Raw genomic sequence first — 42,606 nt, forward strand, 5'->3', positions numbered from 1 at the left:
GGGTGAGAGAATCATTAAATAAATCTTGCAAAAACCGCCATATAAATAACATAACTGGTGTTAAATATTTTCCACGGTGCGCTGGCACTTGGTTCAGCATTTTTATGGTCTCTTGGTATTATAGAAGTTGTTGATGCATCTCTCTACAGATTGTTATTTTGGGGGTTTGGTCACCCTGCTCAGCAGATTAACCTAGCTGCTATGGTTTCCGTGTGGTATCTGCTCTCTTATTTCACCGTTGGTGGTGTCACTCCATCTGAGAAAGTAAGTAGAACAGCATTCTTACTTTACGTGCTTTTTATCAATGCTGGTTCAGCGCATCATTTACTTGTTGACCCAGGGTTTGGCGCCCCATGGAAAATATTTAACACCAGTTATGTTATTTATATGGCGGTTCTTGCAAGTTTGATTCATTGCTTCGCTATCCCTGCGAGTGCTGAAATTGGTCAAAGGAAAAGAGGATTTAATAAAGGTTTATTTACTTGGCTTATAAAAGCACCCTGGTCAAATCCAGCATTTTCTGCGTTTTTCATATCCCTTGTAATCTTTGGATTTATTGGCGGAGCAAGTGGTGTTATTATGGGAGTTGAACAAATAAACATGAAATTGCACAATACACTTGGTGTGCCAGGGCATTTTCATGGAACAGTTGCTGCTGGAACTTCACTAGCGTTTATGGGTCTTGCATATTATGTGGTTCCGTTAATTTTTAGAAGGGAATGGCTTTCAAAGTTTTGGGCAAGAATTCAACCATTTTTATTTGGTGGCGGATTGTTTCTTATGGCTGTTTCAATGAATACACTTGGTAGATTTGGGATCCCGAGAAGGGTATGGGAAACCTCTGCTTTGGTTGTTCCATACAAAGAATTGCTTCAAGCTACCCTTGGAATTGGCGCTGTGGTTGCCTTCTTGGGTGCGTTGGTGTTTATTCTTCATACAGTTTTAACAATTATTTTTGGTAGAAAAGTTGAGGGAAAACCAAAATTTCCTGAGGTTGTCCAAGTTAGCAATCCAGATGAAAAGACCTCGACCCCAGGAACAATTGTTCTGGCGATTATTTTCTTCTTATATCTTGCGATTATGTACATTATAAATTGGTACTGGTTATCAAGGGTATGGGAGGTAAGATAGCTGAAAAAAAGCTTGAGTTTATTTCTATAGTGGCGATAAACATTATGTGGTTGTTTTTGATAGCTGTGTGGTTTTTAAGTGGTTTTGAAAATGAAATTGGATCATTGATAAGAACTTATTGCTTTGGATATGGTGCTTATGGAAGCGATGTAATAATTTCAAAAACGATTTCTATGATTTTACCGCCAGCTGTTATAACAGCTATTCTGATTATTTTATTCTTTAAAAGTAAGTTTTTCCGAAGGGGGATTTTCGCCACCACAGTTTTTCTTGTCGTACTCTTAATACCAGTTTATATTATCAGAACGAATATGGTGGCAAGTCCTCCTCTTCCAGTTGATAAAGAAATTCCAACAGATATTAAATTTCTTGATATTGATGGGAACATTTTTAATTTCTCACAAGTGGGTGATGATGAATATATCTTAACTTTTTTCTATATAAGTTGCCACGGTTCCTGTCCGTTGATTATATATGAAGTTAAGCGCATAAGCTTGAAATCCAACATACCAATTGTTATGGTATCACTTAATCCTGCTGATGATGTTAAGAAATTAAGAGCCTTCTACTTTGAAAACGGATTTAAGAAAACCGTGAAAATTATAAGAGCTGAGCGTGAAGATCTCGTCAGATTTATAGAATCGTTAAACCTTAGTATTGGAATCCCTGAAAAGGTTTCAGAAAATCCGCAGATTATACACCCCGTTCTTTTTATAAGATGTAAAGGAAACAAAGTTTTAAGTGAAGTTTACGGTTTAGGTGTTCTTGAAAAATTTTAACAAGTATAACTAAGAAACGAACCCAGGTAAAATTGCAACTTATATCTTTGATGTTTTTTATTGCTCTTGAGCTGCTTGCTCTTTACGTATACATCACTTGAAAAACAAATCTTGGGAAAGAGCTTGATATAGCAGTCTCGCTTTAGAATAAAATTTCTCAATTAAGATTCGTTTCTAGATTCCAATGCGGTGAAGGAGGTTTACAACAAAAGAGAGTGAAGAGTGAGCAGGCTTTGATTAAGCAAATTGCAATTTTAAGTTTTATTTTTAAAATTTTTGTAAGTAAAAATATATCTATTCCCAAATTGGTTGGGCTTAAGCGAGAAATGAAGATAAATTTGAATAAAATTTTCAGATATTTAAGTATAAAAACTAAGCTCTTGATCGCATTTATTGGTCTCTCTGTTATACCGCTTTCCATTTTTGGAATTTATGGGGCATATTTGAACATAAAAAATCTTAATCAGATCATATTTGAAAACATAAGCCATGATGTTGAGCTTATTCAGAAAAACCTTGAAAACTTTATAAACGAGGTTAAAAAAGATATCTTTTTCCTTCGTTCTTCCCATGTTCTGAGAAGTTATTTATTAAAGCCTGATCCATGGTCGCAAGGCGAGCTTGCAAAGGAAATTTTATCCTTTGTTCAAATCAAAGGTATATATTACCAGATTAAAGTTCTTGATGCGAGTGGATCCGAGATTTTCAAAATTCTTAAAGTTAATGGGAATTATGTCTTTATCCGTGAAGATGAATTTGAAACCCAGGGTGGAACTTATTATAAACTTCTTATAGGTAATTTAAAGCCCGATCAAATATCCTTTGCTCCAGCTGAACTTTTATCGCCAGATGATGAAATAGTCCCAGTTATAACTTGTGCTGCCCCAATTTATATTGATGGTAAATTTGCAGCTATACTTGTTGCTGATGTTTTTGCGAGGGAAGTTTTCAAAGTTATTGAAGATAATCCACATCATTATGCGGGGAAGACGATAATTTTAAATGAGCAGGGGTATTATCTCTATCATTCGGAGAGGAAGAAAGAATGGAATCGTCTGCTTGCGACGAGGGAAGTAGATAATTTCCTGACAAATTACTCTGGTAAGGTTTATTCAGAGATTATTTTGGGTAGCAAAAAGTTATTGCATTACGGGGATCAAATAATTTACAGTGCACCTTTATTTTCAAAGTTAAGTCCCCTTTCAAATAGATATATCATTTTAAGAGTTGTTAAAAGGGACCTTGTCTTTAAACCCGTGTATAACTTTTCAATCTTTTTCGTTATAATTTTTATTTTCTTTCTTACCATATCTTCGATTCTTGCCATCATAGCGGCTGGACAAATCACAAAGCCAATAAATGAGCTTAAAAAAGGAGCTCAGATCGTTGCATCTGGGAATTATGATTTCAGATTGAAAATTGAAACAAACGATGAGTTGGAGGAACTCGCAAACGAGTTTAATACGATGGCACAGATGCTTTCTCAGCATGAAAAGGAGATAGAGATGCATAGAAATCATCTTGAGGAACTTGTTGCACAGCGGACGAAAGAACTAATTGAGGAAAAGCAAAAACTTCAAAGTATACTTGATAATGTTCCAAGCGCATTCCTTCTAATCGATGAAAGCCGCAAAATAGTTACTGCAAGTTCTGCTGTTAGATTTTTGATTAATCATATGAAACCTGAGGATGTTGTAGGAACATATTGTCGTGAAAGTTTTAAAAATTACGATTTCTGTGAGGGATGCGATTTTGAAAAAGTGTTAAAAACGGGAAGGTCATCTGTAAGATTAATCAAAGAGAAAGATAGATATTTTGAAATTTTCATGATCCCTGTTCAAAGGGAAAGTGGAGATACATTTGTGCTTGAAGTGATAACGGATGTGACTGAACGAAAGAAAGCGGAAGAAAATCTTATAAAATCTGAAAAACTTGCATTTGTATGGGAAATGGCTTCGGTGATAGCCCATGAGATAAGAAACTCAATCACCTCAATTAAGATGATACTTCAACTCTATCTTGAGTCTGAAACTTTAAGTAATGAAAGCAGGGAATCCTTCACAGTTGCAATGAGTTCAATTCTCAGGATGGAAAATATAGTGAATCAGCTTCTTCAGTTTTCCAAACCAACCCCACCAAGGTTTGAGCCCATAAATGTAAATAGCATTCTCGAGCTTGCAGTTGAATTTGTGAAAATTCAATTCAAAAAGAAGAATATAAAACTGGTTAAAAATTATGACAAAAATATTCCTCAAATATATGCCGATGCAAATTCCCTAAAGGAGGCATTTATTAACATTCTGATTAATGCATTTCAGGCGATTGATAAAGCGGGGGTTATAGAAATTCGAACTAAGAGAGAGGTTTTAAATGCGGATATGTTTGAGAAGATGAATTGGAAAGATTTTGAGCCTAAATTTGCCCTAGGGGAGGATGTCGTGCACATAATTATATCTGACACTGGGTGTGGAATACCACCTGAAGATATGGATAAGATCTTTGAGCCATTCTTTACAACAAAGGCAGAAGGTACTGGACTTGGTTTATCGATAGTCAAAAGGGTCGTGACAAATCATGGGGGAGTTATCGATGTTGAAAGTGAAGTTGGAAGTGGCACGAAATTTCATATTTATCTACCAGTTAATAACTTGATAACAAACTTGGATGAAAAAGATGCATGGGCAAGCTAAAGTAATGGTGATTGATGACGATGAAAATATACTTTTTGCTTTTAAAAAAGTCTTGGAAAAAGATGGTTTCACTCCGATATTCTCAACGAACGGATTTGAAGTAATGGAAAAAGTTCAAGCTGAAAAACCAGATGTAATTTTCCTTGACATAGCTATGCCAGGGTTGGATGGGCTTGAAATTCTTAAACAGCTTAAAGACAAAGGAATTGAAACTCCTGTGGTGATCATAACCGGCTATGGGACAATGCAGACAGCTGTGAAGGCAATTCAGCTTGGGGCGTTTGAATACCTTACAAAACCTCTTGATATAAACAGAATACGTCTTTTAATTCAGCGTGCGATTGAAACGAACCAGTTAAAAAATAAGGTGAGGGAATTTGAGATAAAACAAAGTGAGATTGATTATGAGGAAAAATATCAAATAATTGGAAATTCACCTAAAATACAAGAAATATTCAAACTTATAGGTGTTATCTCAATGACGCCAAATACCACACCTGTTTTAATAACTGGCGAGAGTGGGACTGGAAAGGAGCTTGTTGCAAGGGCTATACATAGAAGTGGGGCAAATGCTTCTGAACCATTTGTCGCTATAAATTGTCCAGCTGTTCCCGAAAATTTACTTGAAAGCGAATTTTTCGGTCACGAGAAGGGAGCTTTTACAGGGGCTGATAAAAGAAAGTATGGAAAATTTGAAATTGCAGGAAAAGGGACAATACTACTTGATGAGATAACAGGAATACCTTCAAATTTACAGCAAAAACTTTTAAGGGTTATTCAGGAAAGGGAATTTCAGCGAGTTGGCGGGAATGAAACTATAAAAGTTGAGGCAAGATTTATAGCGACCACGAATCTTAACATAATTGAAGAAGTTAAAAAAGGAAATTTCAGAGAGGACTTGTATTACCGACTTAGTGTCTTTGTTATAGAAGTTCCTCCACTCAGGGAAAGGCGGGAAGATATACCTCTTCTTGCTAATTACTTTTTGAAAAAATACAGCAGGGAAATGAAAAAAAATGTATCAGCCATATCAGATTCAGCCATGGAAATTCTTGTTAATTACGATTATCCAGGAAATGTAAGGGAGCTTCAAAATATAATAGAAAGGTGTGTCATACTTTCAAAAGGAGGAATTATAACACCTGATCTTTTACCTGAGAATTTAAAATCAGGGAAACGGGATATTGACGATTTTAATATACCAATAGTTAGTGAAAATCTTGCTGAAGCAAGAAGAAAAGTTATAGAAGCTTTTGAAAAGAAATTTTTAATTGAACTCTTAAAGAAAAATCGTGGTAATGTGTCCTTGAGTGCAAAGTCCGCTGGCGTCACTAGGCAGAATTTAACATACTTGCTCAAAAAATATAACATTGATCCGAAATCCTTCCGCTGATGATAAAATTCCCTCCCTTAGTGAATGTAAAATTTTATTTACCTGACTTAAAAGCGTAGTTTTACATCTCTGCACGAGATATGCTTAAATATAAAAATTTTGGATAAAAAATTTCTTGGCACAGGATTTGAATTTCTAACTTTTCTGAAAAATTTTTCTACGGCTGGAAAAACACAAATTTTTAAATTTAATGGTTGGTAGGAAAATAACACGCAGGGATTTTATCAAAACTGTTGGATTTTTCATCTCTTCCGCGATTATTGCAAGTGGGTGTCGGCGCATCCCAGTGCAAAAGATCGTACCTTATGTTGAGAAACCTAAAGAGATCACGCCAGGTGTTCCGCTTTGGTATGCTTCAACATTTTTTGATGGGCTTGAATATTGTAGTATCACTGTCAAGACGATCGAAGGGAGACCTATAAAAATTGAAGGGAATGAGCTTTCCACCGTAACTTTTGGTGGCACAAGCCCGAGGGTTCAAGCATCAATTCATGGACTTTATGATTCAGATAGAGCGAAGGAGCCAATGATTAGCAGAAAAAGGGTGGAATGGAAGGAAATAGATGCTGAAATAATTGAAGAACTTAAAAAGATCAAAGAAAACCGTGGGAAAATAAGAATTCTTTCTCAAACTATAATCAGCCCATCGACAAAGAAAATTCTATCAGATTTTGCAGATTATTACCCGAACACTGAACTTATAATTTACGATACATGCTCTGCTTCCGCCGTTCTTGAGGCAAACAAAAAATGTTTTGGGGTACAAGCAATTCCTGATTATATGTTTGACAAAGCAAACATTGTGGTAAGTTTTGGCGCTGATTTTCTTGGCACTTGGATTTCCCCAGTTGAATATGCATATAAATACTCTCTTGCGCGCAAGCCCGAGGAAAATTTGGCGAGAAATAAAATCTTAAAACATATCCAATTTGAGTCCCGACTTTCGCTTACGGGAAGTAATGCTGACATAAGGGTTCCAGTAAAACCATCAGATGAAGTAAAAATTATCTTGGGTTTGCTTAACAATCTTCTTAAGATTTCATCAAACAATGGGAAACTTGGGGATATTATAGGAGATAAGATGAGCTCGGAACACAATGAAGTTTTATCAAAAATTGCATTGGAGCTGTGGGCAAATAGGAGTAAATCCATTGTTATTTCAGATTCAAACGATATAAATGTTCAAATTTTAATAAATGCGATAAATTTGATACTTAACAACTATGGAAACACAATTGACCTTAATAACCCGTGCTATTTAAGGCAGGGGATTGATTCGGGAGTTTACAGATTGATTGAGGAGATGGAAAACGGCGAAGTAAGTGCGCTGATACTTTACCATGTAAATCCTGTTTATAGTTTTCCTGAGCCTGAAAGATTTGTTAACGCTTTGAGAAAGGTTCCTTTGACGATTTCAATTTCAAATTATTTTGATGAAACCGCAGAGCATGTTAAATATTTTTGTCCAGATCATCATTACCTTGAATCATGGAACGATGCGGAGCCAAAGAAGGGGCATTACAGTTTTTCACAACCTGTTATTGGCAATCTTTTCAACACAAGGCAAGGACAGGAAAGTTTTTTGCTCTGGATGAATAGGTCGGCAGATTACTTAACATATATGCAAGAGCATTGGCGTGAAGATATATTGAAGGTTAAAAATGAAGAAGATTTCAAAAGGATTTGGATTGAATGTCTTGAGAAGGGGGTATATGAGGTTAAAACTTCAAATAAAAGTGTGCGGAAATATAGACCAACTTATGAAATTATTGCTGATGCTGTAAACTCGCTTAAACCTAAATTGAAGAGCTTGGATGGAAAAATTGAACTTATTTTATATCAGGATATTTCTGTTTCGGATGGAAGATACGCAAATAATCCATGGCTTCAAGAGTTACCGGACCCAATTACAAAAGTTTGTTGGGATAATTATGTTAGTGTTTCCCCTGAATTTGCGCTTGAAAATAATTTGAAGCAGGGTGATGTCGTAAAATTATCTTACGGAAGATATGCGGTCGATTTACCTATTTTCATTCAACCGGGTCAAGCTTATGGAACATTTGCAGTTGCCCTTGGATATGGAAGATGGAGGGCTGGTAAAATAGGGAATGGTGTTGGTGTTAATGTTTTTCCGTTTATCATTTATGAGGATGGGACATTTAGATACTCTGCAACTGTTGGTAGGGACTTTGCTGATGGGGTGAGGTTTGAAAAAACGGTCAAAAGTTATAAGCTTGCTCAGACACAACTTCATTCCGAGCTTGAGGGGAGACCCATAATTAAAGAAATGACGCTTGAGGATTTAAAAAATGGCAAGCTTGCAAGGGATCATACAGGTGAAGGATTGTCATTCTATCCAGAGCACAAATATCCCATTCATCATTGGGGTATGGTTATCGATCTTAATGCATGTATTGGATGTGGGGCTTGTGTTATAGCGTGCCAGGTTGAGAATAATATCCCTGTTGTTGGGAGGGAGGAGGTTTTAAATGCAAGGGAGATGCACTGGATAAGAATTGATAGATATTATTTGGGTGATCCCAAAAATCCTAAAGTTGTTTTTCAACCGATGATGTGTCAACATTGTGACAATGCGCCGTGTGAAGCGGTATGCCCTGTTTCTGCAACTATGCACAGCAGCGAGGGCATCAGCCAACAAATTTATAACAGGTGTATTGGCGTTAGATTCTGTCTTAACAATTGTCCTTATAAAGTTCGCAGATTTAACTGGTATGATTACACTGGGGCTGATAGCTTTTCTGGAAATGAACATATAATTGCTATAATGGACGATGAAATTGAGAGGATGGTTTTAAACCCTGATGTAACTGTGAGGTCAAGGGGTGTTACAGAGAAATGCACATTTTGTATCCAGCGAATTCAGGCAGGGAAGTTAAAGGCGAAGATGGAAAACCGTAAACTTAAAGATGGGGAGATAAAAACAGCATGTCAGCAAGCATGTCCAACAAAGGCAATAGTTTTTGGAGATTTAAATGACCCTGAAAGTGAAGTCTCAAAAAAATTTAAAAGTCAAAGACTTTATTTTGTCCTTGAGGAATTAAACACAAAACCAGGCGTGGGTTACCTTGCAAAAGTAAAGAACAGTAAGACATGAAATTTGTATCACACTTGAGAGAGCCATTAATTCTCGGAGTGAAAAATTATAAGCAAGTAACGGATGATCTTTGTGTCAATGTTGAATCAAAACCTGGTAAATACTGGTATATTGCGATAGGGATATCATTATCAGCTTTTTTGATCGGGGTTATCTCAAGTTTTATCACTATTTATGAAGGGATCGGCACTTGGGGTTTGAATAAGACGGTGAATTGGGCAATGGATATAACAAATTTTGTTTGGTGGATAGGAATTGGTCACGCTGGGACTTTTATATCCGCAATACTGCTAATTCTCAAACAAAGGTGGAGAACAGCTGTAAGCAGGACTGCAGAAGCTATGACGATTTTTGCAGTTATGTGCGCTGGTTTCTTTCCACTTATACATATGGGGAGACCATGGCTGTTTTTCTATATAATTCCCTATCCTAACACCCGTGGTCCTTTGTGGGTGAACTTTAACTCCGCTCTCGTTTGGGACTTTTTTGCCATTTTCACTTATTTCACAGTGTCCCTTCTATTCTGGTACACAGGGCTTATACCAGACATCGCTACATTGAGGGACAGGACAAAATCAAGATTGAGAAGATTTGTTTATAATGTGCTTAGTTTTGGGTGGAGTGGCTCGTTAAAGCAGTGGCACAGACATGAAGTATTATCAACTATACTTGCAGGTCTTGCTACACCACTTGTTGTATCTGTTCATAGCATAGTCAGCTTGGACTTTGCAACTTCTGTGATTCCTGGCTGGCATTCAACCATATTTCCACCCTATTTTGTCATAGGGGCTATCTTCTCGGGATTTGCAATGGTTCAAACTCTTGTGATTGTTATGCGAAAAGTTTTTAAGCTCGAAAATTACATAACTTTGAAGCATATAGAGACAATGAATAAAATGCTTCTCTTGACAGGTTCACTTGTTGGTATAGCCTACTTCACAGAGATATTTATGGCCTGGTATTCAAATAATCCATATGAGTTTTCCGTGGTTCTTAACAGAATAAAAGGTCCATATAGATGGCTTTATTGGCTCATGCTTCTTTTCAATGCTGTCCTGCCTCAATTTTTCTGGTTGAAAAGGGTGAGGACAAGTATTTTGTCAACATTTATCATATCAATTCTTATAAATGTAGGGATGTGGCTTGAAAGATTTGTGATAATTGTAACTTCCCTTCATAGGGATTATCTCCCATCAAGCTGGACAATTTATATCCCAAGCGTAGTTGAAATTGGTTTATTCGTTGGGACGCTTGGATTTTTCTTTACAGCTTTTCTTATCTTTGCGAAGTTTTTCCCTGTTGTTTCAATTGCTGAGATTAAATCAATTTTTAAAGTTTCAAGTGAGGTGGTAAAAGGAGATGGGGAACTCGTTAAAGACAATAAGCCTGTTGAATTGCCGAGGTTTTCAAGTTTTCGGGGGCAGCAGTTTATGATTATTTATAACGACGAGAACAAGTTAATTGAAGGATTGAAAAAATTTGTAAGTTTGAACTTTAAAGTTGTTGATGTATTTACACCATTTCACATTCATGGAATTGATGAAATTTTAAATTTGAAAAAAACAAGGCTACCGAAGGTTGCTTTCTTTGCTGGTTCTATTGGTGCTGTTACAGGTTTTGTGTTTCAGTCATGGGTTCATGCTCTTGACTGGCCAATGAATTTTGGCGGTAAACCTTATTTCTCGTTCCTTTCTTTTATCCCAATTACATTTGAGTTAACGGTGTTATTCTCAGCCCTTGCCTCTGTTTTCTCATTTTTCTTCAGAAGTGAATTGTTTCCAGGAGCAAAAAGCCTTAATCCGATTATAGATGATACAGGCGATAAATTTGTTGTGTTGATTGATTTTGATGAATTCAGTTTGAGGAGGGAGATAATAGATAAATTATATGGAATTGCATTTGAAACTGGGGCAATTGAGATTAAAATCAAGCAAGAGAAATGACATGAAAGCAAAATTTAAAATAACTTTTCTAATTTTGGCTTTGTTCCTTATATCTTGCAAAGATTCCAAGAAACCAAATTTTGAATATGCCCCAGATATGGCACATTATTTACCTTATCCATCTTACTCTGAAAACCCAAAGCTTCCCTTGGGTAGATCAGCACTTACACCTGTGGAAGGAACTGTACCCCGTGGGCATAAGCCCTTTCCATATCCAAATGATATAGATGGTTTTGAAAGAGCCGGAAGAGAACTTAAAAATCCATTTGCTTCAACTCAAAGCGTTCTGGCTGAGGGGAAACGGCTATACGATATATACTGTAGTGTTTGTCATGGTGAAGCTGGCAGGGGAGATGGACCTGTCACAAAAAGTGAACAATTTCCAAAGTTAACTACCATGGATTTGGCATCTGAGGTGGTCAAAAATCTTTCTGAGGGTCAGATTTATTTTGTCATAACTCATGGTTTTGGTCTAATGAACTCGTATGGCGGTGTGCTAACCCCGGAAGAAAGATGGAAAATTGTATCCTATGTGCGTTATTTACAAAATCTTTCTGAAAGTCAACCTGTTCAAAGGGATACTTTATCAAAACCTAAAATTTCCGCTTCTTTGGATTTTTACCCGGGAGGTAAGGTGGGAAACAGAGATATGATAATAATAGCGATTGCATTTTTGCTGGTGACTGCGGTTATTACTTTGCTTAGAAAAAATTATTTAGCGCTGATTTTTTTAACTTTAATTCCTGTTGTTATCTATCTTGGCGTTCAATTTTTTAACTATTTCGCATCTTTTGGGAGGCAGGAAGGTTATCAACCGGAGCAGCCTATAATATTTTCGCACAAAGTTCACGCTGGTGAATATAAAATTAACTGCCTTTATTGTCATTTTGCAGCTGAAAAAGGTCCTGTCGCTGGGGTTCCATCTGTTGAAACATGTATGAATTGTCACAAATTTATAACGGAGGGAAAAAATACGGGAGAGGTGGAAATAAAAAAGATTTTTGAAGCGTTCTCAAATTCAGAACCAATAAGGTGGACAAAGGTTAACTTTCTCCCTGCGCACGTTCGCTTCAGTCACGCTCAGCATGTTAAAGTTGGAAAAATAGACTGCCAGAGATGTCATGGTCCTGTTGAGCAAATGGATGTTATGAAGCAGTTTTACTCACTTTCAATGGGGTGGTGTATAGATTGTCATAGGAAAGCTTCAATTGATTTGAGTAACAGATATTATGACATAAAAACTAACCAAAAGATCACTGTAGTTGATGTAAATAAACTTGATTGTCAAACATGTCATTACTAAACAAAAGTTTTGCATCGAACATGAATATAAATAACTACGCACCGTCTGAGAGATTTAATTTTACAAGAGGGCTTAGGATTTTCGTTTTTGTTTTAATTTTGATTGGGATTGTCTCATTATCATACGCTGTTTTAAATGGATATCCGTTAAAAAGGATACTTGTGGCGATTTTTGTTAACAATTTTTATTTCTTGAGTATTTCATTCGCTGGAACTTTCTTCATAGCAGTTCAATATCTAGCTGGCACAAGTTGGTATGTTTGTTTTAAGCGTGTTCCCGAAGCGATCTCTTCATATTTCCCCGTAGCTGGTTTAGTTATACTTGCGCTTTGCATTGATCCCGGCAGAATTTATCCGTGGGTTCATTCTGCTGAATTAAGTGTAAAGTTCCCGAATAAATTTTTATATCTTGAGCCAGGTTTCTTTACATTTCGTACAGTTATATATATTTTGCCTTGGGTTATCCTTTCGAGTTTAATAAAGAAAATTTCATTGAGACTTGATATAAGTGGAGATGTTAAGTTATTAAAACATGGAGTTCTTTACTCGTCGGCGTTTGTTGTCTTCTCTGCGATCACGACTTCAACATCAAGTTGGGATTGGCTTATGTCGATTGAACCGCACTGGTATAGTGCCCTCTTTGGGTGGTATAATTTTGCAGGGATGTTTTTAAGTGGCGTTGCCTCAATGACAATTCTTGTTTCGTTTTTAAAGGCACGTGGTTATTTGAGCCTTCTTAATGAAAATCATCTCAATGACCTTGGGAAATATGTTTTCAGCCTAAGCATCTTTTGGGCATATTTATGGTATTCACAATTTTTTATAATCTGGTATGGTAACATACCTGAAGAAGTATCTTACTTTTTTAAGAGGGCACATGACTACGAGGTTATCTTTTATGGAAACATCATAGCAAATTTTGGGATACCTTTCTTTTTGCTCTTAAGTAAAAAATCTCGTCAGAGAGTTATTTATCTTGTTGGGGCATCATTAGCCATTTTGGTGGGGCGTTGGTTTGATTTGTACTTGATGGTTGCCCCAGGAATTAGTGAAGCTAAATCAATCCCCGACATTTTTGAGATTGGGATGTTCGTTGGTTTTCTTGGGATATTTATGCTGGTTGTCTTCAGATTTTTGTCAAGCAATAATTTAATACCATCGGGTCATCCATATTTCAAAGAAAGTTTAAATCCCACTTAAACTTTCAATTTTAATCCTTGTGGGAATTTGGTTAAATTTAATAAAAAAGTTCAACTCCGAATGATCATCTTGTGGATTTTATTACTTCTATCTCTCTTTGTAAATCAAGGGTATGTTTACGCTGGTGATATAAAGGGAAAGGTTTTGATTCAAGGAGGGAAAGGGGTTAAAGATGCTGTTGTTTATATAGATGAGGTACCGGGGGGAAAATTTTCGCCGCCAGGCGAACCTGCTGTGATGGATCAGCGGAATTTAAAATTTATTCCCCATGTTTTACCAATTCTTGTTGGGACCACAGTTTATTTTTTAAATAATGACAATGTCTTGCACAATGTTTTTTTGCCCGATGTATGTCCTGGTGAGCTGGATTTGGGCACATGGTTTAAAGGTGATGTTAAAAAATATACATTTACAAAACCATGCATTGTGACAATACTTTGCAATGTTCATCCGGAGATGGAAGCTTATATAGTTGTTCTTAAAACGCCCTACTTTGCGGTCACCGATAGGGGAGGGAATTTTACTATAAAAGATATTCCACCCGGTGAGTATACATTAAAAGTTTGGCATGAAAAACTGAGGGGAAAAGATATAAAAGTTAAGGTTCCCGAAAAAGGCTCGGTTTATATTAATTTAATATTGAGCCGATAATTCAAGATGATTTCTTTCTTATGGAGTTTTTTCTGCGTTTCGTTGAATTAAGTTTTTAAGGATAAGAAGTGCTACCAATATTAATGTCCCAAATGGAAGAAGCAGTACAAGAATATATTTCCAGTTTATCTTTCCATTGAGGGGTTGCCGGCGCCCTTCTTCAACGATCTCATCAAGATATTCGGACAGATACTGAGGTCCTTTTGATTCCTTCATATCGTTTGTTAATCTATGATTTTTTTGTTATTTGGTTTTAATTTAGCAAAAATTTTGAGATTTTTGAAGTGATTCAGATCAAGATTTTGATTTTTGGGGGGTAATTTTTAAATTTTCAAAGCAAATTAACAACAAAAATAGGTGATAAATGGCGGTAAAAATTTCTCCCACCGAAGTTCACAGCACCTTATCAAAGCACATACTTGCTGATGGATTTGAAATGGTTCTTGACCTTAAGAGAAGCCAAGGCAGGCGTCTCGTTGATGCAAAAACGGGAAAAACATATTTAGATCTATTTTCATTTTTTGCTTCTTCAGCTCTTGGTATGAACCATCCGAAATTGCTTGAGAAAGATTTCCTTGAAAAATTAACGCTTGTTGCAATTAATAAGCCAACGCTTTCAGATATTTACCCAGCTGAATATGCGGAATTTGTTGAAACATTTTTTAGCCTTGCTGTGCCAAATTATTTTAAGTATGCATTTTTTATCGAGGGTGGAGCTCCTGCGGTTGAGAATGCATTAAAAGTCGCTTTTGACTGGAAGATGCAAAAAAATCTTGAGCGTGGATTTTACAAGTCGATTGAAGATGAATCAAAAATGGTTGTTATACATTTTCGTCAGGCATTTCACGGACGCCTTGGCTATACGCTTTCGCTTACCAATACAGACCCGATAAAACATAAATATTTCCCCAAGTTTAAGTGGCCCCGCATTCATAATCCTGCGATTAAATTCCCGCTTAATGAAGAAAATTTAAAAAAGGTTGAAGAAGAAGAACAACTTGCATTGAATCAGATAAAAGAGGCGATAAAAGAACATGGGCATAATATAGCTGCTTTAATAATTGAGCCAATTCAAGCAGAGGGCGGTGATAATCACTTCAGAAAAGAGTTTCTCGTCGCTCTGCGTGAGATCTGTGATGAGAATGAAATTATGTACATAATGGATGAAGTTCAAACTGGAGTTGGTTTGACGGGTAAGATGTGGGCACATGAACATTTTGTTAAGCCAGATATAATTGCCTTCGGGAAGAAAACACAGGTTTGTGGAATTCTTGTGAGTGAACGAGTTGACGAGGTGAAGGATAATGTTTTTTCATGTTTCGGGCAGGATAAATTCAACATTTGGGGGGAATTTAACGGATATGATAAGATTTGCAAGGGTACTTGAGGTCATCCATGAAGAGAATTTACTCGAAAACGCAAGAGTTGTTGGTGAACATCTTTTAAACAAACTGGTTGAGCTTCAGAGCGAATTTCCAGAAATTATTTCGAATGCTCGTGGGCGTGGATTGATGTGTGCATTTGATTTGCCTGATGCCGAATTTAGGAAAAAGTTTTTGAAAAAGGTTTATGAAAACGGCGCTGTGATGATAGGTTGCGGAGAAAGATCGATAAGATTTAGACCACCGTTGACAATTACAAAAGATGAGGTTGACGAGGGGATAGAGATAATAAGGAAATCGCTCCTTGAACTGAAAGATTAGTTCTTAACACAATTAAAGTTTGGATGCGCTTTAAAGCTTACCATAAGTCTTGAAATTCATATATATATGTTAAATTCACTCTGCCGACTTGACAATTAGAATTTTACTTCTTACATTATAGCAAAACCGCTAATTAATTTTAATGTTTTGTGAAAGCGGAGAACCCTGATGTATTTTTTTAAAACAATTTAAAAGGAGGTTTGTATGGAGAAGATTAAAAAGGAAGCGATGAGTGTCACAACTAAAGTTGACACTCACGAAGAGGAAACTTTATCCTTATATAAATCTTCAGGAAAAGGTTTAAAGTTTCATAGATTTTTTACGAAACCGGGCGTTCATCCATTTGATGAGATCCAGTGGGAAATAAGAGATGCGGTGATAACAAATGAAAGAGGTGAGGTTGTTTTTGAACAAAAAGGGGTTGAGGTGCCCGCTTTCTGGTCGATGCTTGCAACGAATATAGTTGTGTCAAAATATTTCCATGGTCAAGTTGGCACTCCTGAAAGAGAATACAGTGTTAAACAGTTGATAGAAAGAGTTGCGAGGACTATAACCAATTGGGGGATAAGGGATGGATATTTTGCAAGCGATGAGGACGCTGATATTTTTTATAATGAGCTTGCTTATTTGCTCGTGAATCAATATGCTTCTTTTAATTCACCTGTTTGGTTCAATGTTGGGATTGAGGAGAAACCGCAAGCTTCTGCTTGTTTTATAAATTCAGTTCAGGATACGATGGAGTCAATTCTTGAGCTTGTGAAAACCGAGGGAATGCTTTTTAAATATGGCTCCGGCACTGGGACGAACTTTTCAACACTTCGTTCATCAAAGGAAAAACTTTCCGGCGGAGGAATTGCAAGCGGTCCAGTTTCATTTATGCGTGGGTTTGATGCCTTCGCTGGTGTTATAAAAAGTGGTGGAAAGACCAGAAGAGCAGCAAAAATGGTTATACTTAATGTCGATCATCCTGATATTATTGATTTCATCAAGTCAAAAGCCGAGGAAGAAAAGAAGGCACATATTTTAATAAAAGCAGGTTATGATCCTGGGTTTAATGTGCCCGGCGGTGCTTACGACTCTGTTCAATTTCAAAATGCGAATCACTCTGTCAGGGTGACAGATGAATTTATGAAGGCAGTTCTTGAGGATAAAGAGTGGCATACAAGATATGTCACAACTGGTGAGATATGCGATACATATAGGGCAAGGGATATAATGCGTATGATAGCTGAAGCAGCGTGGCTTTGTGGAGATCCAGGAATGCAATTTGACACAACGATCAATAATTGGCATACATGTCCAAACACTGGTAGAATAAATGCAAGCAATCCATGTTCTGAGTTTATGTTTCTTGATGATACTGCTTGTAATCTTGCTTCTTTAAATTTGATGAAGTTTAGAAAGGAAGATGGAAGTTTTGATGTTGAGGCGTTTCGCCATGCAGTAGATGTTTTGATAACCGCTCAAGAAATAATAGTTGATAATGCAAGCTATCCAACGAAAGCAATTGAGAAAAATAGTTACGACTACAGGCCCCTTGGACTTGGGTATGCAAATCTTGGGGCTTTGCTGATGTCACTTGGGCTTCCATATGATAGTGAACCAGCACGAGCTTATGCAGCTGTGATAACTGCGATCATGACAGGTGAAGCATATAGGCAATCGGCTTTGATTGCAAAAGAAATGGGTCCTTTCAGAGGTTATGAACTTAACAGAGAGCCGATGCTTGGTGTGATAAGAAAACATATGTCATATGTGGATAAGATCGATAAAAGCTTAATTCCCGAGGAGTTATATGAATCCGCTAAAAAAATCTGGTCAGAGACTTATGAACTTGGGCAAAAGTATGGATATAGAAATTCGCAGGTGACAGTTATCGCACCAACGGGAACAATTGGATTTATGATGGATTGTGATACAACAGGAATTGAGCCGGATATTGCACTTGTTAAGTATAAGAAGCTTGTCGGTGGCGGGTTTTTGAAAATTGTAAATAACACTGTTCCACTTGCCCTGAAAAAGCTTGGTTATACGGACAAACAGATCGAGGAGATAGTTAATTATATTGATAAAAACGACACGATTGAGGGAGCTCCACATTTGAAGCCCGAGCATTTGCCAGTTTTTGATTGTGCGTTCAAACCAGCTAAGGGTAAGAGATTTATCCACTATATGGGTCATGTTAAGATGATGGCAGCTGTTCAACCATTTATATCTGGGGCTATTTCAAAAACAGTCAACATGCCGAACGATGTGACTGTTGATGATGTTATGCAGTTGTATATTGATGCGTGGAAGATGGGACTTAAAGCAATAGCAATTTACCGTGATGGTAGCAAAGGAACCCAACCACTCTCCACAAGCATCGATGATGAAAAGAAAACATCAGCTGGTGAAGAAAAGAAAGTTGAATTTAAACCGGTGCGCCGTCGCCTTCCGGATGAGAGAAATTCAATCACGCATAAATTCAGCGTCGCTGGTCATGAGGGCTATATAACTGTTGGAATGTATCCAGATGGAACACCTGGGGAAATTTTCATAACGATGAGTAAAGAAGGTTCAACTTTGAGTGGATTGATGGATGCCTTCGCAACAGCAATTTCACTTGCGCTTCAGTATGGAGTGCCTTTGAAAGTTCTCGTTGATAAATTTAGCCATATGAGGTTTGAACCAAGTGGTTTCACAAACAATCCCGAGATACCAATTGCGAAATCAATAATTGACTACATTTTCAGATGGCTTGGTAAAAAGTTTCTGAAGCCAGAGGAACAGCCGAGCAATGTTGATCACACAGATATTTTAAATGAGATTCATTTATCCCAAGAGAAGGTTGTTTTAAGAAGCGAAACGCTTGAGAAGTATGAAAAGCAAATTTTTGAAATTCAATCTGATGCTCCACCATGTCCAAGCTGTGGGGCTATAATGCAGAGGTCTGGTTCTTGTTATGTTTGCCCAAATTGCGGTTCAACTAGTGGCTGTTCGTAAATCAAATTGGGCATCCCCTTGTGGATGCCCTTTTTAATTTTTAAATAAAAAAGCACATAGAAAAATGCGAAAGATGATAATTGCTGGAAACTGGAAGATGAACAAAGATATCAAAGAAACCTTTGATTTTCTCCTTCCTCTGAAAAATAATTTAATTGGGCAAAACTTGAATGTCGAAGTTGTGGTATGCCCACCGTTTACATCTCTTTTTATTGCCTCGGATATTTTGAGAGAGACAAATATAAAAATTGGGGCACAAAACATGTTTTATGAAGTTGAGGGGGCATACACAGGGGAAATTTCACCGAAGATGTTAAAATCGGTAAGGTGTGAATATGTTATCCTCGGGCATTCAGAGCGTAGGAGATATTTTGGTGAGACAGATGAAATTGTAAATAAAAAGGTTAAAAAAGCAATTGAATTTGGCTTGAAACCAATAGTTTGCGTTGGCGAAACCCTTGAGGAGAGGGAAAATGGGGAAACATTTAAAGTTCTCGAAAAACAGATAAAGGGAGTTCTTGAAGGTTTAACTTACGAGCAAATGAGAAATGTTGTAATTGCATATGAACCAGTTTGGGCGATTGGAACTGGAAGAAATGCCACGCCAGACCAAGCGCAGGAAGCGCAAAGATTTATAAGGGAGCTCGTTGCTGGCTTGTTTAATGATGGTATAGCACAGAACTTAACAATTCAATATGGTGGTAGTGTCACACCTGAAAATGCTTATTCCCTTCTCTCCCAACCCGATGTCGATGGTGCGCTTGTTGGAGGTGCAAGCTTAAAAGTTGATGCGTTTTTGAAGATCATAAAAGCAGGTGAAACTGCATCTGTTGAGAAGAAGAATTGAATTTACTTTTGAGGTTGCGGTCTTACTATTAAAACTGGGCATGTGGATTTTCTTATCACCTTTTCCGCGGTGCTGCCGAATAATAGATGCTCAACCCCAGTATGTCCATGTGATCCAATCACAATAAGATCAACATTTTCACTTTTAGCAAATTCGATTATCTCAGTATAGGGTTTTCCAAGTTTCACAAGCCCGCGGACATTATATTTATCTTTTAAAGCATTTACGATTTCATTAACTTTATCTTCTGATTTTTGTATCAACTCACCCTCGATTGAGGGTATGTTAACTTGACCCATTGTTAAGTCGGCTACAAACATAATTGGTTCGACAACATTTAAAAGAATAAGTTCGGCGTTGAATTTTTCTGCAAAGAGTTTTGCATATTCGAGGGCAAAGAGCGAATGCTCTGAAAAATCAATGGGGATGAGAATTTTTTTGATTTCGTTCATTTTTATCCCTGGTTTGCTTTCAATTCTTCAATGTTTGATTTTAATGCTTCAATTTCTGCTTTTAGTTGGGTGACTTCCTGATTTGTCCTTCTCAGTCTTTCTGCGATTATTTCGGCGAGTTTAAGAACAATTTTAATTCCAAGGCGTGGATGTTTTTCAATTATTTCAAAAAGGTCGGGTCTAAAGAAGCCAATTATTTGACAATCCGTTCGACAAATCGCTGACGCAGATCGTGGAGATTCATCTATAAGTGCAATTTCACCGAAGAAATCACCATCTTTTAAAATTGCCAGTTCTTTTTTATTTCCATCTGGGTCTGTGTATTGAATCAACACTTCACCTTCTTGAATGATATACATACCAAGGCCTGGGTCTCCTTGATAGAATATATACTCTCCTGCTTTATATTCCCTCTTGTGAACGATCGATGCAAGCAGTGAAATTTCTTTGGGTTCAAGATGCGAGAAAGCAGGAACATCCTTCAATATAGCTTCAACGGTTTCATCTTTCTTTTTTCTGCCCCTGAATATATTTGCCCAAAAAATATCTCTTGGTATCATTTTTAAGATCACATTAACTTTTGTTTTAAATAAAATAAAAAACTAAGCTTAAAAAAACAACGGGTTCAGTCGTTTCTAAGATTTATGAAGAGTAGGTTATATTTTTTAATTGTTGGTGCAAGCAATGGGTAAATATGGGGAAAGTTAATAACTTTCTTAGCCAATTGCAATTGGTGGAATGAAAAGATATGCGGTTGATGAAACTCGTGGAAAGTTTACATTGAATGCTGGAGCCGGTTTAAATCTTGGCATCCCAGGCTCATCCATAAGATTAAAATTTGATTATTCCTATTCGGATCTTTACAGGCTAAAGCAAGCCCATAGAGTTTCCCTTGGCGTTGTTTTATAAACCAAAGATTCATTACCCCTATCCCCGGCTCAGCGATGAGCTGAAGCCGGGTTTTTTTATTTTTAAAACTTTCCTTTCCTTGTTTTCGTCATAAAAAATAAAAAATTTAACTTGCTATGAAAAAATCACTTGCTCTCATTTTTTTGACTTTTCTAGGTTTTTCGGTTTTAATCTGTGATGATTTCAAGTTTTGGAAAGGGGGAGTTTATAACCCGGCGATTCCAACCCCTAAGCAAATTCTTGGATATGAGATTGGAGACTTCATAACTGAACATTATGAAATGGAACGCTATATTGATGCACTTGCTAAGTCCTCCAACAGAATAAAAGTGATAAAATACGGTGAATCATATGAAAGAAGGGGAATGTATCTTTTGGTGATAAGTTCACCCGAAAATCTCTCTCGGCTTGATGAGATAAGGGGAAATATAAAAAAATTAACAGATCCAAGGATAACATCTGAAATAGAGGCTAAGAGGATAGCTGAATCTAATCCGATAATCGTTTGGTTGAATTATTCGGTTGATGGTGATGAAACATGTGCATTTGAAGCCGGAATTCAAGTTGCATATCAACTTTGTGCTGGTGAAGATGAAACGACTAAAAGAATTCTAAAAGATGCGGTCGTTATAATTAACCTTCCACATAATCCTGATAGCCATCAAAAAGCCGTCTCGTGGTTTAAAGCAACATTTGTTGGAAAATATGGAAATCCAGACCCATACGCTTCCGAACATCGCGGTGACTGGAGAATGAAAACAAATTATAATCACTACCTTATCGATTTAAATAGAGATGCGTTCGCATGTTCACAGATTGAAACACAAAAAGTCGTTGAGCAACTTCACTATTGGAATCCTCAAGTTTTTGCAGATCATCATGGCGAGACAAAGAATATGTTCTTTGTCCCCTATGCTCCTCCTGTAAATTTAAACATACCAGCGACAACTAAAAAATGGGCGCAAGTTATTGGTCTTAACATTGCTCGAGGATTTGACGACTATGGTTGGAGTTATTATACAGGTGAAGTTTTTGATTTACATTATCCTGGATATTGGGATTCATATCCAGCTTTAAATGGAGCAATTGGGATGACATTTGAAACTGATGCTGGAGGGAGAAAGGGTTTTCAATTTGAAAGGGAAGATGAAACTGTGATAACTTTTAAGGAGGGAATACATCACCATTTCATAGCATCGATGAAAACGCTTGAAGCAGCTGTGAATCATAGAAGTGAAATTCTTTTTGATTTCTACAAGTTTAGACAAACAGCGCTTGAAGAGGCAAAAAAAGAACAATATAAACAATTTGTCATCGTGCCTGACAAAGACAAAGAGAAAACCTCAAGATTTATTGAACTTTGCTTAAAGCATGGCATTGAAGTTTATGAAGCTAAGGAATCATTTACAAGTGCATCCGCTAGAAGTTATTTTGATAAGACAACAACTAAAAAAACATTTAAGAAGGGTGTTTTTATAATTCCGATGTATCAACCTCAAAAACGACTCTTGAAAACTCTATTTGAACCGGATCCTCAAATGGAAGAAGAGTTTTTAAAGGAAGCAAGGTTTGCCTACGAATACAATAAAAAACTTGGAAAAAATGTTCGTCGCCTTCCACTTGGGTTTTATGATGTCACCGCATGGAATTTGCCAATCGCATGGGGAATTGAGTATTATCTAACTGAGGACGAAGCGAAGGTTAAAGTTGAAAGAGTAAATCAAAAACCTGAATTTAACTTTTATATTCCAACTGATACGCCAAAATACGCCTATGTCTTTAAATATGATACAGATGCCTCGGCAAAAATGCTGGCTAAACTTTTGGCTTATGATTTTAAAGTTGGGGTTGCATCTAGATATTTTTACAGTGAAACTGGTGAATTCTTCCCGCGAGGGACGGTAATAGTTCGTGTTGAAAGAAACAGACATATTCAGGATTTCCATCAAAAGATAAAAACGTTTGCGAAGGAATTTGGTGTGGATCTTTACACAATAAATACTGCATACACAGAACGTGGAATTGATTTAGGTTCAAATTGGGTGGTGGAGTTGAAGAAACCTAAAATAGCTGTATTAACCGAGGAGCCAGTATCTCAAACATCTTATGGAGCGATATGGTATCTTTTTGAGAGAGTTTATGAATATAGCTTCACGCCGATACGATGGGATTATTTTTCAAGCGTTGATCTTTACCGCTACAATGTTTTGATAATTCCAGATGCAAATGCGAATCAATTGAAAAAATTGCTTGGAGACGATGGTGTTAAAAAGTTAAAAGAATGGATTTCAAATGGTGGTGTTTTAGTTACATTAAAAAATGCTTCAGTTTTTCCAACTTTGAAAGGGGTTGAATTTACAACATCAAAACTTCTCGGTGAAGGTTCCTCTGAGGATGATGAGTACGAGGAGAAAAAACCTGCGGAGGCAAAGGATACTGTCAAAGTAAAAGAGAAAAAGGTTGCTGAAAGAATTGAGTTTACACCTGGGGCAATTATGCGCGTTAAACTTGACACTTTACATTTTCTATCGTTCGGCTATGGCGACGAAATAGCTGTTCATATATATTCAAGTTTGATTTTTGAGAAATCGAAGGATGGTGCGAACCCTGGGGTTTTTGCAGATAAAGATGTTCGCATAAGTGGTTTCGTCTGGGAGGATATGGAGAAGAAATTTCCGGGAAAGGCATATTTAATTGAAGAACCGGTTGGGCGTGGGAAAGTTATAATGTTTGCTGACGATCCCAACTTTCGGCTTTATTGGCAAAGTTTGAATCGGTTGTTCTTGAACTCTGTTCTTCTTTCACCAAGTTTTTGAATTTTTAAGATCAGTTGTTTATATTTTTTAAAAAAGGCGGCGGATTTCCTCCGCCTTTTTAAGTTAAAAAACTTAAAAATAGAAAAATCATACCATACATGTCACATATCGGGGAAAATAGTGGGGCGGTGCGGAAAAATCCTGCAAACTTAAAGCGGGGGTATCTTTATGAGACTAAAAATTACTCTTTTCCCTCAAACTGTTCCTACTGTAATTCCAGTAAATTACAATCATCTTGTATATGCAGAGATAGGGGACAAGATAAAAAGACATAACGATGCATTTAAAGGCGACAGAAGATTAAAAAATCTTGGCATTTTTAAGGAAAGATTTAGGATTTATACATTTTCATTCCTTCGCTTTAAAAATTTTTTGATAGAAAATGATGAGGTGAAATTAACAAATCCTGAGGAATTTAATTTTTTCATCTCATCACCTTTTGGTTCATTTATCGAGGGATTAGCTCTTGCATTTTTAAGGGACGGGAATTTCAGAGTTGGGGATGCTAATTTTGTGGTTAAATCGGTTGCAAAAATTGAGCCACCAAAGTTTGCCGATGAAATGAAACTTCGGCTTCTATCCCCAATTGCTGTCGTCAAGAGCAAAGGTAAGAGGGAAATCTTTATGACTCCAGAGGAAACAGGCTATTTTGACAAAATAAAAGAAGATTTAATAAGGAAGTATAATTTTTTATACGCCGAAAAAATTAAATCAGTTGATTTTGAGATGCAATTTGATAAGGAATATATTGATTCAAGGGGCGGTAAATTTTCAAAGTTAATCAAATTTGGGAAGATGAATGTAAAGTGTTTTCTTGCCCCTTTTATAATAAAAACTGATCCAAAGCTAATTGAGGTGGGGTATGAGTGGGGATTCGGGCATAAGAACCATTTTGGCTTCGGGATGGCTGTGGTTTCAGAGCATGACATTAAAGAGCAATGATTAATTTGACTTTTAAAATAGAATGTATTATATTTACATCGTGGATATATGATGTCCAAATTAAAAATTTGAGGCTTTATGATAGTATCTAAGACACTTGATTATGCGGTTAGGACTTTGACATATCTTGGTAAGAGGCAGAGCGGTAAAACGGTTTTAATGAAGGAGATAGCGGAAAGCCAAAAGATACCATTGAGTTATTTAGCCAAGGTTATGCGACAGCTTGTGAAGGCTGGGATAGTTTTTTCCGAATATGGGCCAAATGGTGGATATTCTTTGAAAAAGACGCCTTCGGAGATAACTTTGAGACAGGTTTATGAAGCAGTTGAAGGGACATTGAAGATGGTTGAATGTTTTGATGTTTCTGGAATAAGTTGTGTTTTTACTTCTTGCTGTGGTCAAGCGGATGTATGGCAGGAAATAGAGAAAAAATTATTAGATATTCTTGGGAGTATAACAATTCAAGATATAATCGCGCGTGAGTGCGTGTATCCTGAAAAGCTTTTATTTACAAACAAATCGGAGAACAAACATGCCAACTCTTGAAGTTAGGGACTTATATGTGAGCGTTGATGGGAAGGAAATTTTGAAAGGTCTTAATTTCACTGTTAATAAAGGTGAAGTTCATGCTTTAATGGGTCCGAATGGTTCTGGAAAGAGCACGCTTGCTTATACAATAATGGGGCACCCAAAATATAAAGTTGAATCTGGAGATATTTTATTTGAGGGCAAAAGCATACTTGAAATGAAACCTGACGAGAGGGCGAAACTTGGATTATTTCTTGCATTTCAATATCCCGTTGAAGTTCCAGGGGTTACCCTTTTTAATTTTTTGTGGAAAGCGATACAATCAAATAATCTTGATTCTACATCGCCTCGCGTATCAAAATTGCCCAGATCAATAGTTGATTACAAGAAGGAATTGATAGACAGAATAAAGAACTTAAATATGAGTGAAATTTTTATCTATAGACCTATTGGAGTTGGGTTTTCGGGTGGTGAGAAGAAAAGAATGGAAATTTTGCAAATGGCGATGTTAAAGCCAACAATTGCTTTTCTTGATGAACCTGATTCGGGACTTGACATCGATTCTTTGAAAACTGTTGCTGATGTTGTGAATTCTATTCGCAGTCAAGATCTCGGTATGGTTGTAATTACTCACTATCAGAGAATTCTAAATTACATTAAGCCAGATTTTGTACATATAATGTTGGATGGTAAAATTGTTAAATCAGGTGGACCTGATATAGTTGAGAAGCTTGAGCAGGAAGGTTATGCTTGGATTAGAGAAATAGCGGCGGAATCTGCGGATTAAAAATAAAAAACAAAAAAAAGGAAAACATCATGCAAGCAACCAAGAGAAAAATAGATATAGATTACACAAAATATGATTTCAAAGATGAAGTGAAATATGTGTATCAATCAAAGCGTGGGCTGAGCAGGGAAGTTGTTGAGGAGATCTCGTATTGGAAAAATGAACCCGAGTGGATGAGACAGTTTAGATTACATTCGCTTGAGGTTTTTCTTAAAAAGCCGATGCCGACATGGGGTGCGGATTTATCCGAGATAAACTTTGATGAGTATATCTACTACATTAAGCCAACGGATAGGCAAGGTAAATCTTGGGATGAGGTTCCTGAAAAAATAAGACAGACATTTGAACGGCTTGGTATACCTGAAGCTGAGAGAAAATTTCTCGCTGGCGTTGGAGCTCAATATGAAAGTGAGGTTGTATATCATAGTTTAAGGGAAGATTTGATGAAGAAGGGAGTGATTTTTGTAGATATGGATACCGCTGTTAGAGAGTATCCCGATTTAGTGAAAAAATATTTTGGTACAGTTATCCCACCAGAAGATAATAAGTTTGCAGCTCTTAACAGTGCGGTTTGGAGCGGTGGCAGTTTTGTTTATGTTCCGAAGGGTGTTAAGGTTGATTTTCCGCTTCAGGCATATTTCAGGATAAACGCTGAAAGCGTTGGACAATTTGAAAGGACGCTCATAATAGCCGAGGAAGGTGCAAGTGTGCATTACATAGAGGGTTGCACTGCGCCTGTATATAGGGAAGATTCACTTCACAGTGCTGTCGTTGAGATCATTGCTCTTCCTGGTTCGCATGTTAGATATACAACTGTTCAAAACTGGTCAAAGAATGTTTATAATCTTGTCACTAAAAGAGCCGTCGCTTATGAGGACGCTTTCGTTGAGTGGGTTGATGGGAATTTAGGTAGTAAGGTGACTATGAAATATCCCGCTGTTTATCTTCTCGGCAAAGGGGCGAAGGCGGAGATTTTATCGATAGCTTATGCAGGTGCTGGTCAACATCAAGATACAGGCGCCAAAGTGATTCATGTAGCACCGTATACGACAAGTAATATCGTTTCGAAATCGATAAGCAAAGATGGTGGCAGAACAAGCTATAGAGGTCTTGTCAAGGTACAGAAGGGGGCAGTTGGAGTTAAATCAACGGTTAGATGTGATGCTTTAATGCTTGATGAATTTTCAAGGTCGGATACTTATCCGTATATGGAAATAGATGAGGAGCTTGTGAGCATTGGGCATGAGGCAACAGTTGGGAAGATAAGCGAAGATCAGCTTTTCTATCTCATGAGTAGAGGGCTAAGTGAGAGTGAGGCGTTGACATTAGTTGTTCTTGGTTTTATTGAACCCTTTGCGAAGGAGCTGCCACTTGATTATGCGATCGAACTTAACAAACTTATAAAGCTTGAGATGGAAGGTGCCATCGGCTAAACAAAAATTTTACGGAGGTGGAATCAAATGCCATTTTTTATAGTTCAACATAGACACGAGTCAAACAATTGCCCAGCAAAAAATCCTGAGCTTGGGCAGATGCTTTTAAAACATTTAGCCTCAGCAAAGGATTACAAAATTGAAATTAAATCCGAAGGCGTTGTGGATGGCTCCCATAGATTGTTTCTGTTCGTTGAATCAGAAAGCCGTGAAAATGTTGAAAACTTTATGAAGCCATTTTCACAGTTTGGCGAGGTAGAAATTTTATCTGCATCGCTTTGTGAATCCGTTGTTGAAAGAGGCGGTTGTTAATTTACTCAAAATTTTTTAACTTTAACACGAAAACTAATTCTTTGGAGATAGATTTATGTCCGAAATTGTGGTGCCGAATTGTTTGTCCCCAGAAACGATAGACAAGCTTTCATCTCAAAGGAAGGAACCTTTGTGGCTTTTAGAAAAGCGGAATCAAGCTCTTGAAATTTTTGATGATTTAAACCTTCCAGAATCAAAGTATACAAAGGTAAAGGGCTTTAAACCTGAAATTTTAAATCCATCTCTTCCTGGAAATCCCGATAAAGTTCTTTTTGATGTAGAGAAACTTAGCATTTTTATTGTTCAAGCAAATTCATCGTCAAGGTATAAGATTTCGCCAAAGTATCGGGATAAAATTATCTTGATGTCGCTTCAAGAAGCTCTTGCCAATGGTTATAGTGATTTGGTGAAGGAAAAGATTTTTACAAGGTTTAGATATGATCAGAATAAATTTACCGCCTTGCATCTTGCCCTGTTGAATTCTGGTGTTTTTATCTATGTTCGTGATAATGTTGAGATAGATGAACCAATTTACATTGTGAACGAAGTTCAATCTGAAAATGCTGGGATCTTCTCGCATAATTTGATAATCGTTGGAGAGAATTCACATGTGACCATTGTTGAAGAAAATCATTGTTGCCTTGGAGATGAATATGCAGTTGTGACCAATGTGAGTGAGATATTCGGGGGCGAGGGAAGCAATGTTAACTTTATTAGTATAAATAATCTTGGATATGGAATTTACAACTACATTGAGAGAATTTTCATCCCAGCGAAAGATGCGAAAATTAATTTCATTGGAAATTGGCTTGGTGGGAAATTGACAATTTCAAAACATTCAGCGTTCCTTGAAACTTCAGGTTCTGAGTTAAGAGATGTGCAGATCGCTTTTGCTAATGGCGTTCAGCATTTTGATTTGACAAGTTATGTTCAACATTTAAGTCCATACACGAAAAGCAATGTCGTGATGCGCGGTGTTGCAAAAGATAAAGCAAAGATGGTTTTTTATGGCCTCGTCGATATTGAAAAGAATGCTCATGATTCTGATTCTTTTCTGAGTGAACATGCGATGCTTTTAAATCCCGGTGCAAAGGCGAATGCGATTCCATCGCTTCAAATTAAAAATGCAAATGTCAAAGCTGGGCACGGTGCGACGGTTGGACAAATTGATGAGGAACAGATTTTTTATCTTATGACCCGAGGTTTGAGCGAAAGTGAGGCGAGAAAAACAATTGTTGAGGGATTTTTGCTACCAGCATTCGATGAGATAAGAATTGATTTTGTTCGTGAAAGGATTCAGGAAATGATCCATCAAAAATGGAACATGTAAAAATAAATTTCAAGGAATGAATGGACGAACTCCAATTGGAAATTTTGCTTGACCATTACAATAATCCAAGAAATTTTGGGCACCTTGAGAATCCCGACATAGTCTATGAAGATGGCAATCCGTCGTGCGGTGATCAAATTAGGATTGAAATTAAACTTGAGAACGACAGGATATCGGATATTAAATTCACAGGAAAAGGTTGCACGATAAGTCAAGCTTCGGCTTCGATTCTTACTGAGGTTGTGAAAGGAAAAACGCTTGAAGAAGTTAAAAACTTTGGAAAGGAAGATATGCTTAATGCCCTTGGTATACCGATCAGCCCAATAAGATTAAAGTGTGCGCTCCTTGCGTTGAAGGTTTTGAAAGCTGGAATCTATGGAATTAACACTTGGCCAGGGGAAGAGGATTAAAAACAAATTTTAATGTCGGCGATGGCAGAGGTTGGCGAATATGTAGAAATTGCAAATGTAAGTGATATTAGAGATGGTGAGCTTAAAGTTTTTGAGGTGAATGATGAATCAATAATTTTGATAAAGCTTGGTGGTGAATTTTTTGCTTATAAGAATCAATGTTCTCATATGGAGCTTGAACTAAATGACGCTGAAATTGAAGGAGAGACTTTAACCTGTCCATGGCACGGAGCTCAGTTTAACATAAGAACTGGTGATGTTGTCAGGCTTCCAGCTTCTGGACCCCTTGAGAAGTATGAGGTGAAAATACAAGATGGCAAGATTTTTGTAAAAATTTAGGAATAGAAAACTATGCAAGGGCAAAATCAAGAAATTTTAACAGGCAAAATTGATGTTGAAAAAATAAGAAATGACTTCCCAATTTTAAATCGCCTCGTCAACGGTTATCCGATTGCTTACTTTGATAATGCAGCAACTACGCAAAGGCCAAGGCAAGTAATCGATGCGGTTAAAAATTTTTACGAAAGCATGAACGCGAATATTCACAGGGCAGTTCATACTTTAAGTTATGAGGCGACACTTGCTTACGAAGAAGCACATAAGAAAGTCGCAAGGTTTATCAATGCGAATTCATGGCGTGAGATAATTTTTACAAGGAATGCAACTGAAGCTGTTAATTTAGTTGCTTATGCGTGGGGGTTAGCAAATTTAAGAGAAGGTGATGAGGTAATAGTTACGATTATGGAACACCATTCAAATATTGTTCCATGGCAGTGGCTCAGGAAATTCAAAGGCATAGTCTTAAAATTTGTTGATATTACGGATGATGGATATCTCAAAGTTGAGGAGTTTGAAAAATTGATAACTGAGAAAACGAAACTTGTAGGGGTTGTCCACGCTTCAAATGTTTTAGGAACTATCAACCCTGTTAAGGAAATAACTCAAATTGCGAAGTCTAGAGGGTGTTATGTTTTAATTGATGGGGCTCAGTCAACACCACATATTAAAATTGATGTGCAAGACATCGGGTGTGATTTCTTTGTTGCATCGGGGCACAAAATGCTTGGACCAACTGGGATAGGTTTTCTTTACGCTCGCCGTGAAATTCTCGAAAGTATGGAGCCATTTCTTTACGGTGGTGATATGATAAGCACGGTTACAACTGAAGGTGCAACATGGAATGAGTTGCCTTGGAAGTTTGAAGCTGGAACGCCAAATGTTGCTGGTGGCATTGGACTTGGTGCAGCGGTTGATTATTTGCAAAACATTGGGATGGATAAAGTTTTTGAACATGAGAAAGAGCTGCTAAATTATGCCTTTGAAAAAATGGCTGAGATTCCTGAGATTGAAATCTATGGACCGAGGGAAAATCGGCTTGGTGTTATCTCGTTTAACATTCGCGGGATTCATCCACACGATGTCGCTGGAGTTCTTGATCAGCATGGTATAGCTGTTCGTTCTGGAAATCATTGCACACAACCTTTGCTTACACGACTTGGGGTTGAAAATACTGTTAGGGCGAGTTTTTACATTTATAACACTTTTGATGAAATTGACAGATTTGTTGAAGCGCTGAAAAAAGTAATTAAAATTTTCAAAAGATAAAATTATGGCTTTACGCTTCCCAATATATCTTGATAATCACGCGACGACACCGCTTGATCCGAGGGTTCTTGAGGCGATGCTTCCTTATTTTACCGAGAAATTTGGTAATTCTGCAAGTCGTCAGCATCAATTTGGATGGGAAGCAGAGGCAGCTGTGGAACTTGCGCGAAAGCAAATAGCAAATCTTATCAACGCAAATCCAAAAGAAATTATCTTCACAAGCGGAGCAACTGAATCAATAAACTTGGCTTTGAAAGGAATTGCGTTTGCTTATTCTGAGAAAGGGAAGCATATAATTACCACTCAAATTGAGCATAAAGCTACGCTTGACACATGCAAACGACTTGAAAAATTTGGATTTAAGGTTGATTATGTTCCCGTTGATAAACATGGGCTTGTTGATCCAGACGAGATTAAGAAAAGGATTACATCTGAAACAATCCTTGTCAGTGTGATATTTGCAAACAATGAAATTGGGACGATCGAACCAATTGAGGAGATCGGAAGGATATGTTCGGAGTTCGGCGTTTTATTTCATGTTGATGCTGCGCAGGCGTTGGGCAAAATACCAATCGATGTTCAGAAATTGAATATCGACCTTATGTCGATGTCTGCGCACAAACTTTATGGTCCGAAGGGTGTTGGGGCTTTGTTCATAAAAAAGAAGACACCGAAAATTAAAATTATACCGATCATCGACGGAGGCGGTCATGAAGGTGGTTTAAGGTCTGGCACTTTGAATGTTCCTGGAATTGTGGGCTTTGGGAAAGCGTGCGAGATAGCGGGGCTTGAGATGAGTGAAGAATCAGAAAGAATTAAGAAACTTCGTGATAAGCTTCAAGATGGAATTATGAGTTCCCTTGAGGATGTTTATTTAAATGGTCATCCCACCTTGAGGTTGCCGAACAATTTAAATTTAAGTTTCGATGGCGTTGAAAGTGAGGCAATACTTATGGGGATGAAGGAAATAGCGGTATCGACAGGTTCTGCTTGTTCTTCTGCGTCGGTCGAGAAATCACATGTTTTAAAAGCGATTGGATTAAACGATGATCTCATTGCTGGAGCGATAAGATTTGGGCTTGGTAGATTTAACACGGAGGAGGAGATTGACTACACAATAAATCGGGTTGTTGAAGTCGTAGAACATTTGCGAAAAATTTCACCAAAATATAAATTAAAGAAGGAAATGTCAAAAACTTAAAACAAACCTTACGCTGACCATATGAAAGAGATGAAAGAACTTCAAATTCTCAAGGACAATTGGGAAGAATTTTTAAAGTTTATGAAAGAACATTATCCGCTTTATCATCTTTCAAATGTTTTTGTTAGAGATATTGAGTATGCGATTAAAAATTATTTTCTAAACAAAGGGAGAAAGATAAGTTTTGCTGAGGCTGAGTATCTTGCTGGAGAATTTGCTAAATTTATGGTTGAGAAAGGGATTTTTAAGCCTGTGAAAAATGAATTTAACAAAGTTTGGGTTTTAAACTATCCAGAGTTCAAGAAACAGAGTGTTCAAAGCCAGGAGAAATAAAAACTTAATTTAGGAGAGCTAAATGAAACAGATAAATTTAGAGCAAACCGAAAAGATAAAAATTACCGATAGAGCAGCAAAGGAAATAAAGCAAATTATTGAGGATAATAATATCCCCAGTGAATATGTTTTGAGGGTAGGGGTAAAAGCAGGTGGTTGTTCTGGATTTTCATATGTTTTGCTATTTGATCAAGTGAAAGAAAACGATATAGTTTTTCTTTCAAATGAGATAAAGGTGGCGGTTGATCCGAAAAGTTTGTTTTATCTTGAAGGAACGGAGCTTGACTTTGTTGATGGCTTAATGGGGCGTGGTTTTGTTTTTCATAATCCGAACGCAACAAGAAGTTGCGGCTGTGGTCATTCGTTTTCGGTGTAAAACTAACTAGAATTGCTTATGATTACACGGAGGAAATTTTTGAGGGGAGTTGCTTTAACTTTCCTATCGCTTCCTTTTGTTAAGTTTTCAAACTTATTTTCACAAACAAAACAAAAAAAGGAGAGAGTGATGCCTTACGAAGCCAAGAACTTTGATCATCTTCTTGGGACGCCTGGTTTTAGTGACCAGCTTTTGAAGAATCATTTTACTTTGTATCAGGGTTATGTGACGAACACAAACAAGCTTGCAGATATACTTGCGCAGATGGTTAAAGAGGGCAAGACTGGAACGCCCGAATATGCTGAGCTAAAAAGAAGATTTGGATGGGAATTCAATGGAATGAGACTTCATGAATATTATTTTGGGAACATGATAAAGGGTGGAAAGGAGCTTGACAAGGGTTCAGCTTTTTATAAAAAATTGACGGAAGATTTTGGCTCTTATGAGAACTGGGAGAAGGATTTCAAGGCGTCGGGCACGATGAGGGGAATTGGTTGGGTTGTTCTTTATCTTGATCCAATTGCGAACAGGTTGTTTAACACATGGATAAACGAGCATGACCTTGGTCATCTTGCTGGTTCAATTCCACTTTTAATCATGGATGTTTTTGAACATGCTTATATGATTGATTATGGACTGAAAAAAGCTGATTATATTGAAGCGTTTTTCAAAGCAATCGATTGGTCTGTGGTTGTCAATAGGTTTAACAATGCACCAAAGGTAACATTGTAAAAAATTTGAGCGGGGGATGGTTATAAACTATCCCCCGTCTTTAAAAATGAGTAAAATTAATATCTGTGTCGTCAAGGTTGGCAAGGTTGAAGATTTTGTCATCTTGTCTCTTCAGAGTGGTCTGAAAGTTAATTTTGGGTGGGAGGTTAAATTAATTGGGGAGTTTGAAATTCCATCTCAAAGCTATAACCGCATCCGAAGGCAATTTCACTCCACGACCATACTTCATCATATAAAAAGTCAATTTAAGACTGACGATTGTTTTATAGTCCTTGGTATCACATCGGTTGATTTATATGTTGAAGGTTTGAATTTCGTCTTTGGAGAAGCAAAACCGTCTGATAAAGTTTGCATAATTTCGATTCATAGGCTAAGACCTGAGTTTTATAATGATAAACCAGACATGAAAATTTTCGAGCGAAGAATTTTGACCGAGGCAATTCATGAAATTGGACATTTGTTTAACCTTCGGCATTGCCTGAATCCAAATTGTGTCATGTTTTTCTCAAATTCAATAATTGACACGGATAGGAAAGGATTTTTATTTTGTAGTAAATGTCAAAGTAAATTGGGAATTTTAAAATGAAGTATCTACACGAAAAGCATTTTACAATTGAGGAAGCGAAGAGCCTTGTGGAACAGATAAAACCGCTTGTCGCACGGATGATTGAACTTAAACGGATTCTTGACTTGAAAGGTTATGATATTTACCAACATAGATATTTCACTGGATCACCGAATGGAGAAAAAAACTATCCACCTGAGGTAGAAGAACTTGTTGGTTTAATTGAAGAAATTGAAAACATGGGAGTGCTTGTTAAGGGAATTGAACAAGGGCTTATAGACTTTCCCCACATTCGCCAAAATGGTCAAGAGGTTTACCTTTGCTGGATGTATGGAGAAAGTTCAATTAATTATTGGCATACAATAAGCGAAGGTTTCATGGGCAGGAAACCAATTGAGGAAATTTAAACCTTAGCAAGTTTTCGTAGCGTTGTCAAGTTCATTATGTCAAGTTCATCATTATATCCCTTGGGGGTCTCAATGATTTTAGGTATGTTTTTGAACTTTGGATTCCGCATTATGAAATGAAATGCGTCTTTCCCAATTTTGCCTTTCCCAATATGAAAATGTCTATCGATGCGAGAATTTAACTCATTTTTTGAATCGTTGAGATGGAAAACTTTTATTTTATCAATCCCAATTATCTCGTCAAATTCTTTAAATACAAGCTCACATCCCTTCTCAGTTCTTATATCATAACCAGCTGAAAAAATATGACAGGTATCGATGCAAACCCCGATGCGATTTTTATCTTCAATGAGATCGATTAGCTTTTTGATTTGTTCAAATTTATAGCCTATCACTGTGCCTTGTCCAGCAGTTAATTCAATAACTGTTAAGGTTTTAAAGTTTGGAGTTTTTTCATGGATTAGATTTAACGATTCAGCAGTTTTTTCAATTCCATAATCTTCGCCTTTCCCAAGGTGAGCCCCTGGATGGAAAACAAGGCACATTGCACCTATGCTTTCGCATCTTTTTAATTCTTTGATAAATGAATCTCTTGACTTTCTGAGTATTTCTTTATCGGGGGCACATAGATTTATGAGATATGAACTGTGAACTACGACGGGATATATTTGGAATTTTTTAAGTTCAAGATTAAACCTTTCTATTTCATCTTTGTTTAATTTTCTTGCTTTCCACTGAGCGTTGCTTTTCGTAAATATCTGCATCGTTTCACATCCGATTTTCCAAGCCCTTAAAACAGATTTATCAAGACCACCACTTATTGAGACATGCGCACCAATGTTTAATCTTTCAGCCTTTCTCATCTCTTTTTGAGTATAAAGTAAAGCCCAAGAATTATCAAAAGAACTGGCCAAAATTTTTCAAAATTTTCCCAAAATTCAAAGGAATATATTATGCCGATGTCGGTAAGCAGGAACAAAGTTCCAATTCCAATTAACATTACCGCAGGCAGAAGCAGAGCATAATCCTTAGGGCGATTAACAAATGACATTAGGAAGGATAAGCCAGTTACAATTAAAACCACTGGCCAGAAGAAATGTATTTCAGGATTGAGTAGTCCAAATGAATCGATAAAGAGATAAATCCCAAAGAAGAAAAATATCGAGCCCCAGAAGACCTTTTTATTTGAGTTTAGACCAAAGCCAGAGTATCCAAGATAAGCCCCGTAGGTTACAGATATTATTGAAATGATCTTTTTTAAGTTCAGGTTTAGGGCTCCGAGTTTGTTAAGCAGGATTATTAATCCAACGATGACAAGAATAATTCCAAATATTAGCCCAGTTTTTCCGTTTCTCTGCATATTTGAAGTCATTTGTATAGTTAAACTTATGTTTTCGTCATAATAGTTTTACTCAGTAAATCTTCAAAAGTTTCGCGTCTTCGTATAAGATAATAATTTTCGCCATCAATTAGAACTTCTGCGGGTCTAAGTCTGGCGTTGTAGTTTGAGCTTGAGACGAAGCCGTAAGCCCCAGCTGTCATAACTGCGATATAATCTCCCCTTGAGACAGTTGGGATTTTTCTGTCCCGGGCGATAAAATCACTTGTCTCGCAAACTGGACCGACGATATCAGCTATCTCTGTTTTCTGCGCTTTAATCTCCACAGGGACGATTTGATGATATGCGTTGTAAAGGGCTGGTCTTATAAGTTCAGTCATTGAAATGTCTGTGATTATGAAATTTTTCGCGCCAGTTTTTTTGGTGTAGATAACTTTACCAACGATTATTCCGGCGTTTGCAATTATAAATCTTCCGGGTTCAAAGGTGAGTTCACATCCAGTTTTTTCAAGTATTGGTAAAACTTCATTAGCGAAAACTTCAGGTTTTAATTCCTTATCATCGTTTTCTTCGAATGGCAGGTTCTCGTTAACTATTACATTTTTATACTTCACCCCCAATCCACCCCCAAAGTCAATGTGTGAGATTTTGATTCCATTTTTTTCGAGCTTTTCAATGTATTGTAAGATAAATTTCGCAGTTTCAACGAACGGTTCAACATCAACGATTTGCGAGCCAATATGAGTGTGTATCCCAAGAAGTTCAATGTGTGATAAGTTTAAGGATTTTTTAAAGACATCAATTGCTTCGGTTGGGTCAATGCCAAATTTGCTTGTTTTTATTCCAGTTGAAATATAAGGATGGGTTTTAGCGTCAATATCGGGGTTTATGCGGATTAAAATTTTGGCAGTTTTATTCAAGTTTTTAGCGATTTCGTTGACCACAAGGAGTTCTTGCGGAGATTCGATGTTGATTGAGAAAATTTCGTTTTTGATTGCAAATTTTATTTCATCGTCATACTTTCCAACCCCCGCAAATGATATCTTTTCGGGTTTAAATCCAGAATTTAAAGCGATATAAATTTCTCCGGCTGAAACAGTATCAGCCCCAGCTCCAAGTTGATTTAAAATTTTAAGTATTGCTGGATTTGAATTTGCTTTGAGAGCGTATAGGATTTTTGCATTGGGTAGAGAATTTTGAAGAGATTTGAAATTTTCGATTATTTGAGCCTTGCTGTAGATGTATATCGGGGTTCCGAATTCTTCTGCAATTTTTCTAACTGGGGTTCCTTCGCAGTAAAGCTCGTTATTTTTGTAATAAAAGTGAAGCAATTTTTGCACTTTTTTCAAAAAGGTAACTTTATTTGATGAAATTTTCAATAAAAAGTAAGGGAAAATGAGCGGGGCTTGAAAATTACTTGCTTTATTTCGGTAGCGGAATTATATTTATTTGGCTCTTTAAAATTTAATTAAAATCCAAGAGAATGGCTAAGCAGAAAACGCAATTTATCTGTCAGAATTGTGGGTACATTTCGCTCAAATGGATGGGGAGATGTCCCGAATGCAATGAGTGGAATACGATGGTTGAGGAAATAGTAATGCCTGAGGATAAGCTTCAGGAGCAAATTTCACTTTTGAAACAGCCAGCTATAGCTGTTGATATCGATAAGGTTGAGCTTAAGGAGGATGAACGAATAAAGACCGGAATAAATGAGCTCGATCGTGTCCTTGGTGGCGGAATTGTTCCGGGGTCGGTGGTTTTAGTGGCTGGGGATCCGGGTGTTGGAAAATCAACATTGATGACGCAAATTGTTCCGGGTTTGAAAGGTAAAAAAATTCTTTATGTCACGGGGGAGGAATCAATAAAACAACTTAAACTTAGAACCGAAAGATTAAATTTCCCAAAGTCTTTTCAATCGAGAAACTTCCTTGTTCTTGCCGAGACAAATTTAAACTTGATTATAAATGTTATTGAGGAAACCAATCCCGACATAATTATTATTGATTCAATCCAAACGATGTATAGACCTGAGCTTGAGAGTTCCCCTGGAAGCGTCAGTCAAGTTCGTGAATGTGCTTCTCTTCTTATGCAGATTGCGAAAAATACAGGTAAATCTATTCTTTTGGTCGGGCATGTGACAAAGGATGGATTGATAGCTGGTCCGAAAGTTTTGGAACACATGGTTGATACTGTTTTGCAATTTGAAGGGGAAAGGCATCAATCGTATAGGATCTTGAGAGCGGTGAAAAATAGGTTTGGCTCAACGAATGAGATAGGAATTTTTGAGATGACAACTGAAGGCTTAAAAGAGGTTAAAAATCCATCTGAGATATTTCTTTCGGAGAGAACATTTGGCGTATCAGGTTCTTCTGTTGTTGCGTGTATTGAAGGAACGAGACCGCTTTTGGTTGAGGTCCAGGCGCTTGTCACACCAGCAACTTATGGGACACCGCAGAGGACAGCAATTGGATTTGACTATCACAGGCTTTCGGTTCTTCTTGCTGTGCTTGAAAAGAAAGTTGGTATAAGATTAAGCGGATATGATGTTTTCATAAAAATTGTCGGAGGTTTAAGGATTGATGAGCCAGCTATTGACCTTGGTGTTGTCACTTCAATTGTTTCGAGTTTAAAGGATATACCTGTGGATTCACAATCAGTTGTGGTTGGAGAAGTTGGACTTAGTGGCGAGGTTAGATCGGTCACACAAATAGAGAGGCGGGTTCAGGAGTCTGCAAAGCTTGGTTTTAAAAAAATTATCATTCCCAAAAATAACATGCGTGGTTTAAAAGTTGACGCTGAGATTGAAATTGTCGGAATTAAAAAAGTAAATCAAGCACTTGAGGAACTTTTAAACATTTAAAAATTAAACACACCGGAATAGATGAAAGAGGCACTTGGTTTAATTGGGCTGATAGCAATTGTAGCATGCTGGATACCCCAAACATATGAATCAGTTAAGCGCGGTTATACAAATGTGAATTTATACTTTCTTTTAATTTATTTCATTGGAAGTTTATCTCTTACAATTTATGCCATTGGAAATTTTGTCTTTTTTACGCTTAATCTTCTCGCTGCCATTGGGAGCTTGATAAATCTTTACTTTAAATTTTTCCCGCGCGTTAAAATAAATCCAGAAAATGTTAATGAAAATAGTCCTTGCAACGAGAAACAGACACAAGGTTGATGAGATAAGACAAATTTTGAAAATTTACCTTGATGGGGATTTATACTCCCAAATTGAAATTTTAGATTTGGATAATTTTCCGGCGGTCCCGGAGATAGAGGAAGACGGAAAGACATTTGTTGAAAACGCCTTGAAGAAAGCTAAAACAGTTTACGAATTTACGGGACTTTGTTCAATCGCGGATGATAGCGGGATTGAAGTTGATTTTCTAAATGGTGAACCTGGAATATATTCGGCAAGATATGCCGGTGAAAATGCAACGGACGAGGGAAACAATAGAAAACTTTTGAAGTTGCTTGAGGGGGTTCCAATCGAGAAAAGAACAGCGACTTTTAGATGTGCGCTTGCTTATGTCGATGGAAATATTGAAAAAGTTTTTGAAGGAGCAACAAAGGGAAAGGTTATCTTCGAACCCCGCGGTATGGGTGGCTTTGGGTATGATCCGTTGTTTGTTCCCGATGGATATGAGTTAACTTATGCGGAGATGCCGAAGGATTTGAAAAATAGAATAAGCCACAGGTCGAAGGCTCTTCAAAAGTTTGCCGAATTTTTGCGGACATATCTTGAATCTAAAAACAAATTTTAAAGGTCAAGTGAAAAGGAACAAAAGCAAAAAGCTTTACATCAAAGCTCAAGAGTTAATTCCCGGCGGTGTAAATTCCCCAGTTAGAGCTTTCAAATCCGTTAATTCACTTCCGCTTTTTATCGCCAAAGCATCTGGTTCAAAAATATGGGATGTGGATGGGAACAAGTTCATCGATTATGTGATGTCTTGGGGACCTTTGATACTTGGGCATTCAAATCCCGAAGTTATTTCCGCAGTTAAAAATGTTCTTAAGAATGGGACAAGTTATGGGGCGCCGACAGAGATTGAGGTTAAAATGGCTGAATTGATAAACAAAATGATGCCATCGGTGGAGCTTGTTCGAATGGTCAACTCTGGCACGGAGGCAACGATGAGCGCAATTAGGCTTGCAAGAGCTTATACGGGGAGGAAGAAAATTATAAAATTTGAAGGTTGTTATCATGGTCATGCAGACAGCTTTCTTGTTAAAGCGGGTTCAGGAGCTACGACGCTTGGAATTCCAAGCAGTCCAGGCGTCCCAGATGAAATTGCTTCGCTTACTTTAAACGCAAAGTATAACGATATCGAATCTGTTCAGAAGTTAATAGATGAAAATAAAGGTGAAATCGCTTGTATAATAGTTGAACCTGTTGCAGGAAACATGGGTGTGGTTTTGCCCAGAAATGATTTTTTGAAAAAACTTCGTGAAATATGTGATAGAGAAAAAATTGTTTTGATATTTGATGAGGTGATAACGGGTTTTAGGCTTGCCCCTGGTGGAGCTCAGGAGTATTTCGGTGTTGAAGCTGATCTCACAACGCTTGGAAAGATAATAGGCGGTGGTTTTCCCGTTGGAGCTTACGGTGGCAAGAAAGAAATTATGGAACTTGTAGCGCCATCTGGACCTGTATATCAAGCTGGGACGCTTTCGGGAAATCCAATTGCGATGACAGCTGGGTATACAACATTGAAAATTTTATATGAAAAAAGAAAAACTCTTTACAAGCAACTTGAGCACAAAGCGAGGACTCTCGCTGAAAATTTCAAAGATATCGCTGATAAAAATGGTGTTAAAGTTCAGGTAAATCAGATTGGCTCAATGTTAACTGTGTTTTTCAACGATTATGAGGTTTATGATTACGAGTCGGCTTTGAGGTCAGATGTGAAAAAATTTGCGATGTTTTTCAATTCGATGCTTGAGAACGGGGTTTATCTTCCACCATCGCAATTTGAAGCGATGTTTTTGTCATCAGCTCATACGGACGATGATATAGAAAAAACTATTAAGGCGTTTGAAATATCTATTCGGAATCTCAAAGCGTAAAAGATTTGACGGCAAGGGATGAAAAATTTTTAACGAGGCGAATTCCCCGATGCATGAATTGGCTCATGGGGTTGTTAATTTGTATTTTTGCTTTTAATGTTTCTTTTTCTGGGATGAACGATTCTTCAAAGGTTAATCCATATCGTCTTGGTCTTGTTTTGGGAACAGCGGTGGGGGTTTTTACAGCTGCACATCTTCAGCAATATAGTTCATGGTGGAAGGGTGAATTGACGAAATTTCATTTTAGAGATGATTTCAACCAAGTTTTGAGCGCAGATAAATTTGGGCATGCTTATTTTTCTTTTTTGATATCTGATCTGCTGGGTAGATCTCTGCAGTGGGCTGGGGTTAAGAAGAGCTCGGCTTTTATATGGAGTGGGGTTGGAAGCTTGCTTTTTCAAACTTATGTTGAAGTGGAAGATGGTTTCAGACCGTCGTTGGGGTTTAGCATAAGTGATGAAGTTTCAAATATAATTGGGGCTTTCCTTCCCTATGTAAGGGAAAGATATAATTTTTTAAAGATCGTTAATTTTAAAATAAGCATGTTTCCATCTGAAAAATTTAAATCTGGTGCGCATAGATTTATAGTTGATGACTATGAAAGTTTATATTTTTGGCTTAGCTTCGATGTTTCTAAAATTTTAAATATGAAGTTTTTAAAATTCTGGCTGTTTGATTTTTTTGATCTTGCCGTTGGCTACAGCGTGAAAAGTATCAATTGGAATGGTGGCGGGGAGAGGGAGATATTTTTGTCGATCGATTATGATTTGACGAAAATTCCAGTGAATGTTTGGATTCTAAAGCAAATCTTTAATGTGTTAAATTATTATCATCTTCCAGCGCCTGCTTTCAGGTTCACCCCAAGTTTAAAATTTTATCTGATTAAATTTTAACCTTTGGGATTTGAATGAAGAACGCTGTTCCTTTCTCGGGTTCAGCCCAGATTTTTCCGCCATGTGCTTCGACTATTATTCTGCTTATCGTAAGCCCAAGGTCGTTGTAGCGTGGCAGCTTTTGAAGCACTGCTTGTTTATACCTGTCAAATAAATAAATTCAATGTCAATTGTTTGAGTTTTATCAACTATTTTTATCAAACAGTTCGAACTATCCTGTGTTAATAAAATTTCGACATCTTTGCCGCCGGCGTTTGAAATGGCGTCGAGTATAAGCTCAATTACACGGGTTATTTTCTTTTTATCAGCATATATTTGAAACGATGGTTCATCAGCAAATGCTTGGAAAGTCAAATTGAGGTTGGATTTAAATTTTTCCAAAACATCGGTTATGATTTTATCAAGTTCGGTTTGTTCCCTTGAG

General features: G+C 37.2%; 41 protein-coding genes and 1 pseudogene. 34 read left to right on the forward strand and 8 right to left on the reverse strand.

Going from position 1 to position 42,606, the window contains the following annotated elements; all coding sequences use genetic code 11:
- The first annotated feature begins 57 nt into the window (after positions 1-57).
- The 9 genes from AWW78_RS01005 to AWW78_RS01045 all read left to right on the forward strand — a co-directional run bounded on the left by AWW78_RS01005 (position 58) and on the right by AWW78_RS01045 (position 14,204).
- Positions 58-1,131, forward strand: coding sequence for a cbb3-type cytochrome c oxidase subunit I (locus AWW78_RS01005; RefSeq protein WP_075425999.1), 1,074 nt, complete (start codon positions 58-60; stop codon positions 1,129-1,131).
- Entirely contained in the window at positions 1,116-1,910 is a 795-nt protein-coding gene (locus AWW78_RS01010) for a thioredoxin domain-containing protein (protein WP_047133841.1), read from the forward strand. The genes AWW78_RS01005 and AWW78_RS01010 overlap by 16 nt, the downstream gene beginning before the upstream one ends.
- Before the next feature lie 326 nt (positions 1,911-2,236).
- Positions 2,237-4,600 (forward strand): PAS domain-containing sensor histidine kinase, encoded by a 2,364-nt coding sequence (locus tag AWW78_RS01015; RefSeq protein ID WP_075426650.1) that lies wholly within the window; start codon positions 2,237-2,239, stop codon positions 4,598-4,600.
- On the forward strand, positions 4,584-5,993 hold the full coding sequence (locus AWW78_RS01020) for a sigma-54-dependent transcriptional regulator (protein WP_159421219.1): 1,410 nt from the start codon (positions 4,584-4,586) through the stop codon (positions 5,991-5,993). The genes AWW78_RS01015 and AWW78_RS01020 overlap by 17 nt, the downstream gene beginning before the upstream one ends.
- 190 nt (positions 5,994-6,183) lie before the next feature.
- Entirely contained in the window at positions 6,184-9,108 is a 2,925-nt protein-coding gene (locus AWW78_RS01025) for a 4Fe-4S dicluster domain-containing protein (protein ID WP_075426001.1), read from the forward strand.
- Entirely contained in the window at positions 9,105-11,051 is a 1,947-nt protein-coding gene (locus tag AWW78_RS01030; RefSeq protein ID WP_075426002.1) for a quinol:electron acceptor oxidoreductase subunit ActD, read from the forward strand. Before AWW78_RS01025 ends, AWW78_RS01030 begins: the two co-directional genes overlap by 4 nt.
- 1 nt (position 11,052) lies before the next feature.
- Positions 11,053-12,354 carry a c-type cytochrome gene (locus AWW78_RS01035; protein ID WP_075426003.1) on the forward strand — a complete coding sequence of 434 codons (1,302 nt, stop codon included), beginning with the start codon at positions 11,053-11,055 and terminating at the stop codon, positions 12,352-12,354.
- Positions 12,342-13,553, forward strand: coding sequence for a hypothetical protein (locus AWW78_RS01040; RefSeq protein WP_075426004.1), 1,212 nt, complete (start codon positions 12,342-12,344; stop codon positions 13,551-13,553). Before AWW78_RS01035 ends, AWW78_RS01040 begins: the two co-directional genes overlap by 13 nt.
- A gap of 60 nt (positions 13,554-13,613) precedes the next feature.
- Positions 13,614-14,204, forward strand: a complete 591-nt coding sequence (locus AWW78_RS01045) for a hypothetical protein (protein ID WP_075426005.1) — start codon at positions 13,614-13,616, stop codon at positions 14,202-14,204.
- A gap of 18 nt (positions 14,205-14,222) precedes the next feature.
- Here AWW78_RS01045 and AWW78_RS01050 read toward each other — a convergent pair whose 3' ends face one another.
- Positions 14,223-14,420 (reverse strand): hypothetical protein, encoded by a 198-nt coding sequence (locus tag AWW78_RS01050; protein WP_047133845.1) that lies wholly within the window; start codon positions 14,418-14,420, stop codon positions 14,223-14,225.
- 148 nt (positions 14,421-14,568) lie between these two features.
- On the opposite strand from AWW78_RS01050, the pseudogene lat reads away from it, so the two are divergent.
- From lat to tpiA, 3 genes and pseudogenes are all read left to right on the forward strand, one after another.
- A pseudogene (gene lat, locus AWW78_RS01055) lies at positions 14,569-15,907 on the forward strand (L-lysine 6-transaminase).
- 204 nt (positions 15,908-16,111) lie between these two features.
- Positions 16,112-18,892 (forward strand): vitamin B12-dependent ribonucleotide reductase, encoded by a 2,781-nt coding sequence (locus tag AWW78_RS01060; protein WP_082349214.1) that lies wholly within the window; start codon positions 16,112-16,114, stop codon positions 18,890-18,892.
- Positions 18,893-18,956: 64 nt separating this feature from the next.
- The gene (gene tpiA / locus AWW78_RS01065) at positions 18,957-19,739 is read left to right on the forward strand and encodes a triose-phosphate isomerase (RefSeq protein WP_047133846.1); all 783 of its coding nucleotides are present in this window, start codon (positions 18,957-18,959) and stop codon (positions 19,737-19,739) included.
- 2 nt (positions 19,740-19,741) lie between these two features.
- Here tpiA and AWW78_RS01070 read toward each other — a convergent pair whose 3' ends face one another.
- Together AWW78_RS01070 and AWW78_RS01075 are read right to left on the reverse strand one after the other, a co-directional pair.
- Positions 19,742-20,191: a universal stress protein gene (locus AWW78_RS01070; protein ID WP_047133847.1), complete on the reverse strand. Its 450-nt coding sequence runs from the start codon at positions 20,189-20,191 to the stop codon at positions 19,742-19,744.
- Between the two features lie 2 nt (positions 20,192-20,193).
- Positions 20,194-20,751, reverse strand: coding sequence for a Crp/Fnr family transcriptional regulator (locus AWW78_RS01075; RefSeq protein ID WP_075426006.1), 558 nt, complete (start codon positions 20,749-20,751; stop codon positions 20,194-20,196).
- A gap of 178 nt (positions 20,752-20,929) precedes the next feature.
- On the opposite strand from AWW78_RS01075, the gene AWW78_RS10480 reads away from it, so the two are divergent.
- The 17 genes from AWW78_RS10480 (at position 20,930) to AWW78_RS01155 (ending at position 34,877) form a co-directional block, all read left to right on the forward strand.
- Entirely contained in the window at positions 20,930-21,100 is a 171-nt protein-coding gene (locus AWW78_RS10480; RefSeq protein WP_159421021.1) for a hypothetical protein, read from the forward strand.
- A 116-nt stretch (positions 21,101-21,216) separates the two neighbouring features.
- Entirely contained in the window at positions 21,217-23,916 is a 2,700-nt protein-coding gene (locus AWW78_RS01080; protein ID WP_047133848.1) for a M14 family zinc carboxypeptidase, read from the forward strand.
- Positions 23,917-24,084: 168 nt separating this feature from the next.
- Positions 24,085-24,858, forward strand: coding sequence for a CRISPR-associated endoribonuclease Cas6 (gene cas6, locus AWW78_RS01085; protein WP_047133849.1), 774 nt, complete (start codon positions 24,085-24,087; stop codon positions 24,856-24,858).
- Positions 24,859-24,936: 78 nt separating this feature from the next.
- Positions 24,937-25,404, forward strand: a complete 468-nt coding sequence (locus tag AWW78_RS01090) for an RrF2 family transcriptional regulator (protein WP_047133850.1) — start codon at positions 24,937-24,939, stop codon at positions 25,402-25,404.
- A complete protein-coding gene (gene sufC, locus AWW78_RS01095) occupies positions 25,391-26,173 on the forward strand; it encodes a Fe-S cluster assembly ATPase SufC (protein ID WP_047133851.1) in 783 nt (260 codons plus the stop codon). The genes AWW78_RS01090 and sufC overlap by 14 nt, the downstream gene beginning before the upstream one ends.
- 29 nt (positions 26,174-26,202) lie before the next feature.
- A complete protein-coding gene (gene sufB, locus AWW78_RS01100) occupies positions 26,203-27,606 on the forward strand; it encodes a Fe-S cluster assembly protein SufB (RefSeq protein ID WP_047133852.1) in 1,404 nt (467 codons plus the stop codon).
- Between the two features lie 27 nt (positions 27,607-27,633).
- Positions 27,634-27,918 (forward strand): DUF3303 family protein, encoded by a 285-nt coding sequence (locus AWW78_RS01105; RefSeq protein WP_047133853.1) that lies wholly within the window; start codon positions 27,634-27,636, stop codon positions 27,916-27,918.
- Positions 27,919-27,973: 55 nt separating this feature from the next.
- Positions 27,974-29,248: a Fe-S cluster assembly protein SufD gene (gene sufD, locus AWW78_RS01110; RefSeq protein ID WP_047133854.1), complete on the forward strand. Its 1,275-nt coding sequence runs from the start codon at positions 27,974-27,976 to the stop codon at positions 29,246-29,248.
- A 20-nt stretch (positions 29,249-29,268) separates the two neighbouring features.
- Entirely contained in the window at positions 29,269-29,658 is a 390-nt protein-coding gene (sufU, locus tag AWW78_RS01115; protein ID WP_047133855.1) for a Fe-S cluster assembly sulfur transfer protein SufU, read from the forward strand.
- Positions 29,659-29,679: 21 nt separating this feature from the next.
- Positions 29,680-29,997 (forward strand): Rieske (2Fe-2S) protein, encoded by a 318-nt coding sequence (locus tag AWW78_RS01120; protein ID WP_047133856.1) that lies wholly within the window; start codon positions 29,680-29,682, stop codon positions 29,995-29,997.
- Positions 29,998-30,009: 12 nt separating this feature from the next.
- Complete coding sequence (locus AWW78_RS01125; protein ID WP_047133857.1) at positions 30,010-31,263, forward strand: aminotransferase class V-fold PLP-dependent enzyme; 1,254 nt, start codon at positions 30,010-30,012, stop codon at positions 31,261-31,263.
- Positions 31,264-31,267: 4 nt separating this feature from the next.
- A complete protein-coding gene (locus AWW78_RS01130) occupies positions 31,268-32,464 on the forward strand; it encodes an IscS subfamily cysteine desulfurase (protein ID WP_047133858.1) in 1,197 nt (398 codons plus the stop codon).
- A gap of 21 nt (positions 32,465-32,485) precedes the next feature.
- Positions 32,486-32,797, forward strand: a complete 312-nt coding sequence (locus AWW78_RS01135) for a hypothetical protein (RefSeq protein ID WP_047133859.1) — start codon at positions 32,486-32,488, stop codon at positions 32,795-32,797.
- Between the two features lie 22 nt (positions 32,798-32,819).
- Complete coding sequence (locus tag AWW78_RS01140; protein WP_047133860.1) at positions 32,820-33,173, forward strand: HesB/IscA family protein; 354 nt, start codon at positions 32,820-32,822, stop codon at positions 33,171-33,173.
- 129 nt (positions 33,174-33,302) lie between these two features.
- Positions 33,303-33,905 (forward strand): superoxide dismutase, encoded by a 603-nt coding sequence (locus tag AWW78_RS01145; RefSeq protein ID WP_047133876.1) that lies wholly within the window; start codon positions 33,303-33,305, stop codon positions 33,903-33,905.
- A gap of 16 nt (positions 33,906-33,921) precedes the next feature.
- A complete protein-coding gene (locus AWW78_RS01150) occupies positions 33,922-34,491 on the forward strand; it encodes an archaemetzincin family Zn-dependent metalloprotease (RefSeq protein WP_082349217.1) in 570 nt (189 codons plus the stop codon).
- Positions 34,488-34,877, forward strand: coding sequence for a DUF2203 domain-containing protein (locus tag AWW78_RS01155; protein WP_047133861.1), 390 nt, complete (start codon positions 34,488-34,490; stop codon positions 34,875-34,877). The genes AWW78_RS01150 and AWW78_RS01155 overlap by 4 nt, the downstream gene beginning before the upstream one ends.
- Here AWW78_RS01155 and nfo read toward each other — a convergent pair.
- Genes nfo through lysA form a run of 3 tightly spaced genes read right to left on the reverse strand, consistent with a single transcriptional unit; the run spans position 34,874 to position 37,556 of the window.
- Entirely contained in the window at positions 34,874-35,740 is an 867-nt protein-coding gene (nfo, locus tag AWW78_RS01160; protein WP_047133862.1) for a deoxyribonuclease IV, read from the reverse strand. The genes AWW78_RS01155 and nfo overlap by 4 nt on opposite strands.
- Positions 35,737-36,237 carry a LiaI-LiaF-like domain-containing protein gene (locus tag AWW78_RS01165; protein WP_075427124.1) on the reverse strand — a complete coding sequence of 167 codons (501 nt, stop codon included), beginning with the start codon at positions 36,235-36,237 and terminating at the stop codon, positions 35,737-35,739. The genes nfo and AWW78_RS01165 overlap by 4 nt, the downstream gene beginning before the upstream one ends.
- A gap of 26 nt (positions 36,238-36,263) precedes the next feature.
- Positions 36,264-37,556, reverse strand: coding sequence for a diaminopimelate decarboxylase (lysA, locus tag AWW78_RS01170; protein WP_234697325.1), 1,293 nt, complete (start codon positions 37,554-37,556; stop codon positions 36,264-36,266).
- A 143-nt stretch (positions 37,557-37,699) separates the two neighbouring features.
- Here lysA and radA point away from each other — a divergent pair, with 143 nt between their 5' ends.
- The 5 genes from radA to AWW78_RS01195 all read left to right on the forward strand — a co-directional run bounded on the left by radA (position 37,700) and on the right by AWW78_RS01195 (position 42,182).
- A complete protein-coding gene (radA, locus tag AWW78_RS01175; protein ID WP_047133864.1) occupies positions 37,700-39,076 on the forward strand; it encodes a DNA repair protein RadA in 1,377 nt (458 codons plus the stop codon).
- Between the two features lie 21 nt (positions 39,077-39,097).
- Positions 39,098-39,400, forward strand: a complete 303-nt coding sequence (locus AWW78_RS01180) for a PQ-loop repeat-containing protein (protein WP_047133865.1) — start codon at positions 39,098-39,100, stop codon at positions 39,398-39,400.
- On the forward strand, positions 39,354-39,986 hold the full coding sequence (gene rdgB, locus AWW78_RS01185; RefSeq protein WP_320410000.1) for an RdgB/HAM1 family non-canonical purine NTP pyrophosphatase: 633 nt from the start codon (positions 39,354-39,356) through the stop codon (positions 39,984-39,986). Before AWW78_RS01180 ends, rdgB begins: the two co-directional genes overlap by 47 nt.
- A 7-nt stretch (positions 39,987-39,993) precedes the next feature.
- A complete protein-coding gene (gene hemL, locus AWW78_RS01190) occupies positions 39,994-41,289 on the forward strand; it encodes a glutamate-1-semialdehyde 2,1-aminomutase (protein WP_047133879.1) in 1,296 nt (431 codons plus the stop codon).
- A 113-nt stretch (positions 41,290-41,402) separates the two neighbouring features.
- Positions 41,403-42,182, forward strand: a complete 780-nt coding sequence (locus AWW78_RS01195; RefSeq protein ID WP_159421206.1) for a DUF2279 domain-containing protein — start codon at positions 41,403-41,405, stop codon at positions 42,180-42,182.
- Here the strand turns inward: AWW78_RS01195 and AWW78_RS10965 are convergent.
- Entirely contained in the window at positions 42,172-42,312 is a 141-nt protein-coding gene (locus tag AWW78_RS10965; RefSeq protein WP_176696941.1) for an ATP-binding protein, read from the reverse strand. The two genes, AWW78_RS01195 and AWW78_RS10965, sit on opposite strands and share 11 nt — an antisense overlap.
- On the reverse strand, positions 42,267-42,606 hold a 340-nt coding region (locus tag AWW78_RS10485; protein ID WP_047133868.1), incomplete at its 5' end, for a histidine kinase. The genes AWW78_RS10965 and AWW78_RS10485, both read right to left, overlap by 46 nt.

The organism is Candidatus Kryptonium thompsonii (genome assembly GCF_001535985.1).
GTDB classification, from domain to species: domain Bacteria; phylum Bacteroidota; class Ignavibacteria; order Kryptoniales; family Kryptoniaceae; genus Kryptonium; species Kryptonium thompsonii.

What these genes read in the sequence shown, in the direction of transcription:
- AWW78_RS01010 (WP_047133841.1), top strand. Translation starts at nt 1,116, where the DNA reads ATGGGAGGTAAGATAGCTGAAAAAAAGCTTGAGTTTATTTCTATAGTG.
- AWW78_RS01015 (WP_075426650.1), top strand. Translation starts at nt 2,237, where the DNA reads ATGAAGATAAATTTGAATAAAATTTTCAGATATTTAAGTATAAAAACT.
- AWW78_RS01020 (WP_159421219.1), top strand. Translation starts at nt 4,584, where the DNA reads ATGCATGGGCAAGCTAAAGTAATGGTGATTGATGACGATGAAAATATA.
- AWW78_RS01025 (WP_075426001.1), top strand. Translation starts at nt 6,184, where the DNA reads ATGGTTGGTAGGAAAATAACACGCAGGGATTTTATCAAAACTGTTGGA.
- AWW78_RS01030 (WP_075426002.1), top strand. Translation starts at nt 9,105, where the DNA reads ATGAAATTTGTATCACACTTGAGAGAGCCATTAATTCTCGGAGTGAAA.
- AWW78_RS01035 (WP_075426003.1), top strand. Translation starts at nt 11,053, where the DNA reads ATGAAAGCAAAATTTAAAATAACTTTTCTAATTTTGGCTTTGTTCCTT.
- AWW78_RS01040 (WP_075426004.1), top strand. Translation starts at nt 12,342, where the DNA reads ATGTCATTACTAAACAAAAGTTTTGCATCGAACATGAATATAAATAAC.
- AWW78_RS01045 (WP_075426005.1), top strand. Translation starts at nt 13,614, where the DNA reads ATGATCATCTTGTGGATTTTATTACTTCTATCTCTCTTTGTAAATCAA.
- AWW78_RS01050 (WP_047133845.1), bottom strand. Translation starts at nt 14,420, where the DNA reads ATGAAGGAATCAAAAGGACCTCAGTATCTGTCCGAATATCTTGATGAG.
- AWW78_RS01060 (WP_082349214.1), top strand. Translation starts at nt 16,112, where the DNA reads ATGGAGAAGATTAAAAAGGAAGCGATGAGTGTCACAACTAAAGTTGAC.
- tpiA (WP_047133846.1), top strand. Translation starts at nt 18,957, where the DNA reads ATGCGAAAGATGATAATTGCTGGAAACTGGAAGATGAACAAAGATATC.
- AWW78_RS01070 (WP_047133847.1), bottom strand. Translation starts at nt 20,191, where the DNA reads ATGAACGAAATCAAAAAAATTCTCATCCCCATTGATTTTTCAGAGCAT.
- AWW78_RS01075 (WP_075426006.1), bottom strand. Translation starts at nt 20,751, where the DNA reads ATGATACCAAGAGATATTTTTTGGGCAAATATATTCAGGGGCAGAAAA.
- AWW78_RS10480 (WP_159421021.1), top strand. Translation starts at nt 20,930, where the DNA reads ATGAAAAGATATGCGGTTGATGAAACTCGTGGAAAGTTTACATTGAAT.
- AWW78_RS01080 (WP_047133848.1), top strand. Translation starts at nt 21,217, where the DNA reads ATGAAAAAATCACTTGCTCTCATTTTTTTGACTTTTCTAGGTTTTTCG.
- cas6 (WP_047133849.1), top strand. Translation starts at nt 24,085, where the DNA reads ATGAGACTAAAAATTACTCTTTTCCCTCAAACTGTTCCTACTGTAATT.
- AWW78_RS01090 (WP_047133850.1), top strand. Translation starts at nt 24,937, where the DNA reads ATGATAGTATCTAAGACACTTGATTATGCGGTTAGGACTTTGACATAT.
- sufC (WP_047133851.1), top strand. Translation starts at nt 25,391, where the DNA reads ATGCCAACTCTTGAAGTTAGGGACTTATATGTGAGCGTTGATGGGAAG.
- sufB (WP_047133852.1), top strand. Translation starts at nt 26,203, where the DNA reads ATGCAAGCAACCAAGAGAAAAATAGATATAGATTACACAAAATATGAT.
- AWW78_RS01105 (WP_047133853.1), top strand. Translation starts at nt 27,634, where the DNA reads ATGCCATTTTTTATAGTTCAACATAGACACGAGTCAAACAATTGCCCA.
- sufD (WP_047133854.1), top strand. Translation starts at nt 27,974, where the DNA reads ATGTCCGAAATTGTGGTGCCGAATTGTTTGTCCCCAGAAACGATAGAC.
- sufU (WP_047133855.1), top strand. Translation starts at nt 29,269, where the DNA reads ATGGACGAACTCCAATTGGAAATTTTGCTTGACCATTACAATAATCCA.
- AWW78_RS01120 (WP_047133856.1), top strand. Translation starts at nt 29,680, where the DNA reads ATGGCAGAGGTTGGCGAATATGTAGAAATTGCAAATGTAAGTGATATT.
- AWW78_RS01125 (WP_047133857.1), top strand. Translation starts at nt 30,010, where the DNA reads ATGCAAGGGCAAAATCAAGAAATTTTAACAGGCAAAATTGATGTTGAA.
- AWW78_RS01130 (WP_047133858.1), top strand. Translation starts at nt 31,268, where the DNA reads ATGGCTTTACGCTTCCCAATATATCTTGATAATCACGCGACGACACCG.
- AWW78_RS01135 (WP_047133859.1), top strand. Translation starts at nt 32,486, where the DNA reads ATGAAAGAGATGAAAGAACTTCAAATTCTCAAGGACAATTGGGAAGAA.
- AWW78_RS01140 (WP_047133860.1), top strand. Translation starts at nt 32,820, where the DNA reads ATGAAACAGATAAATTTAGAGCAAACCGAAAAGATAAAAATTACCGAT.
- AWW78_RS01145 (WP_047133876.1), top strand. Translation starts at nt 33,303, where the DNA reads ATGCCTTACGAAGCCAAGAACTTTGATCATCTTCTTGGGACGCCTGGT.
- AWW78_RS01150 (WP_082349217.1), top strand. Translation starts at nt 33,922, where the DNA reads ATGGTTATAAACTATCCCCCGTCTTTAAAAATGAGTAAAATTAATATC.
- AWW78_RS01155 (WP_047133861.1), top strand. Translation starts at nt 34,488, where the DNA reads ATGAAGTATCTACACGAAAAGCATTTTACAATTGAGGAAGCGAAGAGC.
- nfo (WP_047133862.1), bottom strand. Translation starts at nt 35,740, where the DNA reads ATGAGAAAGGCTGAAAGATTAAACATTGGTGCGCATGTCTCAATAAGT.
- AWW78_RS01165 (WP_075427124.1), bottom strand. Translation starts at nt 36,237, where the DNA reads ATGCAGAGAAACGGAAAAACTGGGCTAATATTTGGAATTATTCTTGTC.
- radA (WP_047133864.1), top strand. Translation starts at nt 37,700, where the DNA reads ATGGCTAAGCAGAAAACGCAATTTATCTGTCAGAATTGTGGGTACATT.
- AWW78_RS01180 (WP_047133865.1), top strand. Translation starts at nt 39,098, where the DNA reads ATGAAAGAGGCACTTGGTTTAATTGGGCTGATAGCAATTGTAGCATGC.
- rdgB (WP_320410000.1), top strand. Translation starts at nt 39,354, where the DNA reads ATGTTAATGAAAATAGTCCTTGCAACGAGAAACAGACACAAGGTTGAT.
- AWW78_RS01195 (WP_159421206.1), top strand. Translation starts at nt 41,403, where the DNA reads ATGAACGATTCTTCAAAGGTTAATCCATATCGTCTTGGTCTTGTTTTG.